General features: G+C 56.8%; 49 protein-coding genes and 2 tRNA genes (1 of these 51 running past the window's edge). 32 read left to right on the forward strand and 19 right to left on the reverse strand.

The features are described from left to right. The coding region (locus CKX93_RS08935) for a YDG domain-containing protein (protein ID WP_240076655.1) at positions 1–2,517 on the forward strand (2,517 nt) is incomplete at its 5' end. A gap of 39 nt (positions 2,518–2,556) precedes the next feature. On the opposite strand, the gene CKX93_RS08940 is transcribed toward CKX93_RS08935, so the two are convergent. Then, positions 2,557–2,630 (reverse strand) — tRNA-Cys (locus CKX93_RS08940). Positions 2,631–2,715: 85 nt separating this feature from the next. Continuing rightward, positions 2,716–2,791 (reverse strand) — tRNA-Gly (locus CKX93_RS08945). Positions 2,792–2,929: 138 nt separating this feature from the next. Here CKX93_RS08945 and CKX93_RS08950 point away from each other — a divergent pair. The 4 genes from CKX93_RS08950 (at position 2,930) to CKX93_RS08965 (ending at position 8,397) form a co-directional block, all read left to right on the forward strand. Further along, positions 2,930–3,493: a hypothetical protein gene (locus tag CKX93_RS08950; protein ID WP_076753976.1), complete on the forward strand. Its 564-nt coding sequence runs from the start codon at positions 2,930–2,932 to the stop codon at positions 3,491–3,493. 14 nt (positions 3,494–3,507) lie between these two features. Next, positions 3,508–4,302, forward strand: a complete 795-nt coding sequence (locus CKX93_RS08955; protein ID WP_076753978.1) for a hypothetical protein — start codon at positions 3,508–3,510, stop codon at positions 4,300–4,302. A gap of 186 nt (positions 4,303–4,488) precedes the next feature. Further along, positions 4,489–7,134 (forward strand): COG1470 family protein, encoded by a 2,646-nt coding sequence (locus CKX93_RS08960; protein WP_143339885.1) that lies wholly within the window; start codon positions 4,489–4,491, stop codon positions 7,132–7,134. Between the two features lie 90 nt (positions 7,135–7,224). Beyond that, positions 7,225–8,397 carry a helix-turn-helix domain-containing protein gene (locus CKX93_RS08965; protein WP_076753982.1) on the forward strand — a complete coding sequence of 391 codons (1,173 nt, stop codon included), beginning with the start codon at positions 7,225–7,227 and terminating at the stop codon, positions 8,395–8,397. Here the strand turns inward: CKX93_RS08965 and CKX93_RS08970 are convergent. Then, positions 8,394–9,656, reverse strand: coding sequence for a helix-turn-helix domain-containing protein (locus CKX93_RS08970; protein WP_076753984.1), 1,263 nt, complete (start codon positions 9,654–9,656; stop codon positions 8,394–8,396). The genes CKX93_RS08965 and CKX93_RS08970 overlap by 4 nt on opposite strands. 344 nt (positions 9,657–10,000) lie before the next feature. Between CKX93_RS08970 and CKX93_RS08975 the strand changes: the two genes are divergently transcribed. The 15 genes from CKX93_RS08975 (at position 10,001) to CKX93_RS09045 (ending at position 24,464) form a co-directional block, all read left to right on the forward strand. Further along, positions 10,001–10,246 (forward strand): Flp family type IVb pilin, encoded by a 246-nt coding sequence (locus CKX93_RS08975; RefSeq protein WP_076753986.1) that lies wholly within the window; start codon positions 10,001–10,003, stop codon positions 10,244–10,246. Positions 10,247–10,345: 99 nt separating this feature from the next. Then, positions 10,346–11,188 carry a Flp pilus assembly protein CpaB gene (gene cpaB, locus CKX93_RS08980; RefSeq protein ID WP_143339886.1) on the forward strand — a complete coding sequence of 281 codons (843 nt, stop codon included), beginning with the start codon at positions 10,346–10,348 and terminating at the stop codon, positions 11,186–11,188. A 30-nt stretch (positions 11,189–11,218) separates the two neighbouring features. After that, complete coding sequence (locus CKX93_RS08985; RefSeq protein WP_076753990.1) at positions 11,219–12,574, forward strand: type II and III secretion system protein family protein; 1,356 nt, start codon at positions 11,219–11,221, stop codon at positions 12,572–12,574. 61 nt (positions 12,575–12,635) lie between these two features. Then, positions 12,636–12,908, forward strand: coding sequence for a hypothetical protein (locus tag CKX93_RS08990; RefSeq protein WP_143339887.1), 273 nt, complete (start codon positions 12,636–12,638; stop codon positions 12,906–12,908). Positions 12,909–12,982: 74 nt separating this feature from the next. Beyond that, positions 12,983–14,533: a pilus assembly protein TadG-related protein gene (locus tag CKX93_RS08995; RefSeq protein ID WP_076753994.1), complete on the forward strand. Its 1,551-nt coding sequence runs from the start codon at positions 12,983–12,985 to the stop codon at positions 14,531–14,533. Next, positions 14,526–15,023, forward strand: a complete 498-nt coding sequence (locus tag CKX93_RS09000; RefSeq protein ID WP_159435502.1) for a TadE/TadG family type IV pilus assembly protein — start codon at positions 14,526–14,528, stop codon at positions 15,021–15,023. The genes CKX93_RS08995 and CKX93_RS09000 overlap by 8 nt, the downstream gene beginning before the upstream one ends. Then, complete coding sequence (locus CKX93_RS09005; RefSeq protein WP_143339888.1) at positions 15,016–15,486, forward strand: TadE/TadG family type IV pilus assembly protein; 471 nt, start codon at positions 15,016–15,018, stop codon at positions 15,484–15,486. Before CKX93_RS09000 ends, CKX93_RS09005 begins: the two co-directional genes overlap by 8 nt. 1 nt (position 15,487) lies before the next feature. Beyond that, on the forward strand, positions 15,488–16,714 hold the full coding sequence (locus CKX93_RS09010; RefSeq protein WP_076754002.1) for a CpaE/TadZ family protein: 1,227 nt from the start codon (positions 15,488–15,490) through the stop codon (positions 16,712–16,714). Between the two features lie 2 nt (positions 16,715–16,716). Further along, positions 16,717–18,045: a TadA family conjugal transfer-associated ATPase gene (locus tag CKX93_RS09015; RefSeq protein WP_076754003.1), complete on the forward strand. Its 1,329-nt coding sequence runs from the start codon at positions 16,717–16,719 to the stop codon at positions 18,043–18,045. Positions 18,046–18,051: 6 nt separating this feature from the next. Next, entirely contained in the window at positions 18,052–19,041 is a 990-nt protein-coding gene (locus CKX93_RS09020) for a type II secretion system F family protein (protein ID WP_084178559.1), read from the forward strand. Positions 19,042–19,061: 20 nt separating this feature from the next. After that, positions 19,062–20,027: a type II secretion system F family protein gene (locus CKX93_RS09025; RefSeq protein ID WP_084178560.1), complete on the forward strand. Its 966-nt coding sequence runs from the start codon at positions 19,062–19,064 to the stop codon at positions 20,025–20,027. A 41-nt stretch (positions 20,028–20,068) separates the two neighbouring features. Further along, a complete protein-coding gene (locus CKX93_RS09030; protein WP_159435503.1) occupies positions 20,069–21,031 on the forward strand; it encodes a tetratricopeptide repeat protein in 963 nt (320 codons plus the stop codon). Positions 21,032–21,098: 67 nt separating this feature from the next. After that, positions 21,099–21,371: a heavy-metal-associated domain-containing protein gene (locus CKX93_RS09035; protein ID WP_076754012.1), complete on the forward strand. Its 273-nt coding sequence runs from the start codon at positions 21,099–21,101 to the stop codon at positions 21,369–21,371. Further along, positions 21,343–21,858 (forward strand): DUF192 domain-containing protein, encoded by a 516-nt coding sequence (locus CKX93_RS09040; RefSeq protein ID WP_234982787.1) that lies wholly within the window; start codon positions 21,343–21,345, stop codon positions 21,856–21,858. Before CKX93_RS09035 ends, CKX93_RS09040 begins: the two co-directional genes overlap by 29 nt. Next, a complete protein-coding gene (locus CKX93_RS09045; RefSeq protein ID WP_076754016.1) occupies positions 21,855–24,464 on the forward strand; it encodes a hypothetical protein in 2,610 nt (869 codons plus the stop codon). The genes CKX93_RS09040 and CKX93_RS09045 overlap by 4 nt, the downstream gene beginning before the upstream one ends. Positions 24,465–24,486: 22 nt before the next feature. On the opposite strand, the gene CKX93_RS09050 is transcribed toward CKX93_RS09045, so the two are convergent. Further along, the gene (locus tag CKX93_RS09050) at positions 24,487–25,803 is read right to left on the reverse strand and encodes a citrate synthase (protein ID WP_076754018.1); all 1,317 of its coding nucleotides are present in this window, start codon (positions 25,801–25,803) and stop codon (positions 24,487–24,489) included. A 98-nt stretch (positions 25,804–25,901) separates the two neighbouring features. Here CKX93_RS09050 and CKX93_RS09055 point away from each other — a divergent pair, with 98 nt between their 5' ends. After that, positions 25,902–26,360 carry a low molecular weight protein-tyrosine-phosphatase gene (locus CKX93_RS09055; protein WP_076754019.1) on the forward strand — a complete coding sequence of 153 codons (459 nt, stop codon included), beginning with the start codon at positions 25,902–25,904 and terminating at the stop codon, positions 26,358–26,360. Positions 26,361–26,447: 87 nt separating this feature from the next. Here the strand turns inward: CKX93_RS09055 and CKX93_RS09060 are convergent, their stop codons facing one another. Beyond that, entirely contained in the window at positions 26,448–29,237 is a 2,790-nt protein-coding gene (locus CKX93_RS09060; protein ID WP_076754021.1) for an Rne/Rng family ribonuclease, read from the reverse strand. A gap of 406 nt (positions 29,238–29,643) precedes the next feature. Between CKX93_RS09060 and CKX93_RS09065 the strand changes: the two genes are divergently transcribed. Next, positions 29,644–30,597: an RluA family pseudouridine synthase gene (locus CKX93_RS09065; RefSeq protein ID WP_076754022.1), complete on the forward strand. Its 954-nt coding sequence runs from the start codon at positions 29,644–29,646 to the stop codon at positions 30,595–30,597. 43 nt (positions 30,598–30,640) lie between these two features. Here CKX93_RS09065 and CKX93_RS09070 read toward each other — a convergent pair whose 3' ends face one another. Further along, positions 30,641–31,621, reverse strand: a complete 981-nt coding sequence (locus CKX93_RS09070) for a S49 family peptidase (protein WP_076754024.1) — start codon at positions 31,619–31,621, stop codon at positions 30,641–30,643. Between the two features lie 147 nt (positions 31,622–31,768). On the opposite strand from CKX93_RS09070, the gene CKX93_RS09075 reads away from it, so the two are divergent. Genes CKX93_RS09075 through CKX93_RS09095 form a run of 5 tightly spaced genes read left to right on the forward strand, consistent with a single transcriptional unit; the run spans position 31,769 to position 39,340 of the window. Further along, on the forward strand, positions 31,769–35,560 hold the full coding sequence (locus tag CKX93_RS09075) for a magnesium chelatase subunit H (RefSeq protein WP_076754026.1): 3,792 nt from the start codon (positions 31,769–31,771) through the stop codon (positions 35,558–35,560). Positions 35,561–35,619: 59 nt separating this feature from the next. After that, positions 35,620–36,033 (forward strand): ATP-binding protein, encoded by a 414-nt coding sequence (locus CKX93_RS09080; protein WP_076754028.1) that lies wholly within the window; start codon positions 35,620–35,622, stop codon positions 36,031–36,033. Positions 36,034–36,086: 53 nt separating this feature from the next. Continuing rightward, positions 36,087–36,422, forward strand: a complete 336-nt coding sequence (locus tag CKX93_RS09085) for an STAS domain-containing protein (protein ID WP_076754030.1) — start codon at positions 36,087–36,089, stop codon at positions 36,420–36,422. A gap of 14 nt (positions 36,423–36,436) precedes the next feature. After that, on the forward strand, positions 36,437–37,405 hold the full coding sequence (locus tag CKX93_RS09090) for an ABC transporter substrate-binding protein (RefSeq protein WP_076754031.1): 969 nt from the start codon (positions 36,437–36,439) through the stop codon (positions 37,403–37,405). 3 nt (positions 37,406–37,408) lie between these two features. Continuing rightward, complete coding sequence (locus CKX93_RS09095; protein WP_076754033.1) at positions 37,409–39,340, forward strand: SpoIIE family protein phosphatase; 1,932 nt, start codon at positions 37,409–37,411, stop codon at positions 39,338–39,340. Positions 39,341–39,352: 12 nt separating this feature from the next. Here CKX93_RS09095 and CKX93_RS09100 read toward each other — a convergent pair whose 3' ends face one another. From CKX93_RS09100 to CKX93_RS09140, 9 genes are all read right to left on the reverse strand, one after another. Then, entirely contained in the window at positions 39,353–41,068 is a 1,716-nt protein-coding gene (locus CKX93_RS09100; RefSeq protein WP_076754034.1) for a Na/Pi symporter, read from the reverse strand. Between the two features lie 2 nt (positions 41,069–41,070). After that, on the reverse strand, positions 41,071–42,222 hold the full coding sequence (nspC, locus tag CKX93_RS09105) for a carboxynorspermidine decarboxylase (RefSeq protein WP_076754037.1): 1,152 nt from the start codon (positions 42,220–42,222) through the stop codon (positions 41,071–41,073). Positions 42,223–42,232: 10 nt separating this feature from the next. After that, positions 42,233–43,432, reverse strand: a complete 1,200-nt coding sequence (locus CKX93_RS09110) for a saccharopine dehydrogenase family protein (RefSeq protein ID WP_076754039.1) — start codon at positions 43,430–43,432, stop codon at positions 42,233–42,235. 12 nt (positions 43,433–43,444) lie between these two features. Then, entirely contained in the window at positions 43,445–44,401 is a 957-nt protein-coding gene (locus CKX93_RS09115; protein WP_076754042.1) for a 1-phosphofructokinase family hexose kinase, read from the reverse strand. Between the two features lie 14 nt (positions 44,402–44,415). Beyond that, positions 44,416–45,984 carry an alpha/beta hydrolase gene (locus CKX93_RS09120; protein ID WP_076754044.1) on the reverse strand — a complete coding sequence of 523 codons (1,569 nt, stop codon included), beginning with the start codon at positions 45,982–45,984 and terminating at the stop codon, positions 44,416–44,418. A 39-nt stretch (positions 45,985–46,023) separates the two neighbouring features. Continuing rightward, positions 46,024–46,416: a hypothetical protein gene (locus CKX93_RS09125; RefSeq protein ID WP_076754046.1), complete on the reverse strand. Its 393-nt coding sequence runs from the start codon at positions 46,414–46,416 to the stop codon at positions 46,024–46,026. Between the two features lie 129 nt (positions 46,417–46,545). Then, entirely contained in the window at positions 46,546–47,163 is a 618-nt protein-coding gene (locus tag CKX93_RS09130; protein WP_076754048.1) for a hypothetical protein, read from the reverse strand. Positions 47,164–47,249: 86 nt separating this feature from the next. Next, the gene (locus tag CKX93_RS09135; protein WP_076754050.1) at positions 47,250–48,293 is read right to left on the reverse strand and encodes a dienelactone hydrolase family protein; all 1,044 of its coding nucleotides are present in this window, start codon (positions 48,291–48,293) and stop codon (positions 47,250–47,252) included. Between the two features lie 17 nt (positions 48,294–48,310). Beyond that, on the reverse strand, positions 48,311–50,464 hold the full coding sequence (locus tag CKX93_RS09140; RefSeq protein ID WP_143339892.1) for a TonB-dependent receptor plug domain-containing protein: 2,154 nt from the start codon (positions 50,462–50,464) through the stop codon (positions 48,311–48,313). A 358-nt stretch (positions 50,465–50,822) separates the two neighbouring features. On the opposite strand from CKX93_RS09140, the gene CKX93_RS09595 reads away from it, so the two are divergent. Then, positions 50,823–51,146: an XRE family transcriptional regulator gene (locus CKX93_RS09595; RefSeq protein WP_200799794.1), complete on the forward strand. Its 324-nt coding sequence runs from the start codon at positions 50,823–50,825 to the stop codon at positions 51,144–51,146. Between the two features lie 195 nt (positions 51,147–51,341). Here the strand turns inward: CKX93_RS09595 and CKX93_RS09145 are convergent, their stop codons facing one another. Further along, complete coding sequence (locus tag CKX93_RS09145; RefSeq protein ID WP_076754054.1) at positions 51,342–52,178, reverse strand: succinylglutamate desuccinylase/aspartoacylase family protein; 837 nt, start codon at positions 52,176–52,178, stop codon at positions 51,342–51,344. A 60-nt stretch (positions 52,179–52,238) separates the two neighbouring features. Between CKX93_RS09145 and nagZ the strand changes: the two genes are divergently transcribed. The 4 genes from nagZ (at position 52,239) to CKX93_RS09165 (ending at position 55,083) form a co-directional block, all read left to right on the forward strand. After that, on the forward strand, positions 52,239–53,279 hold the full coding sequence (nagZ, locus tag CKX93_RS09150; protein ID WP_076754056.1) for a beta-N-acetylhexosaminidase: 1,041 nt from the start codon (positions 52,239–52,241) through the stop codon (positions 53,277–53,279). Between the two features lie 102 nt (positions 53,280–53,381). Further along, a complete protein-coding gene (locus tag CKX93_RS09155) occupies positions 53,382–53,750 on the forward strand; it encodes a DsrE family protein (RefSeq protein WP_076754058.1) in 369 nt (122 codons plus the stop codon). Continuing rightward, on the forward strand, positions 53,750–54,307 hold the full coding sequence (locus tag CKX93_RS09160; protein ID WP_076754060.1) for a hypoxanthine-guanine phosphoribosyltransferase: 558 nt from the start codon (positions 53,750–53,752) through the stop codon (positions 54,305–54,307). Before CKX93_RS09155 ends, CKX93_RS09160 begins: the two co-directional genes overlap by 1 nt. 20 nt (positions 54,308–54,327) lie before the next feature. Beyond that, the gene (locus CKX93_RS09165; protein ID WP_076754061.1) at positions 54,328–55,083 is read left to right on the forward strand and encodes an S-methyl-5'-thioinosine phosphorylase; all 756 of its coding nucleotides are present in this window, start codon (positions 54,328–54,330) and stop codon (positions 55,081–55,083) included. Here the strand turns inward: CKX93_RS09165 and moaA are convergent. The 3 genes in view from moaA to CKX93_RS09180 are tightly spaced (at most 35 nt apart) and all read right to left on the reverse strand, a layout consistent with a single transcriptional unit that may run on beyond the window. Then, on the reverse strand, positions 55,080–56,096 hold the full coding sequence (gene moaA / locus CKX93_RS09170; protein ID WP_076754063.1) for a GTP 3',8-cyclase MoaA: 1,017 nt from the start codon (positions 56,094–56,096) through the stop codon (positions 55,080–55,082). The genes CKX93_RS09165 and moaA overlap by 4 nt on opposite strands. Positions 56,097–56,127: 31 nt before the next feature. Beyond that, complete coding sequence (gene mobA, locus CKX93_RS09175; protein ID WP_076754065.1) at positions 56,128–56,745, reverse strand: molybdenum cofactor guanylyltransferase MobA; 618 nt, start codon at positions 56,743–56,745, stop codon at positions 56,128–56,130. A 35-nt stretch (positions 56,746–56,780) separates the two neighbouring features. After that, positions 56,781–57,671, reverse strand: the 3' portion of a protein-coding gene (locus CKX93_RS09180) for a TolC family protein (RefSeq protein WP_234982751.1). Its footprint extends 657 nt past the window's final position; 891 of the gene's 1,548 nt are visible here — the last part of the coding sequence; its start codon lies beyond the right edge, outside the window — the gene reads right to left on this strand; its stop codon occupies positions 56,781–56,783.

Raw genomic sequence — 57,671 nt, forward strand, 5'->3', positions numbered from 1 at the left:
TCGCTAGAGGGTCTTGTCGTTGGTGAAGAACTTGGGCTCGAAGGAAGCTTGGAGTTGGTGAATAAGCATGTGGGCGGTCCGGTAGGGATTCAAAGTCTGTCAGGTCTGACCTTGTTAAATGGCACAAACAGCTTGGCGTCTAACTACCAACTTACACTTGCAGTGGGTAACAATATTTCTATTCTGCAAGCGCCTTTGAGTGTTACAACTCGTGATGTAGTCCGTACCTATGATGGTAGTTTAAATGCGGCCGGTGAAGCCATTGTTGTGGTGGGCAGTGATACCCAGTTGTTTGGGGATGACGACTTGTCAGGTGGCAAGTTTGGTTTCGTTGACGCGAATGCTGGCGAGAACAAGACGGTGACGGTGTCGGGCGTGACTGTCAATGACGGTAATAGTGGCAATAACTACACTATCAGTTATGTCGATAACACCACCAGCACGATTAATCCAGCCGCGATTACAATCAGTACTAGCGATGTAGAGAAAACCTATGATGGTGGAACTGCTGCAGCGGGAAGTGCGGTGGTGACTTCTGGTCAATTGTTTACAAACGCGAGTAACAGCGCTGCGACAGATGCATTGGTGGGTGGTAACTTTGCATTTACTAATGCAAACGTTAGTCGTGACGGCAGTGGTAACGTACAAAGTAACAAAGAGGTAACAGTTGATGGTGTGACCATCAATGATGGTAACAATGGGAGCAACTACACGATTACCTTCGAAAGCAACACTACCAGCACGATTAATCCATTTGTGGTGAATGTCACCGGCACACGTGTATACGACGGTACGACAGTAGTGAACGCCAGTGACTTAACCTTAGGCAATTTGGTCGGTGATGAAACGCTGGCATTGAGTGGCGATGGCTCTGTCTCTGACAAGCACGTTGCGAACGGTAAGGTGATTACGTTGGGCAGTTTAGCGCTTGGTAATGCCGGTACAGGTGCGACAGCAGGCCTGGCGAGCAACTACACCTTTGCAGGTGGCACGCGGGTTATCGATATTACGCGCGCGAATTTAGTTTTGACTACAACTGATGTGGTTAAAACGTATGATGGCACAACGAATGCAGCAGGTACTGCGGTTGCTACAAATGGTACAGTCATCTTCAATGGAGACAGCTTGTCGGGTGGCACGTTTGCTTTTGTGGATGCCAATGTTGGTCGTGATTCTAATGGTAATGTGCTAAACAATAGAGTGGTCACTGTAAATGATGTGACGGTGAATGACGGTAATGGTGGCAATAACTACACTATTAGTTATGTTGTCAACGCCACGAGTACCATCAACCCAGCGCCAATAAGTGTGACTGGCTTGGTTGCCTTAAATAAAGTCTATGACGGCACTGATGTGGCGCAAATCAGTTCATCAACAGCATCTTTAGGCAGTGGCGTTTTTGGTGATGATGATGTATCGATTTCCCAAGGTCTTGATGGTGCAACGGGTACCTTTGCATCTAAAAATGTTGGCAATAATATTGAAGTGACTGCAACCGGTGTTCAGCTAACTGGCGCGGACGCAGGCAACTATACGCTTGCACCTGTGGGTGGTTTATTTTCTAACATCACGCCCTTCGCGTTATCAGCACAAGCAGTTGCCGGAGCGAGCCGAATTTACGATGGCACAACGGATGCGAGTGGTTTAGTGAGCCTGTCGTTAGATACATTCGGCAATGATCAGGTTGCGGCAACTTTTGACGCCAATTTCTTGACGCCAAATGTTGGGCAGGCGAGATTTGTGCAGGTGTCGAATATCCGGATTTCGGGACCTGACACAGGGAACTACATCGCACCCTTGAGTGCTTCGGCGTTTGCTGATATTGCGCCGCGGCCACTTTTCGTTGCCGCTGATGATCAAACGCGCCGATTTGGGGCAGCAGATCCCGTATTCACCTTCCAGCAGCAAGGTCTGCTAATCGGTGATCAGATTAACGTGAGTTTCTCGGTCCCGCGTGGTCGTGGAGTCGCCGTGGGCACATATGACATCATGCCGTTTGGCATCTTGAATCCCAACTATGATGTGACCTATGTCAGCGGTGCCCTGACAGTGACACCCGTGTCTAATCCCACGGATTACACGCAGGAGTCACCTATGGCACTGATCCCAGAGCCCAGCGCCAATCAGCCTAGGGTTAATGAAAGGCCGCGTGCGCCGCTGTCTCAGGTGTTTGCGGGTGGTGAGTCGACAACAGAGCAAGTCGTATTAGGGGACCTCGAGCTGATTAACATTACAACGATGACCGCCTCAGATGGGTTTGCTGATGGCGAGTTTGTACAGACACAAGATGGCGTCACAGACCGTGCCGTGGCGCAGATAGCGACCTCTGTGCGACAAACTGGCTCTACCCGGCTGTTGGTTATTGATGGGGGGGTCGCTTCGGCAGGCGAGTTGGATTCACCAACGGATCCCGAGCCCAGCGCCCAGGGCTTGCCGGACATTACGGCTTTGGTTGTCACTGGTGCGCTCGAGGACGGCGAACCGGTCGATGGCGATGAGCCCGAGCCCGGTAACTGAGTTCATACTCTTAAATGGGGTCAGACCCCTGTGGATAAGTGGAGGCTGAGCCCGGAATCGAACCGGGGTACACGGCTTTGCAGGCCGCTGCATAACCACTCTGCCACCCAGCCTTGGACAGCCAACTCGTTGAATCATAGAGCATCGGACCGATGCCTGAAACAAAAAACCTCGGCAGAGCCGAGGTCTACGTAATTTTGGAGCGGGAAACGAGACTCGAACTCGCGACCCCAACCTTGGCAAGGTTGTGCTCTACCAACTGAGCTATTCCCGCCGAAATCCGAACGTGCATTTTACAGAGTCTTTGCCCCGGGTCAAGACTTCCTCGGCCCCGTGTTTGCAAAAAACCGCCAGTTCTACTAAGTTCAAGTTTGGGACTATCCCCAAGGATGATTAGCCAAGGAGAGGCGTCATGAAAAATTACCGCGCATATTCACTTATCCTTCCGCTGGCATTAAGCCTCGCGGCCCCTCAAGCTATAGCCGCAACGGTTGATGAGACCCAAGGCCTGAGCATCACCGTCCAAGAAGTTGCTGAGCTAAGCCTCTACCAAGGCCCCAGTGGCACCCACTTCGACATCGGCGCCACCGCGCCACAAGCCGGCGATACCCCCAGTGCCATCGTCACCGGAGCCATGGATGCGCGCCTACACTACACCTCAGTAGTTCCCGCTGGAACAACGCGCAGCATTAGCGTCTCTCTCGACGGCGACCTGCAGCCCGGCATGCGACTGATGCTGAGCATACCCATGATCATTGGCGAGGGCCAAGTCGGTAACAGCCAATTCTCAGCGCCTACCGAGCTCACCGCCAGCCCCAAAGTCGCCATAAACAGCATCGGTTCAGCCGTCACAGGAACAGGGGCCAATGCGGGTGCCCAGCTCGCCTACAGCCTCAGCTATGACGCCACTGAGCTAACCGCCACGGATAGCCCCATCGACGTCACCGTGCTCTACACCCTCTCAGCCGCCGAATAGGGCAGGGCATCACGATGGTGCGCCGCATCTTACTGTGCGCGGTGATCTGGCTGGGGCTGGCATCCATGGGATCAGCCTCAGTCAGCGTCACCAATGGCCTAGAGCAGCGCTTCGCGCTTAGCCCCGCAGAGCGTGTTGAAGGACATATCCTGCTCAAAAATCATGCCGATCAGCCCATGCGAGTCATGGCCTATGTGCGTGACTATCGGGTCGATTTGGCGGGGCAGCATTTCCCCGAGGCCAATAGTCACGAGCGTTCCAATGCCACTTGGATAGAGTTCACCCCGCGCGAGCACGTGCTCCCAGCGCAGGCCCAAGGGCGCATCGACTTTGTCCTCCAGGCGCCGGAGAACCGCGAGGCCGGAACCTATTGGAGCGTCCTCATGGTCGAGGGCATCAGCGAGGGTGAACAAGATTCTGCGCGTGATCCTGGCGTCTATGTCGAAAATCGCTTTCGCACCGCGGTACGCCTACAAACCCACTTGCATGGGCCGTATGAACCAGGGCTGAAATTCCTGCAACGGAAACTGCTCAATGGGCCGCAAGGCCGCATCTTTCGGCTGGATATGGAAAACGCCGGAGATATTGAACTGCGGCTGCACCTTTGGGCGGAGCTCTTTACAGCCAATGGCCGCTCTCTAGGTCGATTTGAGCTGGGCCAAGTCGGCCTCTTACCGATGGCGCAGCGGAGCATCGACTGGGATCTCCCCGAGCTGGGTGCGGGCAGTTACGAGTTATTACTGGTCGCCGATCATCTTCAGGAGCACATCTTCGCTGCGCAATACCAGCTGCACCTGCGCCCGCCATAAGGAAGGCACATGCGCCAGGGAATCGGCTTTCAACATCAAAATGGTGCGCAGCTGTCTGAGCGCGACATTGCCCAGCGAAGGGACCACGACTTTGCTCGAGAGCGGCCTCAATCTGAGGGTCGCCGCTGTATCTCGCTCTGGCTCGCCCTCGTTGCGTTTTTGTGGCTAGTCATTCCAGCTGCAGCCATGGCTCATGCACTTGTTCACTTAGTCGATGAGCTCGATCTAGTCTACAGTCCCGGCTCAGTCGTCAGCTTTGCCGTACGTCTGGAAAACCCTACCGACCATCCCCTTACTCTTCGCGAATCCCTGCATTTGCCGCCCAGCCTGCGCTCACTGATGCCCGAGCGCGAACTGAGTCTAGCGCCCAACGAAGTGCGCCAATTGCTCGTGGCACTGACCATATCCAACAGCGCGCCTGCTGGCCCAACAGATCTTCAATACGGCGTTATCGCTTTAACCCACCCCGAGCAACGCGCCTTTATTCAGCGCAGCATTCATATCGCCGCGCATCCGCAGCTCGCCTGGCGAGGTCTTGACGAGATCCCACCTCAGCTTTGGGCCGATCAAACCCATGAGATCAATTTGGCGCTAGAAAACACCGGTAATGTGTCCTTAAGTGTCGAGCTAGACATTCCCGGTCAAGGCAGAACCACGCAGGCCCACCTCTCCCCCGAGACTCTAACGCTTGAACCCGGCCAAACCCAGCCGCTCACCCTCATTCTCCTACAGCCCATCGACTTAACCGCTCCCCGCCGCATCAGCCACCGCCTGCGCGCCCAAGCCCACAAATGTGGTCAGACCCCACAACGGGGTCGTACCCCATTCGAGAGTTACCAAACCGTGCACAGCCAGTGGCTCCCCACCCACCCCGGCACGCCAACCCACCACAACTACCCTCTACAACTCACTACAAGCTGGGGCGGCGACAATCAAGGAAGTGCCCGCCAATGGCAGCTCACCGGCAGCGGTGCCATAGATGAACACCAGCGGCACCACTGGGATCTGCGCCTCCGCCTTCCTGATGACAGCGGTCGCGGGCTTTGGGATCAACGCGAAGAGATGGCCATCGCCTATCGTGGCCCCGAATATGCTGCACGCCTCGGTGATCTGGCGCACACCGATCTGCCCATGCTGGGTCAGCGCTATGGGCGTGGGATAAGCGCGGAATGGCGACCTGAAGATACGCCATGGACACTCGGCAGCTACCACCTTCCGCGAACCGATCAACACAGGGCAGAGCAGGGTGCCCACTTGGGCTGGGCGCCAAACTCAAGGCAAGCTTGGCAACTGCACCTTTGGCAGCCCGAAGAAACACCCGCGGCATGGGGACTCAAAACCCGCCATGAGTGGCGAGTAGACCATCATCTCTCCGCCGATCTCGCATATCAGCAAGGGTATTCCTGGTCAGTAGAATCCCGCGGTAGGCTCGCCCATGGCGGACTGTATCGACTGACCGAATCACACTGGCATCCCGCGCTTAGGCACTATGCCACTGGCACTAAGCATCCATCGGCCAATCCCTACCGCCCATCAGCCGGCTCTTACCATCGATCCGCACAATTAGACCAGCCATTGGGCCAGGCATGGCGCCTGCGTACCCGATATCGCAGCTTTAGCAGCCCAAGCCTAGAGGAGCAGCAGCTGCACATTGGCGCCCGATGGCAAACCCCCTTGGGCATCACCCTAGACTTAGAGCAGGAGCGCTACACACGGGGGTCAGACCCCAAACTTCGTACCGTGGGGTCTGACCCCCAATATGTCCAATATGCGCAGCGCTGGGGACTGGCGGGACAAACAAACCACCTCAGTTACCGCATGCAATGGCGCCGTGCCGGGGAGCAAGATCAGTCCATCACTCTGGGCTGGCGACCCTCGCGAGATCTACAAATGGCGCTCTACTGGCACCAAGGCCCCGAAACAGTCAGTGATAGCCGCTTCATCAGAACAGGCAGCCAGCGCAGTGTCTCTTTCACCTATCGCCCGGCACCACAACATCAGCTCCAACTCCAAGCCGCCGAAAGCAGCCATCAAGACCAATTCTATCGGTCAGGTAGCCTGCAATGGCGTTGGCAGTTCTCACCAAGACAATCCCTGACTCTAAGCCTGCAACACGAAAGCCAAAACCACGAAAGCCAAAACCTCGGAAGCCAAAGCCACCATGACACTCGATGGTTCGCGCAACATCACTGGTCGTTCCAGCTGCCGATTCGGCGGAGACAAAGCGTCGGCAGCCTCCACGGCTGTGTGGACTTCCCCGATCAAGAGCAACAATCCAAAGATATCCGCACATCCGTGCTCATTTGGGCCAACCAATCGGCTGCCCGCCTCGATGCCAAGGGCTGTTACCGGTTTCGCGGACTACCCATCGGCCCAACCCAGCTCCGCCTGCAGGGCCTCCCCACCCAATGGGGTCTGACCCCCAGAAAAAGGGGTCTGTCCCCATTTAATAGTGACGATCTGCGCGTTGACATCACCGGCGGGACAAACCAACGTCTCGACATCACCCTGGTGCGGACAGCGCAGCTGAGCGGCCAACTAAAGCTCACAAACGCCACCGCGCCTCTGCCACGCATCTGGATCGAACTGCACAACGACTCAGCCACGCACCGCACGCAAACCGACTCCGAGGGGCATTTCACCTTTGAACGTTTGCTTCCTGGGGAGTGGCAACTTCGTCTCTCAGAGGAAGCTTTGCCGCGCCGTTACTCATGGATCTCACCTCCCGCGAAAAGTCACATTCTGACGCCAGGCTACCATCAGAGGGTAGAGTTGTTGCTTAACTACACCAGCCCCCAGTGGCAGTTTATCGATAGTGGCGTATTGCGTTAACTCGTTTACTTGTAATAAGCCGTCACTTAACCAAGTATGGGGACCCATCGCTCAACAGCATAGCGGTCAATAAACCGAGGGCGAGATGTGATGAGTAACCTAGAAGTGCACGAAGCTCGAGAGAATCAGTGGCTGGCCAAACTCACTCCATTGGAATTTGCCCACATTCTTCCCTTAATGGAACGTGTCACTTTGGTTCACGGCGACTGCTTGCATCGTCCGGGTGAGCCTTTGGAGATGGTGTATTTTCCGATCTCAGGGATTGTTTCGTTAAGTCAGATTGACGACGAAGGGGCGAGCATGGAAATGGTGATGTGCGGCGCCAATAGCATGATTGGTCATGCGATCGCGCTAGGCTCCGACGCCTCAGCCTATCAGGCTACTGTGCGCAACCCCGGCGTGGCTTATGGCCTGTCAGTTCGCAGTTTTCGTCGCGAACTGCGCAGCAATGAGGGCCTGTTCCGAGCCACTTTGGCCTATGTCAATCAGTTGTTGCAAGAAATCACCTCCAACGCCTTTTGTAGCCGTTTTCATTCGTTGCATGCGCGCTTAGGGCGTTGGCTGCTGCAAACACAGGCCCTGACAAATGACGCCTGGATAAAAAACACCCAGCAGGAAATCGCCGACTTTCTGGGGGTGCGCCGTGAGGCCGTCAATATCGCTATGGGCCAATTGGAAGACGACAGCCTTATCGTGAGTCGACGTGGCGCCTTTCGTATTGAAAACCTCGAAGCCCTTAAACACATAGCCTGCGAATGTCTCCAAGCCACTCACCCCAACAAATGGGGTACGACCCCATTTATCCACAGGGGTGCGACCCCATTTGGCACCCCAACTGGCAATGCCAAAACCGCCTACGAATTCGGCCCCGAGTCGGTGGATGAAGCCCTTATCTTGGCGCAAAAAAATGCCCGTCAATATAAAGATTTATTTGACTTTGCGCCGGTGGCCTATATCTGCGTGGATAGAGATATGCATATTCTGCGCTGCAATCTCGCCGGCGCCATTTTGCTGCATCAGAAGCACAGTGATATGAACAATCAAGACTTGATCAAATATTTCGTGCCAGAGGAGCGCGAGAATATCGCTGCCTATATTCGCCAAATCCTCGACGGCCGTCGACATGCACCGCTTTTAGCTATGATCGTCGCCAATTCCCGTGAGCCGCGAAAACTAGTCACTATCAACGCCGAGACGGACGAACGGGGGAGACAATGCCGCATGGTCATCACCCCCGTACGCCGCCGCCAATTCCTCTACTAAAGTCGGTGGGTCTGACTTAGGGGCGCAGCCATTAAGCGACACTCGGCCCCATCCTCGTCTGGCGCGCCGTATAAACGCACTGCCAGTTCAGGTCGATGGGCGGTCGATTTCAACGCAATATCACAGCCCTCACGACACCGCCCACTCAACACGGAACGGTAGAACTGCATGAACTGGGCCACCGAATTTTTGTCGAGGAAATCCGCGAAAGGCTGCCGTTCAAAATCGGAATGCTTAATGCCCATCATGATTGCCCCGGCAATATTCGTGCGCTCCAGCTCGCCATTGGCACCCAACATAAAGTAAGGCATGGGGGCATATTCGTAGAGATCCTCGAATTGCTTCTTCAAATTCTCGATCTCAAGATACGCCGCCCGCAGATCGCCAATATGCTCGGAGAGCTCAGCCTGCTGCGTATTCAGACCTTGCATGATCATAGACTCCGGCCAGCTAGTATGCTCATGACCCATTTGATTAAGGCATTCCGCATGGTGTGTTTGCTTATGTAAACCCAAGTCCCCATTCCCGCCGCTATTGCCACTGCCATGATAGCCAGCGGGTAACATGCGCTCATGATGTCGCAACGATTGGTAGCACTCACAAGCCCGTGCCTCTAGACCCTGTCGGTCCGTAATGTCGACACTGCCGCGGTGCCGCAAAATCAAACCCTGGTCTTGTAACTTGCGCGCTGCCTCATTAATCGCCTCGCGGCGCACCCCGAGCATATCGCCCATGGTCTCTTGCGTGACGCGCACTTGGTGCCCGCCATTAAGATCGGCATTTTGTAATAACCAACGCGCAAGACGTTCCTCGACACGATGGTGTCTGTTGCATGCCACACCGTGCGAGATCTCCATAATGAGCGCTTGCACATAGCCCAATATCTGGGCTTGCAGCACACTTCCTTGCACTAGGGCACGGCGCAGACGGCTGGCGCGCAGTCGATAGGCATCGCCGGGGCAGCGCACCACGGCTTCATGGGTCATGAATTCACCGCCTAAAACGGCGGCAAGACCGATCAGGCCGTTATGTCCGGTCATGGCCAATTCGGTGGTAGTGCCCGAGGAGGTGGTGAAGATCTGCGAGACCACGCCGGAGGTAGGAAAGTACACATGTTCAATTTTGGTGTGCGGCTCGTGTATGACCCAGCCAGGGTTGAGAGCGACTCTTTCTAAATGATCACGTAAAGGAGTGAGCTCATAGTCTGGCAATGATCCCAAAATATGATTCTGTTTTGGTCCTGTATCTATTGTTTCCATGATGGTTACCTCTTGTTTTTATCCGTAAAGGTTTCTTCTTATTAAGAGTGTAGGTCACTACCCAAAATCGATGACGATCTAGATCAAATCTTGACCTCAAAATAAACTTAAAAAATCTATTTTTAAGTGTGTTAACACACATACCTCATCTTAATTAAGAGATTTACTTCAGTTGTGTGTGTGCGCGCACAAAACCTATGGGTTTGAACTTATTGGAATTTAGTCCCGGATCCAGAGACTGTATCCGAAAGCACAGATTTACTCGAGGTCGTGCTGCAATCTATCTATCGGTCGAAACGAAAAGACCACTCACTCAGTAAACCCGAATAATGGAGAGAACCAACATGCAAACTCAAGAGAAAACCCCGAACGTCCCGGATACCACCCCAGTCTCGCGTCGCGTGCACCTGCAGCGCGGTGCCAGCCTCGTTGAATACGGCCTGCTGGTGGCCCTGATCGCGGTCGTATCAGTGGGTCTGATAACGACACTTGGGACGGAGATTGAGGCTGGCTTTCAGAGCATTGTCACCGCTCTTACTTCTGGGGGTGGTGGAACAGGCAATCCTGGGGGTGGTGGAACAGGCAATTGAAGCGGCCATATTCGCACTCAATCTCGGTGTTAAAGCAGTTCAATAAGCGTGTTAAAGAGCGGGCCACCCCGGCCCGCTCCTTCTTAGGGAGGCGTCGCCGTGATACAAGCACGTGCATATTGGGTATTACTCGTGGCGGTAGCCATGGGCGCTGTTGCTGTTTATATGGTCCAAGGTTTGATCCGCCCGGCAGAGCCCCCTGAGACAGTGGCTGCTGAGGGCCCGGCCATGACCTCGGTGGTCGTGGCTGCCATGGACCTGGAGGTTGGGCAGCGCCTGGATCGCGTATCGCTGTCTACCGTTTCTTTCCCCGCTGCGGCTGTGCCTCAGGGGGCCTTTAACGACATCCAAGCAGTACTTACGCTGGATGACACACCGCCGGTGGTGATCCGCGAGATCACCCGCGGTGAAGTGATCATGCCACATCGCATCTCACCCCCGGGAACGCGTGCCGGTCTGATGCCGCGCATTCCGTCAGAACATCGCGCGATCACCATCTCGACCGATGAAGTCCAGGGCGTGGCGGGTTTTGTCTTGCCCGGAGATCGTGTAGACATCTTGCACACCACCAATGCCGGGCGTGCTGATGGCGAATTGGTGACTCGTATGCTGATGCAGAACATACCGGTACTCGCGGTCGATCAAATTGCTTCCGATCGCCGTGATGATCCGCGCGTGGCCCGCGCAATCACCTTACTCACCACCCCTGAAGAAGCCCAAAAAATCACGCTAGCGCAGCGGGTCGGGCAGGTGAAGGTCGCCTTACGCAGCACCTTTGATGATGACGTCACGCCACGCGCGGTGATTCGTGGTGTTGATCTGCAAACCCGCACTTCTAACCCTAATGGGACCAGTGGGCCGCCGCCGGGACCCCGTGTGCAGGTGATTCGCGGGCTGAATGTAAACAGCCAAACCATCACGGGTAATACCGCTCAGCCTTGATGTTCTTGGACCACAAATAAGGAGCATAAGATGTTCAAGTTCACCGTATTCCTCTCTGGGTGGGTGCTGATGCTGGGACTATGGGTTCCCTCGGCTCACGCCCAAAACCCCCAAGGCCTAGACCTAGGCGAACCCATGGATGTGGGTGAGCTGGTCTTGGCGGCGGGCAAATCCCGCATCGTCACGGCCCCCGTCAACCTCACCCAGGTTGTGGTGGGTAATCCCGATGTGGCCGATGTGCGCATGCTCTCCTCAAGGCGCGTGCTGCTGGTGGCCAACCGCTCGGGGCGCACCAACTTGGCGTTTCGTGGCGCGGATAACCAAATGGTGGCGATGCTCGATCTGGTCGTCACCCATGACATCGATGGTATCAAGCGCAAGCTGCATGAGCTGCTGCCGGATGAGCGTGATCTGCAAGTAAGAAGTTCCAACTCCATGGTCATTCTCTCCGGCCAGGTGTCCGATACCTATGCCATGGACACTGCATTGGCAGCGGCCCGCAGCTTCGCCGGAGACAACGATGTTCGCAACCTGCTGCAGGTCGGCGGCGGACAACAAGTGATGCTGGAAGTGCGCATAGCCGAGGTCAAGCGCAACTCCTTGAAAGCACTGGGTATCTCGACCACCATTACCGGCAGCTCAGGCAGCCGCACCGCTGAAATCTCTACCGGACTGCCGCTGAGTGTTACGCCATTTGTCGATGGCCTGTTTACCTGGCCAGATCTGTTATTGCGGCTTGAAGCCCTAGAAACCCGCGGTCTCGCCAAAACTCTGGCTGAGCCCAACATCGTCGCCTTATCTGGGCAAGAGGGCAGCTTCCTGGCCGGTGGTGAGTTCCCCGTGCCGGTATTACAGTCGGGTGGGTCAGATGCGATCACCGTGGAGTTCAAGGAATACGGCGTAGGCCTCTTGTTCACGCCCATGGTGCTCTCCAGCAGCAAGATCAATCTGCGCCTGCAGACCGAAGTCTCCACCATCGATTTTGAGAATGCGACTTCGGTCGCAGGAACCTCGGTTCCGGCGCTCAACACACGCCGCACAGGCACCACGATCGAGCTGGCTGATGGCCAAAGCTTTGTCATTGCCGGGCTGCTGCAAGAGAACATGAACAATGTCCTCAACCAGGTCCCGGGACTGGGGAGCGTGCCCATTCTCGGCGCTTTGTTCCGCAGCACGGAGTTTCGCCGCAATGAGACCGAACTGGCCATCGTCGTCAGGGCTCGCTTGGTCGCGCCTAGCACTGCGGATGTGCGCTTGCCCACCGACAATATCATCGCGCCCTCCGATATTGATCAGTACCTACTGGGCACGCTAGAGCACCGGGAAATCAGCCCCGCCAGCAACACCACCGGCGGCCTAGAAGGCAGCTTCGGCCACGAACTCTAACCAACGGGGTACGACCCCAAAAGAGGACTAATGGGGTCGTACCCCAATAGGAGATGCAACGATGAGATCGGTAACAAGCATGCAAATCGTGGGGTTGGCGCTGACGCTGGGCCTAGCGGGATGCCAAACCCTGCCGGGCCAGCCGCTGGATGCCTCATTCGGGGAGGCCTTGCGGGCCTCGAAAGAGGCGCAGGTGATCCATCCAGAAGCCGGCACCCAAGAACACTCGCCGGCGACGCTGGATGGGTCAAAAGCTGAGCGCAGCCTAGATCAATACCGCCAGCAAACCCCAGCGGCTGAGACCCGACGTCTGGTCACTGACGTCGGCAGCTAACCCAGCCGAATCCACCCATCCTGTAAACCAAGCCGAATCCATCTAGCCACCAGAGCGAGCCGAGGAACCAGAGCATGAAGCCGGCACACAACAAGCAACGCGGCGCCATTCTCGTGATGAGCCTATTCATGATCATCCTGATGCTGGGCATGGGCGCCTTCGCGCTCGACCTGGGTCGTCTCTATGTGCTCAAAAGTCAGATGCAAAATGCCGCTGATGCCGCTGCCCGCGCCGGCGCGGAAGAGTTGGATAACCGCCCAGGTGCCCAGGCCCGTGCCCGCGCGGCCATCCTTGATCTTTTGCAACATGACAGCGGCTTCGCCCGCGAAACCGATCTTTTGCAGGGCATCACAGAAGGCAATATCCGCTTCTACAGCTGGATTGGCTCACCCTACGATGCCGATGTTGACCGGCCGCAGGAGTATTGCGAGACGCAGCTGGGTGGCAGCTTCGAAAATGGTCGTTGCTTGAGCCCACTAGGCACAGACACCGTCAGTCGCTATGTGGAGGTGCGCCTAGAACCTAATGACACTGAGCGCGACTACACGGTTGATCTGTACTTCCTACCCGTACTCGACCTCATTGGCGCCGATACCGCGCGTTTCGCGCAAGTCAACGCCCGCGCCCTGGCCGGACGCCAGTTCACCGTCTGTAACTATCCTCCGCTGATGATTTGTAACCCGTTTGAACCCGAGGGTCTGAGTTTCGCGCGCGCCGCTGATCCCAGCGATCCCAATGCCCGCATCCGTGTTGGCTACTCGCTGTCTTTGAAACAAAAATGGGCGGCCGGTAATTTCGGCTTTCTACAGGTCCGCAACCCCGGCGGCCAGTTCACTTCTGGCGCCGTACGGGTCGGTGAATACCTGGCCGATCCAAACTTGCAGGAGTGCACGCCGCCGCAAGTACGCACCCAACCCGGCGCCATCGAAAGCTTTCCCACCTGGGGCTGGAACACCCGATTCGACCATTACACCAACCAATTCCGCCCGCGTGACTACCCACCGGCGCCCAATGTCATCGAATATCCGCGCGACATCGGTGGCGACGAAATTGTGGGTAATGGCCAGTGGCGAAGAGACGAATACTGGACTGCTTTTCACAGCTACCACGGCAGATCGCAACCGCCGGGCTATACGCAAATGACCCGCCATCAGTTGTATGAGTGGGAGTTGGATGAGGGGCTCATGCCCTGCGATCCCAATGGGCCCGATGGCGAACCAGGAACGTCCGATGACATCAACTGCTTAGATCCCCTCACTGAGTTACCCGCCAAAGATGGCCTCAGCACCCGTGACCCTTGGGCTACGCCTGAGCCTGACCGCACCGTACCTTACGTCGATCCCAGCCCCGCAGGCCGGGCTGCTAAGCCTATTATCGATGGCTTGCATAACCCCGCCAATCGTGGCCCCGTGGTATTCCCCGATCGCCGCGTGTTGTTTGCCGCTGTTTTAGACTGCGCTGCGCAAAATATCACCGGAAGAACCAACGCCACCGCCGACACCTTCGCCAAATTCTTCATCTTGCAAACCGCCACTCAACGCCGCAGCGAGTTCGTCGTGGAATACATGGGTCTAGCGGGTCGCGCTGATGCCGAATTCAATGTCTCGGTGCAGCTGTATGAATAAGCAAACCCCACAAAGCGGTGCGGCGATGGTGGAGTTTGCTTTGGTGCTGATTCCGCTGCTGCTCATCGTTTTTGGCATCACCGAGCTGGGCCGCGCCCTGTATCAACAAAACAGCTTGGTGAAGTCGGTGCATGCCGGCGCCCGCTACATCGCCCGCCAACCCGATGCACTAGTCGTGGCTAATCCTTGCACCCCGGGCGTGACTTGGACTCAAGTCAGCAATAACGCCCGCAATTTGGTGGTCTGCGGACGCACTTCCAATTGCAATGGAGCCACCACCACTGTGCCCGGGATGACTACAACAGAGGTGCAGATTACCACCTCAAGCGCCCTTATTACCGCAGCCGGGGAGAACCGTCCCGCCTGCATCATCCAGGTCGCTGCCGAAGTGCCTTTCCAGTCGGTATTCGGTGAGCGTCTGCTGCCGATAGGGCAGTGGACGGGGCTGCAGCTAAGAGCCTCGATCGAGGAGCGCTACATCGGTGAATAAGCCTACTGCACAAAGCGGCGTAGCCATGGTGGAATTTGCGCTGGTGGTCGCGCTGTTCCTGCTTTTGGTGTTCGCCGCCATCGAGTTCTCCCGGGTGATGTTGGAGGTCTCACGCACCGTCGAGGCCACCCGCGCTGGCGTGCGCATCGCCGTGGTGAACACGCCACCAGCTGGCTACCCCGGAAGCACTGGGCCATTCACCCCGGCCGCTAATTCGCCGGTGTTCACCCAAATGCAGCGACAGCAACCGCGCCTGCAACCGCGGAATGTGCAGATCAGCTATAGCATCTCCGATGCCGGTAGTGTCAATCGCACAGAAAACATCCCGATCGTCACCGTCGCTATCACTGATCTAATGTATGAACCCCTTTTCGCGACCCTGTTGGGGGTTGATTTGGACTTTGCCTTGCCCGCCTTTCCCTCTAGCTTGATGGGCGAGTCGCTCTGGACCTTGGAGCCCTAACATGGAGAAAAAAGTACTGGTGCAAGTCAACGTGTTGGGCGTCATCGCTGATCAGGATATTGCCCAGCAATTACAAGAATCATTGGGTCGCATACAGGGCGTTAATTTCACATTGCGGCCGCCGCGTAGTATCCGCAGTCTGGCCGATATCGGTGTCAAGGAAATGCCGGATATTTTGCTCATGGATATCGACGGGCATACGCCTCAGGACGCGACTGATCTGCAACGTTTGGTCGCCGAAAGCCCCGATCATCTGCGGATTTTTTGTATTTTTCGGCACGAAAACTCTAGCCTCATCGGCAAGCTCAAGGGGCCGGCGCTAGCGCATATCTACACGCCCCCGTTTGTTGCGCAAGAGATCGTACTGGACGTGCTGGAAGTGATGTCCGATAAACGTCGCCGCCTCCTTGAAGCGCGAGCCCGAAAAGGCTCGATCACGGCCTTTTTCAGTGCCAGCGGTGGCGCCGGCGCCACGACCTTAGCCACCAACACCGCCGAACGCTTGGTTAGCCAGTTTGGCCGCCGCGTCACGCTGCTGGATCTGGATATTGGCTTTGGCTGCGCAGCGCTGACCCTGGATATTCAGCCACGTACGTTTGCCACCACCGCGCTCACTCAGCCCGAGCGTATTGATCCGGTGTTTATCGAAGCTTTGCTGACCGAGCATGAGTCCGGTCTCAAAGTGCTCGCCGCCCCCGCCGACCCCCAAGCCGGCGAAACCATCTCCGTTGCGGCCATACAAGCCTTGTTGCACGCCTTGGTTGAACGCTACGAGTTACTGGTCATCGACCTGCCGCGGCTAATCACGCCTTGGACATTGGAAGTGATGAAACAGGCTGATCCGCTGTTTATTGTGACCCACAATCACATGGTTCCGCTGCGCAATACGCGCTTGTTGATCGAGCAATTGCCCCGCGTGGGCGTTCTTAAAGAACGCATCGAAGTGATCAATAATCACGCGCGTCCCGGAGGGGAACTGCACTCCGAGCACATGCGCGAGACGCTTCATAATCTGCCGATACATCAAGTCAGCAGCGATTTTTCCACCGCAGTTCGAGCCCAAGATCAAGGCGCGCCCATTCACAGCCTGCAGCGGCGCTCAGCGCTATGTCGGGACATCGAAAAACTCGCGGAATACCTCAATAGCTCCTTTACCGGCACAACCCAAACCCATCCGAGCCTGTTCAAGCGCATGCTGGGGCAAGGCCACAGAGTAGGAGGCTTTTGAATATGGCACTTGATACTGTTGGCAATACCCATGGCGTACAGGCAGCAGTGGCTGCCACCAATGGCTTGTATGAGATTAAGTCTCGCATGCACGCTGAACTGCTTGAGCAGCTGAATTTGGAGTTGATCGATCAGCTCGACGGCCGCCAAGTGAGAGAGCAAATCGGCAGTCTGGTGCGCGATATCTTGGATCATGAGCACATACCGCTCAACGCCGCCGAACGCACAACTTTGGTCGATGAAATGCTGGACGAGGTGTTGGGTCTAGGCCCCATCGAGCCGCTGCTCAAGGACCCCACGGTCTCGGATATTTTGGTGAACTCGCACATCAGCACCTATGTCGAGCGCCGCGGCGTGTTGGAAAAAAGCCATGTGCGTTTTCGTAATGATGCCCATCTCATGCGCATCATCGACAAAATCGCCGCCTCCGTCGGACGCCGCATTGATGAATCCTCGCCGATGGTCGATGCGCGCTTGGCCGATGGCTCGCGTGTCAATGCCATCATACCGCCCTTGGCCGTTGATGGCCCCGTACTGTCCATCCGTAAATTCAGCGTCGATCCTTATACCCTGCGCGATCTGGTGGCGTTTCGTTCACTTACACCCGGAATGTCCACCTTTTTGCAGGGCGCTGTTAAAGCCCGCCTCAATATCATCATCAGCGGCGGCACGGGCAGCGGTAAAACCACCTTGCTCAATGCCATGTCCGCCTCCATCCCCAGCGCCGAACGGGTCATCAGTATTGAAGATTCCGCCGAACTGCAGCTGCAGCAGCCGCATGTCGTGCGCCTGGAAACCCGCCCACCCAACCTTGAGGGTAAAGGCGAGATCACCCAGCGCGATTTGGTGCGAAACTCGCTGCGCATGCGCCCCGACCGCATCATCGTCGGTGAGGTGCGAGGGTCTGAGGCGCTAGACATGCTGCAAGCGATGAACACGGGCCATGAGGGTTCATTGAGCACCATTCACGCCAACACCCCGCGCGATGCGCTCACCCGTATGGAGCATATGGTGGGGATGGCTGGGGTTTCCATTCCACAACCCGTGGTGCGCCAGCAAATTGCCGCTGCGATCCATCTCATGGTCAATATCGAACGGATGATCGATGGTCGTCGCGTGGTCACCAGCATCCAGGAAATCACCGGTACCGAAGATGAGGTGGTGACCATGCAAGAGATCTTCCATTTTCTGCGCGAGGGAGTGGATCCCAAAGGCCAGGTGCTGGGCCACTTCCAGGCCACCGGCATCCGCCCCAGCATCCTTAAGCGTTTCCAAGAGCGTGGCGTTGATTTGGACGAAGCCTTGTTCGACCCCGACTGTACGTACGAGTAAGCCGACATGGGCATACAACTGAGTATGATCGCCATCTCGTTGCTGATTTTCCTCGCCGTCGTGGCGTTGGTGGAAGGTCTGGATATGGCTTGGCGCGCCAATAAAGAGGCTGGGCGTACGCGCATTCGCCGACGCCTGAGGGACCTATCGGCTGGCGGCGGCCATGGCCAACAAAAACTGTTACGCCTGCAGGAACGCCAGCTCAGTGACGACCCCTGGCTGAATCAAATGCTGGTGCGCCTGCCGCGCGTGGCTACACTAGATCGCTTGTTGCAGCAGGCTGGTAGCAGCAGCACTGTAGCGCAGCTTTTGGGCCTACAGCTGCTCATCATCGTCTCGCTGCTGTTGGTGGCGTTATTGGTGCTGCAGCTCAGTCTTCCGGTGGCTTTGGTGATCTCACTGGCCATTGGGTTCGCCCTGCCGATACTGCTGCTCATGCAACGCCGGCAAAGCCGGCATCAACGCTTTGTCAAACTGCTGCCCGATACCATGGACTTTATCGCCCGCGGGATTCGTGCGGGCAATCCGTTCACCGCCACTTTGCAAGCCGCATCCAAGGAGATGGCCTATCCCGTTAATGATGAGCTGTCCATCACCTTCGATGAAATCAACTATGGTCTCGAGTTAGAAGACGCGCTGCGCAACCTTCAAACCCGCGTAGGCGGTAGCGATATCGCCTATTTCGTCACCGCTGTCCTGATCCAAAAGCGCACCGGTGGCAATCTAGCCGATGTGCTCACGCAAATCGCCATGATGCTGCGCGAGCGCGCGCAAACCGCCGGGGAGGTGCGCATCCAAGCTGCTGAGATGCAGGTCTCGGCCTACGTGCTGATTGGCCTGCCCATCATCGTCGCCTTGTTTCTTGCCGCCTTTCGTGGGGAGTACCTGGCGATCTTATGGGAGCACCCGATGGGGCAGTGGATTGTTGCCGCGCAGCTCAGCTTTATGCTCGTCGGTTACCTCGTCATCCGTCGCATGGTGCGCTTTCAAATCTAACCCAAGGATGAAACTTCAACATGCCAACACAAACGATGTTTTTGCATTGGGGCGCTTTGGCGGCGGTCTTTATCGCCGCCAGCTTGCTGGTGTTCGCCGTATTGTCGTTGGTGCTGGCGCGCGGTGGTGCCACCCAACGACGCCTGCAATCCCTACAAATGGGGTACGACCCCAAGGCGACGGCGCCGCCTATCCGCAAAGATACGCCGCAGATCCTCGGCAGCTTTTTGGTACGTTGGGTGGAGCCGGCGGGAAAAATCCTCCTGCCGCGCGAAGACTGGCAGAAATCCCGCCTACAGACGCGCCTCGTGCAAGCCGGCTATCGCGGCTATCGTGGGCTTAAGGTCTTTCTCGGCAGCAAGATTCTGCTGGCCATCAGCTTACCCTTGGTTGGCTTCTTGCTCGGAATGGCGACATCGCCGCGTCTGGTTTATGACTGGCAATTTCTCACACTGCTGATGCTCTTGGCGGTGGTGGGGTTTTATGCGCCCGACCTGGTGTTGCGGCAAAAAATCACCACACGCCGCCGCGAGCTGGAAAACAGCTTCCCCGATGCCATGGACATGCTCGTGGTCTGTGTTGAGGCTGGCCTCGGTCTGGATTCGGCTATCGAGCGGGTAGGGGGCGAGATGATGTTCAGTCATCCCCAGCTAGCCGCTGAATTTCGCCTCATGGCTTTGGAGCTGCGCGCCGGAAAAACCCGCGAAGAGGCACTGCGCTCACTGGCGCAGCGCTGTGGTATTCCGCAGATTAAGTCACTCACTGGCATCCTCATTCAAGCTGAGCGTTACGGCACCAGCATCGGCGATGCCCTGCGAGAGTTCGCCCGAGGCATGCGCATCGAACGCATCCAACGCGCCCGAGAACGTGCTGCCAAGCTGCCGGTGAAAATGGTTTTTCCCATTTTGCTGCTGATCTTCCCGGCGCTGTTTTTGGTGTTGCTGGGGCCGGCTGTGATCCAGATTTTTACGGTTTTATTTGCTTAAGAATGTTTCGCATTGAGCCCGACCTTGAAGGACACCTTGTCATGTTGCCAGCCATAGAACACACCTGCGTATCGGTACCAAAACGTCCTGGGGCTGCGGTAGGGCGAGCGTTTACGGCGATGCCCCGCAATGGACGGCGCAGCCTACGGCTGCTGGGTTTTTTGCTGTGCATCGTCTTGGTGGGTGCTTGCAGCAGTAACCCGCAACGTCCCGGTGAGCCAGCGCTGAGTTCCACCGAACTGAGCGAATTTCTCACGCTGGCGCGCGAGGCACAGGTCGAGGGCGACAGCGCCCGCGCCCTGTTTTACTACCAGGAGATTCTGACGCAGCGCCCACGCCATGCCGAAGCGCTGAGCGAGTCGGGTCTGTTGCTGCTGCAAATGGGTGATTTAATGCAGGCTCGGCCGCTACTGCAGCAGGCGCAAGCGCAGCGTCCCAACGACGCGCGCCTGCGTGAGGCATTGGCGGTGACCGACTTTCGCCTCGGTGAGCATGAACAAACCCGCATCGTCTTCGAACAGCTCATCGCCAATCGCGAGGCAGGCTGGCAAAGCCACAATGCGCTGGGCGTGATGGCTGATTTAGAGGGTGATTACCAGGCAGCGCGCGGGCACTACCAACAGGCCTTAGCCCTGCGACCCAATAACCCGGTGGTACTGAACAATTTGGGCTATTCGCGGCTCATGGCCAGGGATTTCAGCGCCGCGGAACGCCATTTTCGCGAGGGCCTGCGGCAAAGCCCCAACCACAGTCGCATGCGCATCAATTGGGGTCTGACCCTAGCTTGGCAGGGGCGTTATGCCGATGCCATGAATGCGATGCAGCCGCCGCTCGATGCGTCAGCTGCAGCCAATAACGTCGGCTATATCGCGTTGCTCAAAAATGAGCGCGGTATCGCTATGCGCTACTTTGAACAAGCCGCCGCGCAATCGCCGCGATTCTACCCCCGCGCCGAACAAAACCGACTGCGCGCATTGAACATTTCGGGGGGAGATGGATCATAATAAGTATGCGCCCCGAAATATTCGATTTTGCGGGGAAACATGGGTTTGCGTGATTAAGGAGTGGGTGATGCGCATTGAAGTTGAAAACATAAAGTGCGGTGGTTGCGCGGCGAGTATCCGCAAGGGCCTGCTGAGCGTGCCTGGCGTCAGCGACGTTGAAGTCAATGTTGATGAAGGCTGGGTTGAGCTGACTGGTGCCGAGACCGTGCGCCCAGATGCGGTAGCCAAGCTGCTGTCCATGGGCTATCCCGAAACCGGTTCCGTGCACGGCCTCAAAGCCGCTGGCAGCAAAGCCAAATCCTTTGTCAGTTGTGCCATTGGCCGCATGCAACAAGATTAATATCCGTCGCTGGCTTGTGGCGCTGGTGTTGGCTTGGACGCTGGCACCGGCAGCCTGGGCCGGCGATTTGCTGGATCCACCGCCGCAAAGCGAGCTCACTTGGGGTGATCGCCAGCTGCAGTTGGAACTCGCCTTAACGCCGGAATGGCATGCACGCGGCTTGATGTACCGCAATACTCTGGCTGAGCATCAGGGTATGTTGTTCATCTGGCCCGATGCGCAGCGAGTTGCCATGTGGATGAAAAACACCCCGATTCCTTTGTCGGTCGCCTTTATCGATGCCGAGTTTCGGGTCGTCAATATCGCTGATATGCAGCCGCAGTCCTTGCGATCGCATGTTTCGCGAGGCCCTGTGCGTTTTGCCCTGGAAATGAATCAAGGTTGGTTTACTGCCCAAGGCATCCAAGCCGGTGATACCTGGCCTGAGCTGGCGGAGCTGATCAAGGCCTTAGATCTAACGGGGATGGACGTAGGTCAGCGGCCGTGAGCGCGGGCGCATTGACCCGCTGGCAAGAGGTCTGGGAGCAGCTCAGCGACATTGAGCAGCGGCAAGCCCTAGCCGCCATCGTCAAGCGCATGCGCGACCCCAAAGCCCGACTTGAACGTCTCAAACAGACGGTCTTGCGCTCTTTAGCACGGCATCAGCGCAGCCGTATTGAGCGAGTCATGCGCCTTAAAGACGAACCGCTCATCGCCCAAATGCAGCCGTTGGTCAATGTTTTGTTTGGCCCGCGCGAGTGGACTCTTCTTTATCTCGGCTATTTTGCGGATCACAAGGCCGATCTCATGTGCCGTTTTATGTCGCTTTCCGGCGTGCCGCATGATGAGCATGGCTACGTGCTGGGCGGTGACGATCTTATTAAGCCGCCCGATGACCTTGAGGCGACTGTGAGCATCATGCTCAAAGAGTATGGTGGCCGCGAGGTGGGGCTGTACTTCTTTGTTTTGCGCATGATGGATCCCGAGATTTGGACGTTTCTCGATCCGGTTATGCCGCGTATTGAAGCGGCTTTTTGGCCGGCGCAGCAAGCCTTTGCGGAACTCGACCCAAGCCCAGTTCAGGATTCTTTAGCCTCCGCCTCCCAGTCTATGCGGCCAGCGGGTTCATTATCGGGTCAGTCTTCTGGGTCTGCTGGCGGTGTGGATCCGCCCCCGCCGTGGCGTGAAGCCTTTGACAAGGGCAAGGAGGCCGCATTAAGCGGCGCCGATCTACCGGCCAGCAAAGACCTCGCGGTCTTGTGCGGCTATCTGTGTGTGCTGGCGCGGCGCCCGGATCTGTCGGTCCTTAAGCAATCATTGGCCAATCACGCGAAAGCCTGGCGCAAGCTCATGATCACCGCCGGTGAGTCCGCCCCCGAGCTGTTGATTGACGTCTTGCCGGCGTTATTCGCGCTTGGCGAGAGTGAATCGGCCCTGACGCTGTTGCGCTGCCAAAAACGCCATGTCTCTGCGGATTATTTCCAACGGGGTACGACCCTAGCGCAACAGGTGGCAGCAAATGACGAGCAAGATGCGGCGATACAGCTGCTTAAGTTGCTTTTAGAGGCCTTGATTCATACGCCGATGCAGCGCAGCGCTCGTGAGCACCAGCGCGCCGAACTCGAGCTAGCTTTGGGGCGACTATGGCATCGCCAGGGCCTATTCGAGGCCGCCGCTGAGCAATTCGCCCCTTGGCTCGAAGATCCGCGTATCTGCGATGCCGCTTTGCTCACCGATATGGGCCTACTTAAAGCGGGCCTCACCGATCTCACCAGCCTAAAGTTGGCGCAGGAACACCTGCCGCTGCAAACCCTGCGCCAACGCCTAGAGCAGGGCCGCCCCTACTTTGAGGACGCCGTCGAGCGCTTCAACGACAGCGCCGCCCAAGCCCACTACACCCTCGGCCTCATGGCCCTGCTCGACTGGTTCGAGCAGCCCACCAGCGAAGCCCTGCGCAGCTCCGCCCTCGCAAACTTATCCACAGGGGTACGACCCCAGAGTGGGGTCAGACCCCATTTGTGGGGTTTGGTGGGGTCGTACCCCTTTTATGCTTTATTGCTTGAGATGGCGCGGCTCGATCTTCCGACTGCAGAGAGGGCTATGGCGTTTTGGCGAGAGCAGCAGCGTCCGCTTGCGCCGGTGCCTGGAGCTGCGCTGGAACGCCTGTTGGAGCAAGCCGAGCTGCTGCAACCCGCCTGGGTGGTCGAGATCGGCGAGACCTTGATGGCTTGGGATGCTGATTTAGCATCGCGGGTGTTGGTGAAACCGCTCTGGTGGTCCAGTAGCCCGATCTTGTTTGAAGCCCTATGTCAGCTGTGCCGCCACAGCGATGATCAGCCGCAAGAGCGGCAGTGGCATCAGTGGCAGATGTTGGTCGGCGCAGCGCTGCGGCGTGATGCCCTAGACATCGCCCAAGAAGCGCTGGACGCCATGGAACAGCTGGCGGTGCAAAAGCGCTTCTGCGAGCCCATGCTCCACTTCATCGCGGATCTCGATCAGGTCTATCCCGCCTGGTCAGAGACCGATGTGTTGCGCGCGCGCTTTCGTTTACTGCGGCGTCTTGGGCGGGATGCCGATGCCTATGCCCAGCTGCGCGAGTTGTTCTTCGCTATGCGTGATCATCGTCCCCAAGAGGCGGCGCAGGTGCTCGAGCTCTTCGCTGAATGCCGTGCCCCGGGCGCCTATACCATGGATTTGCATCTGCCCAATTGGGAGCGGGAAGAACATTTAGCGCCGGACATCGACGCACGATTGGAGGCGGGTGAGTGTGTCAACGTGCTGTTTGTCGGCGGCAACGAAATCCAGGCGCGTTACATCGAGGATATCAAGGCTCAGCTGCACGAGCGTTGGCCGGGCATCAGCGTCGAGTTCCGCCTCACCGGTTGGTCATCGAACTGGGGTAGGGAAGTGGATGGGCTCAAGCGTCTAGCCGAAAACGCCGATGTTGTGGTGCTCATGACCATGATGCGCACGACCCTTGGCCGCGCCCTGCGCGAAGCCCTCAACGATCCGCCACGTCCCTGGGTCCCCTGCACCGGCACAGGCAAAAAAGCCATGCTCACCAGCATCCACCACGCCGCCCGCCTCGCCAAAAAGGGGACAGTCCCCATTTAAAAAAAGGGGACAGACCCCTTTTTTAAACGCGTTGTTCGGGCGGGATATAGTGCTGGCCGGTGTGCCCGGTGTATATCTGGCGAGGGCGCGAGATTTTATTGCCGCCGGTCTGATTCTGCTCCCACCAATGCGCAATCCAGCCCGGCAGTCGCCCGATCGCGAAAATCACGGTGAACATGTTGGTTGGAATACCCAAAGCGCGCAGGATAATGCCGCTGTAAAAGTCCACATTGGGATAGAGCTTGCGATCCACAAAGTAGGGGTCAGACAAAGCAATTTCCTCAAGCTTGCGCGCGATGTTCAACAAAGGATCATTGACATTCAGCTGAGGTAATAACTCCTCAGCGATCTTCTGTAGCATCTGCGCCCGCGGATCGAAGTTCTTGTAAACCCGGTGTCCAAAGCCCATCAACCGCACTTTGCTGTCCTTATCTTTGGCCAGCTCTAAATACTCTTCCGGCGTGATGTTGCCCTCATGGATTTGCTCCAGCATATTCAGCACTTCCACGTTGGCCCCGCCATGCAACGGCCCCCACAAGGCACACACGCCCGAAGCGCACGAAGCAAACAAATTCGCGCCACTCGAGCCGACAATGCGTACCGTCGAAGTCGAGCAGTTTTGCTCGTGATCAGCATGCAGAATCAAGATCAGATTCAGGGCCTTACGGATCACATCCGCACAAATGTACTGCTCATAAGGCTGAGAGAACATCATGTGCATGAAGTTAGGCACATAGCGCAGGGCAGGGTCGGGGTACATATACGGCAGTCCCCGAGATTGACGGAATGCATACGCCGCAATGGTACGGATCTTACTCATCAGGTTGGCAGCGGCCTGGCGGAACTGCGCTTCATCATCCAGCTCATGCAGCTCGGGATGAAAGCATGACAAGGCGTTAATCATGGCCGAAAGAATGGCCATCGGCGGTGCCGAGCGCGGGAAGCCCTCAAAGTGGTACTTCATCACCTCATCAATATTGGCAAAGCGCGTCATGTCCTTAGAAAACGCGTTGTACTCATCATCCGATGGCAAGTGACCGAAGATCAGCAAATAAGCCACTTCGATGAAGCTCGGTCCCTCAGCAAACTCCTCAATCGGAATCCCGCGGTAGTGCAGAATGCCCTTATCCCCATCGATGAACGTAATGGCACTTTCACAGCTTCCGGTATTGCCATAACCATGATCCAGCGTGATGTGCCCAGTCTCCGCTCGCAGACCTGAAATATCGATGGCCCGTTCGCCCTCGCTTCCCTCAATAACCGGCAGCGAATACTCCTGACCCTCAATGCTTAGCGTCGCAGGCTCGCAAGCAATGGGATAACGCGAATCAGTAGCCATGAATTAGAATCTCCAGTAAAAGAAAAAATGGGGTACGACCCCCGAGGGGTCGTACCCCTTCAAAGTCATGTTTTAAGTCCGCCAGGAGTCATAAGTCAATGACCGAAGTATTGTTTGTGTGTATGGGCAACATTTGCCGCTCGCCAACGGCGCAAGCCGTATTTGAGCACGTTCTGATGCGCGAAGGGCTCGCTGACCGAATTCGCGTTGACTCGGCCGGGACGCATGCCTACCACATCGGTAATCCACCCGATAAGCGTGCTACCGAAGCAGCCCTTAGGCGCGGCATCGATCTCTCCGTGCAGCGCGCCCGCCGTGTAACCACCGAAGATTTTGATAACTTTGATTACGTCCTGGTCATGGATCAGCAGAATCTGCGTGACTTGCCTACGCCTGGCGCCAATGCGCGCGCTAAGGTGCAACTCTTCATGGATTTCGCGCCTCACTGGCCCGAACGCGAAGTGCCCGACCCCTACTACGGCGGCGCTCAAGGCTTCGAGCGCGTCCTGGACATGATCGAGGACGCCTCCAAAGGCCTGTTGCAGCACATCAAGTAGGGATGCATCCCCAACAAATGGGGTACGACCCCAATTAGCCTCGCTAATTGGGGTCGTACCCCTGTGGATAAGTGGGGTCGTACCCCGTTATTCGGCGTCGGGCTTTTTGCGCGGTGCCCGCTTGCGGGGTGACGCTGCCTTGGGCTTGGCGGCACTGGCGCGTTTGCGTGCAGGCGCTTTTTCGCCAGCCGAGGCTTTATCAGACACTTTAGCCGCTGTAGGTGCTTTGGCCGCTGGCTCAGCTTTCGTTTCAGCAGGTGCTTTGGCCGCTGGCTCAGCTTTCGTTTCAGCAGGCGCTTTGGCCGCTGGTTCCTCCTTGGACTTAGCAGATGCCTTGGCTACGGGCTCACCTTTGGGCTCGGCTGTCATCGGAGCTGCCGGAGACGCAGACGCGGAAGCCGAGGCTGCAGCAGGCGCTGGAGTTGAAACTGAGGGTGCAACAGGCGCAGGTGCAGCAGTTGCAACAGGCGCAGGGGCAGCAGGAGCGGGGGCAGCAGGCGCAGGTGCCGACGCGGACGATTCGGCAGGAGTACTCCCACCAGCACTACCACCAGCACTTTCGGCATTGTCCTGCCGAAGCTCCGAGGAACCTTCGGCACCTTCGGGACGCCGACGCCGACGCCCACCGCGCCGACCACGACTGCGGCCACTGCGCTGACCCTCGCCTTCAGGCTTATCCTTATCGCGACCTTCGCGCCGTTCATTATTTGAATCGGAACGATCGGCGGTGCCAGTGGATCCGGCTTCGACAGCCTTTACTGCACCTACACCCGCATCCCCCGTTTGGGAGGCGCTGGTTTGAGTTGGGGAAGTCGCGTCGCCGCCCGAAGCGGCATCACCAGAGCCCACGGCATCAGAAGCAGCGCTAGTCTCGGAAGCTTCGCCGGCTGGACGCTCGCGCGACCCACCGCGGTTATCACCACGGCCACGACCACCGCTGCTGCTGCGCCGATTGCGACCACCGCGCCGCCCACGCCCACTGCGTTGGCCATCGCGCTCTGAGTCACGAGCCTTACGCTCACCCGAGCTAGATCCAGCGGACCCAGAACCTCCAGAAGAACCCGCAGATGATTCAGAAGAAGAGGCGTCCTCAGGAATCCGCCGCGATGCCGCCCGAGGCCCTTCATTACGCTCACTCCCAGAAGAGAACAAGCTTCCCCAGATACGGTTAAACAAACCTGGTAAGCTCGGCGTTGCCGTCATCTTGCGGGGCTGTGGCTCATTCGCGGACGCGGAAGCAGACCCCGAACTCGAACCCGCAGCAGAATCCGAAACAGGAGCAGGACTCGGAGGCGCAATCCGCTGCACCGCAGCTTTCTCACTGCGCCCGCCCCGCGCCTGATTCACCAACTCAGGCTCATCCTCGTGCAACAACTGATAGCTGCTGCGTCCACCAATTTCCTCAAAAATCTCATCGCGCCGCAAACGTTTCACCGTGAAATGCGGCGTCTGTAATTGAGGCGAAGGCACCAGCGTGATGCCAACCCGATGACGTTCTTCAATCGTAAAAATCACATCGCGCTTTTCATTCAGCAAAAACGTCGCCACATCCACCGGCAAATGCGCCAGCACGCGGCTGGTCTTATCCTTCATCGCCTCTTCTTCGAGTAAGCGCAGCACGGACAGAGCCAAGCTCTCAACGCCACGAATATGCCCATGGCCGTTACAGCGCGGACAAATCATCTGACTTGACTCGCCCAGCGAAGGACGCAAGCGCTGCCGCGACATTTCCAGCAAGCCAAAGCGCGAAATCCGGCCCACCTGCACCCGCGCCCGATCCATCTCCAAAGCCACGCGCAGACGGTTCTCAACCTCGCGCTGGTTGCGATTCGGCGCCATATCGATAAAGTCGATGACAATCAGGCCGCCCAAATCCCGCAGCCGCAGCTGTCGGGCAATCTCATCCGCTGCCTCTAAATTGGTGTTCAGCGCAGTTTCTTCGATATCACTGCCCTTGGTCGCGCGCGCCGAGTTCACATCAATCGAGATCAACGCCTCGGTATGATCAATGACGATCGCGCCACCAGACGGCAGGCTCACCTGACGCTCAAACGCTGCCTCAATCTGACTTTCAATCTGATAACGGTTAAACAGCGGCACATGATCTTCATACAACTTGATGCGCGATAAATTATTCGGCATCACCTGCCGCGCAAAATCACCGGCCTGCTCAAACACCTTAGGATCATCGATGATCACCTCGGCAATATCACTGCGCATGTGATCGCGCAGGGTGCGAATGATGATATTGCTCTCCTGATAAATCAGGAACGGCGCCTTTTTCTCTTTCGCCGCCCCATCAATCGCTGTCCATAGCGTTTTCAAATACTCGAGGTCCCACTGCAGCTCTTCGACCGTGCGACCCACGCCAGCCGTGCGTGCAATCAGCCCCATACCTTGAGGCACTTCCAGTTGCGCCAAAGCCTCGCGAATCTCGCTGCGCTCATCGCCCTCAATACGCCGCGATACGCCGCCGGCGCGCGGATTATTGGGCATCAACACTAAGTAACGGCCCGCCAGGCTAACAAAAGTGGTTAATGCCGCGCCCTTGCTGCCACGCTCTTCTTTCTCGACCTGGACAATAATCTCCATGCCTTCTTTGAGCGCATTTTTGGGGCTGGCTTCCTCATCACCAGAGAGGCCGAGGGCGGCGCGCGAGACTTCTTTCAGCGGCAAAAAGCCATGACGCTCAGCGCCATAATTGACAAAGGCAGCCTCTAAACTAGGCTCTATGCGGGTGACAACGCCTTTATAAACGTTGGCCTTTTTCTGTGCCCGGGCGGGCAGTTCGATATCCAGGTCGAAAAGTTTTTGGCCATCGACCATGGCCACGCGCAGCTCTTCGGGCTGCGTCGCATTGATTAAAATACGTTTCATTCAAGGGTTCTCGGTTATGAGCCCCGAACGAATCGCCGGCATCGGCCAGTAAGCTGGGCACGGCAAGGCCTGAACGCTGGGCGCTGTGAAGCGGCACCAGAGCGCACAGACAGCCGAGCACGAAGCTCATCGGCTGCGAGAGCAGATTCGGTAGGGCAGGGTGATGCGGTGAATCGCAAAAATGCATGTGATAAAGCAATCCAGGTTTCGCTTGGCGATACGCCGGTGTGCCCAATGAAACCCGCAAACGGGCGCATTCGACATCGGTGTTCTTGGGATCGGTGGTGGGGTCAAAAAGCCTCAGCCAAAAGCAGCTCGAAGCTTTTGCCACGACACGCGACGGCACATCATAACAATCTTGCAAAAATCCATCAAACAGATTGAATGAACTGGTAATATTGCGTCTATGCCCGAGACCGCAAAAACACCGCACAGCCGCGTGGTGCAGCTGGAAATTACCGCCGATGCCGACGGTCAGCGACTCGATAATTTCCTCATGCGGCACTTAAAAGGCGTGCCTAAAAGCCGCATCTACCGCTTGCTGCGCAAAGGCGAAGTGCGTGTCAATAAGGGCCGCAGCAAGCCCGATTACCGCCTTGGCCTCGGCGATATCGTGCGCATCCCGCCAGTGACCCAGACCGAGGCCAAGCTGGATCAATTGCCGCTGCCGGCCTCACTGGCTGAATTACTTGAAGCCTCCATCCTCTTAGAGGACGCCGATCTGCTGATCCTTAACAAACCGGCCGGCTTGCCGGTGCATGGTGGCACAGGGGTGGCTTTGGGCGTCATCGAAGCCATGCGCCGCCTAAGACCCAATACGCCGTATCTCGAACTCGGCCATCGCCTCGATCGCGACACCAGCGGCGTCTTATTGTTGGCCAAAAGCCGGGCGGCCCTGATGGGTTTTCATGGCGCTTTGCGCCAAGGTAAAGTCGATAAGATCTACCAAGCCCTGGTTTGCGGTCGTTGGAAGGGTGGGCCACAAAAAGTGCGCGCTGCATTAGTGCGCGGCGATGGTCAACGCCCGGGTGGCAAGATGCGTGTTGATGAAGACGGAAAAGCCGCGGACTCCGAATTTACGCCGCGGCAACGCTTTGACCGCTTTACTTTGATGCAGGTGAATATCGGTACTGGCCGTACCCATCAAATCCGCGTCCACGCCGCGCATCTGGGCTATCCGCTGGCTGGTGATCGCCACTATGGTGATGCCGAAGTCAATCGCCGCCTAAAAACCCAAGGACTCAAGCGGGTCTTCTTACACGCCGAGCAATTGCGTTTTCAGATGGCCGACAGCGGCCGCAAGATAGCCGTCGATGCGCCACTGCCCGAAGATCTCAGCGATTTCCTCAAACGACTTTAGACAATACCTCTGCGACTGAGACGAACGCCCATACGCGAAGCGCTCAACGCAACCCGCTGAACTCCTGGGATTGAAATAAGCGCAACAAGACCACGCCCAATCCTTCGGTCAGCCGCGTAAAGAAGTCTTGGCGCTGCGTGAAGTTGACGATGCGCTCGGCGCCAATGATCTCGCGGGCCACATGACTGCTGCTGCCGAGCCCGTCGATCAGGCCCAAATCCAGACTCTGTTCACCGGTCCAGACCAGCCCTGAGAACAGCTCCGGCCCGTTGGTCACCAAACGCTCTCCACGCGAAGTCACCACCGTATCGATAAACTGCTGATGCACCGCATCCAGCAAATTTTGCATGTGGTCTCGGTCGGTATCCGCGAGGGGCAAAAATGGATCCAAAATCGCCTTGTTCTCACCAGCGGTGAATAAGCGCCGCTCAATCCCCAAACGTTCCATGGCATCGACAAAGCCAAAGCTATCCAGACGCACGCCAATTGAGCCCACAATGCTGGCCTTGTCGGCGAAAATCTCATCCGCTGCCACCGCCACGTAATATCCTCCTGAGGCGCCAATATCGGCAATCACCGCATACAGAGGGGTATCGGGATGTTCAGCCTTAAGCCGCGCCACCGCGTCATTGATATAGCCCGCCTGCACCGGACTGCCTCCCGGGCTGTTGATGCGGATAATGACGCCCTGGGTATTGGGGTGTTTAAACGCCGCGCGCAGACCACCCACGACCCGATCGGCATTGGCCGCCGCGCCCTCGCTGATTACGCCCTGAATATCGACCAAGGCCGTATGCGGACCGCGATCGGTACTGCGTCCGGGTAAGCTGTCGCTGGCTATGACCAATATTAAGAACAAATAACCAAGCCCTAGAAACTTAAAAAAGATGCCCCAACGTCGCGCCACCCGACGCTCTTTCACCCCCTCCAGAGCAATATCGCGCAGCGCCTTGCGCTCCCAATTCGCGTCCTCCTCGCGCGGGGTCTGCGGATTCTCGGTCCAAGGGTCTTTGTTCTCGCTCATGAGGGAATTACCTGTTTTAGGGGACGACTCAGGTCAGGTTTTCGCCAGTTTTTGATTGTGCAAATAGGCGCGAGCATCAATTATTCCAGAAAGATACGCCCGGCGCCTGCATCCGTGCACGGCCAAAACCCAATGAGTAGGGAGTATATGGCAGCCCAATCCAAAAAGATCATCGCCTCCACACCCATGCGTGTGACCATTGTGACCTTGGACACGCACTTGGCCAGTGCCGCTGAGCGTGCCCGCGGTTTGTTGCAACAGCAGTTACCGGGCCTTGAGCTCAGCGTGCATGCAGCTTCTGAGTGGAGCGATAACGAGGAGCTGCTCGAGGCTTGCAAAGCCGATATCGCTCAAGCCGACATCATCGTCGGTACCATGCTCTTCCTCGAAGAACAGTACCAAAAAATCCAAGCCGATTTAGAAGCCCGCCGCGACAACTGTGACGCCTTGGTCTGTGCCATGTCCGCTGCCGACATCACCCGACTGACGCGCATGGGCGGCTTTGATATGGCCAAGCCAAGCTCCGGCCCGATGGCCCTGCTCAAGCGCTTGCGTGGCAAAAAAGACCCCAAAACCGGCGGTACCCCCGGCGCGCAACAAATGAAGATGCTGCGCCGCCTGCCGCAGCTTTTGAAGTTCATCCCCGGAACCGCCCAAGACGTGCGTGCTTATTTCTTGGTGCTGCAATACTGGCTGGGCGGCTCTGAGGAAAATATCGCCAATATGATCCGCTTCTTGGTGGATCGCTATGCCGATGGTCCGCGCCGTTCGCTGCGCGGCAAAGTGCCTCATGACCTGCCCGCCGAATACCCCGAGGTCGGTGTCTACCACCCACGCATGAAAAATCGCCTGTCCTCGCAAATCGAAGACCTGCCCGTGCTGGGTTCCAAAAAAACCGGTCGGGTGGGTGTATTGCTGCTGCGCTCCTATGTGCTGGCGGGTAATGCCGGCCACTACGATCCGGTGATCAATAAGCTGGAGGAAGAGGGTCTGGAGGTTGTTCCAGCATTCGCTTCGGGTCTGGATGCGCGCCCGGCCATCGAAGAGTTTTTCTTTAAGGATGGTGTGCCGCAGGTGGATGCGGTGATTTCGCTGACCGGCTTTTCCTTGGTGGGTGGGCCGGCCTATAACGATGCCAAAGCCGCGGAGGAGATCCTCGCCAAGCTGGATGTGCCCTATGTCGCCGCCCATCCCGTGGAGTTTCAAACACTGGATCAATGGGGCAACTCCGAGCGCGGCCTGCTGCCGGTAGAAAGCACCATTATGGTGGCGATTCCCGAGCTCGATGGCTGTGTGGTACCGATGGTGTATGGCGGTCGTCCGGGCCCCGCCGGTTCGATCTGCTCCGGCTGTCATATGCACTGTAAATTCGATGGTGAGAACAGCACCCAAGACATGTTCACCTGTCATGAGCGGGTTAACATGCTGGCCGCGCGTGTGCGCCGCATGGTGGAGATGCGCCGGGCTGAGCGTGCTGAGCGCCGCGTTGCCCTGGTGTTGTTTAATTACCCACCGAATGCCGGGAATACCGGAACCGCCGCTTATTTGGGCGTGTTCGAGTCGCTATTCAATACCCTGAAAAGCCTCAATGCCGCCGGCTACCAAGTCGAAGTGCCCGAAAGCGTCGATGCCCTGCGCGAGAGCATCATCGACGGCAATCGCGAACAATACGGCGCCGATGCCAACGTTCATACTCTGATTTCAGCTGATGATCACGTGCGCCGCGAGCCTTGGCTCAAAGAAATCGAAGGTCAGTGGGGTCCAGCGCCCGGCAAAGCGCTGTCCAACGGCAGCTCGATTTATGTCCAGGGCCGCCAATACGGCAACGCCCTGATTCTTGTGCAGCCCTCGTTTGGTTATGAAGGCGACCCGATGCGCCTGTTGTTCGAGCATGGCTTTGCGCCGACCCACGCGTTCTCAGCCTTTTATCGTTACATCCGCGAGGACTTCAAAGCCCACGCGGTGCTGCATTTTGGGACGCATGGCGCGCTGGAGTTCATGCCCGGCAAACAATCCGGGATGTCAGGCAGTTGCTGGCCGGATCGCCTGATTGGCGATCTGCCCAATCTTTATCTCTACGCCTCGAATAACCCCTCCGAAGGGGCCATCGCCAAACGCCGCGCCGGGGCGACCTTGATCAGCTATCTGACGCCGCCGGTCTCGCATGCCGGTTTGTATAAAGGCCTGTTAGAGCTGAAAAGCTCAGTGGATCGCTGGCGCTCGTTGGAACCCGCGCAAGATCATGAACGTCCCTCGCTGGCCGAGCTGATTCAATCCCAAGCTGCTGAGGTCGAGCTGGCACAAGCCGAACCGCTGTGGGATCTGGAAAGCGGTGAAGCCGAAAACCACATCAAAAAACTCGCCGAAGAGATTCTGGAGCTCGAGTACACCCTGATTCCCTATGGCTTGCATGTGGTGGGCGAGGCTCTATCCGAACCCGAGCGCCAAGAAATGCTCATGGCGATTGCTGAGGCCGGCCACGATACGCGTCTGGATCCCAAAGTGGCCGAAGTGCTGGCGCAAACCGGATCCGCTAGCGCGGCGCTGAAAGTCGCTGAGGGCCAATGCGATGATGCCTTTAAGGAGATGCTCAGCGCGCTGGAAACCGCCAATCGCTACATGTCCGAAGATGCCGAGATCGACGGGATCTTGCGCGCCTTAGATGGGCGTTATATTCATCCGGCGCCGGGCGGCGATGTGATGCGTCAGCCTGAGGTGCTGCCCACTGGGCGCAATCTGCATGGCTTTGATCCGTTCCGCATCCCCAGTGCCTTTGCGGTCAAGGACGGATTGCTGCAAGCCGACCGCCTGCTGGCCAAACATCAAGAGTGTGGTGAGCCCTTGCCCGAATCGGTGGCCATGGTGCTGTGGGGCAGTGACAACCTGAAATCCGAAGGCAGCCAAATCGCCCAAGCCTTGGCATTGGTGGGCGCTGAGCCGCGCTTTGATAACTACGGGCGCCTGGCCGGCGCAAAGTTGATCCCGCTTGAACAGCTGGGTCGGCCGCGTATCGACGTGTTGTTGACGCTGTCGGGGATTTTCCGCGACCTCATGCCGCTGCAAATCAAGCTTTTGGCTGAAGCCACCTATTTGGCGGCGGCTGCCGAGGATGAGCCGCCCGAACAAAACTTCGTGCGCAAACACGCGCTGGAGTACATGGAAACTCATGGCTGTGATCTGGAGACGGCCTCACTGCGCGTCTATGGCAACGCCGATGGCGCTTACGGCGCCAACGTCAATAACCTGGTGGAAAATGGCCGTTGGGATGACGAAGAAGAGCTGGCCAATACCTATACCCAGCGCAAAGGCTTTGCCTATGGCCGCACCGGTCGACCGATGAAGCAGGACAAGCTCTTGAAAAGCATGCTCGCCGATGTACAGCTGACCTATCAGAATCTCGATTCCGTCGAGCTGGGCGTCACCACCATCGATAACTACTTCGACACATTGGGCGGCATCAGCCGCGCCGTGAAACAAGCGCGCGGTGGTCAAGAAACCCCGGTCTACATTGGCGATCAAACCAAGGGCGCGGGAACGGTGCGCACGCTGACCGAACAGGTCTCGCTAGAGACCCGCACGCGCATGCTGAATCCCAAATGGTATGAAGGTCAGCTGAAACACGGCTATGAAGGCGTGCGCCAGATCGAGGTGCATATCACCAATACCATGGGCTGGTCGGCCACCACCGGTCAGGTTCAGCCTTGGGTCTACCAACAGCTCTCCGAGACCTTCCTACTCGATCCCGAGATGCGCGATCGTCTCGCCAAGCTCAATCCCACTGCCTCGGCAAAGATGGCCAATCGCCTGATCGAAGCCTCCGAGCGCAATTACTGGGAGCCGGATGAGGCCACACTCGAGGCCCTACGGCGCGCCGGTGAAGAGTTGGAGGATCGCTTAGAGGGTATCTACGAACCACCGGCTACCGCACAAGTGGGCTGACATTTGCGTTCAATGGGGGCACCATAAGTCCAGTCATATGGGCGGGAGACCCTATTGTGATGTCGCATGAGTTTACGCTGAGCAATGATATTGCTGAGCTGCCGGGGCTGGCGGAGTCCATTGAAACCTTCGGTGAGCAGGGGGGTCTCTCGCCTAAGGTTGTTTATGCGCTTAACCTTGTGCTGGACGAGTGGCTCACTAATCTCATCTCTTATGCCTATGAATCTGATACGCGCCATGAGATCCATGTGCTGTTGCATATGGGTGATGAGGAGGTGGTGCTTGAAGTCAAAGACGATGGCGAGCCCTTTAATCCATTGACTCAGGCGCCGGAGGCGCCGACCACGGGTACGGTCGAGGATCGACCCATTGGTGGTTTGGGCCTGCATTTGTTAAAAAGCCTGATGGATGAGGTCAACTATGAGAGTATTGAAGGCTGGAATACGCTGCGCCTGACCAAAAGCCGCGCTTGATGATGGTGTGCTGCGCTCAAACATGACAAGAGATCGATGGGGAATAACGTCCTATGGAAATCAAACAAGAGATCGTTGAAGGGGTTTTGGTCGTGCGTCCCGATGGGCGTTTAGATGGCACCACCGCACCGCTTTTCTCCGAGCAGCTATTGAGTTTCTTTGCCGATCACGAAGCCGCTGTCATTGATTTCTCTGCCATCGCTTATGTCTCCAGTGCCGGGCTTAGAGCCATCCTCATGGCGGCCAAACAGCGGCGTCAAACCGGTGGCAAAATGGCCCTATGCTCCCTCTCGGATCCAATCAAAGAAGTCTTTGAAATCAGTGGCTTCTTATCAATTATTGATGTAACGCCTGATATGCAGGCGGCGCTGGAAAAACTGCGCACCTAAGGAATTGCCCGCGAATGAAACTGTCACAGCAGCGGATCCTGGGATGTTTACTGGCTCTGCTGCTGAGCTGGGTACCACTGGGCGCCTCGGCGCAAACCTTCAGCCTTCAATTGCAATGGGTCCCTCAGGCTCAGTTTGCGGGCTATTACGTCGCCTATGACAAAGGCTGGTACGCGGATGCGGGCCTTAATGTGCGCATCCTACCGCATGGCCCCGAGTTCTCGCCGACGCGGCTGATGGCCGATGGTTATGTCGATATTGGCGTTTTCAACCTGGGTGAGGCCCTGCAGCTGGTTGATTCGGGGATCGCCATCGTTAATATCCACCAATTCAAACAAACATCCTCCTTAGTTCTCGTGGCCATGGCTGATGCCGGCATTCTCGTGCCGGAAGACTTAGATGGCTTGCGTGTATCGCGTTGGACCAGTTTCGCCGCGCAGCCCGATGCGCTTTTTAGTCTTTATGGAATTCGCCCACAAGTATTTGATCAAGGGGCCTCCATGGCCATTCTCACCTCCGGTGCGGTTGATGTCGCCATGGCTACCCGCTACAACGAGATGGTGCAGCTCTATTTAAATGGGCTAGAGCGAGAGGATTTAATTGTGCTGCCGCTGGCCAATCATGGGGTGAACATGCCCGAGGATGGTATCTACGTGCGCCTGCGCGAGTGGGAGGAACGCGAGGATGCTTTAAGAAAGTTTGTGGAGATTAGCCGGCGCGGTTGGCAGTATGCCTTCGAAAATCCCGACTATGCCGTGGAGACGGTGATATGGCGTGCGCAGGAGGCTGGCCACGAAACCAACGAAGCGCATCAACGACTGATGCTGTCAGTGCTGCGCGATTTTTATCTTGATGAATCGGGCCGCTTGCATGAGGGTCAGCTCAATCCCAATGACTATCGTCTGGCTTGGGAACTGCTGCGCGGGCAGGGAATGGTGCGCGGCGAACAAATCCCCGATTTCAACCACTTCAACCGGCGCTAGTTTGTGTTAGCCCGCCATAGCCTCGCCACCCGTCTTGCCTTGGTCAGCCTGTTGACCATTGCCACGATTTTTTTCATCTCCACCGGCGCGGTCTACACCATGATTCGTGGCATTTTGCTGGAGAATGCAGAGGCCCAATCGCGCGAATTGGTGCGGGCCACCGCCAACCAAATCCTGATTTCTCTCAATGAGGTCGCAGGAGTAGGGCAGCATATGGCCATCCATCTGCAAATTGGCGCCTATCAACCCGATGATCTGTTCCCGATGCTGGATGAAACGGTGCGTGGATCGCGCATCATTAGTGGCGCCAACGTCAGCTATGAACCGTTCGCGGCGTTCCCCGATCGACAGTATTTTGGCCCATTTTCCTACCAAACCCCCGAAGGCATTGCCCGTATGAATTTGGGCGGTCGCGGCTACGACACCTTCACTCGCGACTGGTATCAGATTCCTGCGCTGACTGGCCGGCCCTATTGGACCGAGCCTTTTCCCTCAGCAGTCGACTCGAATCGACTGATTGTCGTCTATTCCGTGCCTTTTTTTGATGCCGAAGGTGCGCTGCAAGGAGTGATTGCGCTGGATGTCGAGCTGCGCAGTCTGGTGAGTATCGTCGATGATGTCGAAATCTTTGACACCGGCTATGCCTTCTTATTAAGTCCCACGGGCCGGCTCATTACCTATCCGCACGAGGAGTGGGTGATGCGCGAGAGCATCTTTAGTCTGGCGCAAACCCTAGAGCTACCGGCGCTGCGTGAGCTGGGTCGGCAAATGCAGCGCACCCGCGAGGCCTTTTTGCCTCTGCCTACGGGGATTTTAGATGAGGGTGCGCGACTGTATTACTTGAGACTGCCAGAGCTCGAATGGAGCCTTGGGGTGGTGATTCCTGAGCGTGAGCTGTTTGCCAGCATCCAGCGCGTGATTAGTGCCATTCTCATTATCGGCTCGGCGGGCTTTTTACTGCTTTTGCTGGCGATTATCCTCATCTCGCGCGGCATCACGCGGCCCCTCAAGGGTTTAGTGTCCAGTGCTGAGGAAATCGCCCGCGGCAATCTCGATCGGGCCCTGCCTACCATCAAAACCCAGGATGAGATCGGTGATTTGTCGCGCTCATTTGATGATATGCGTCGCTCGCTTAAGGACTACATCAATGATCTGACCCAGACCACGGCCGCTAAAGAGCGCATCGAAAGTGAACTGAAAATCGCCCGCAATATTCAGATGAGTTTCCTGCCCAAGCGGTTGGCCTTGGAGGGACGTCAACTGCCGGTGGATCTGCATGCTGAGCTGCTTTCCGCCAAAGCCGTGGGTGGGGATTTATACGATTTCTTCCCCATGGATGACGGTCGCCGACTGTTTTTCGCCATTGGCGATGTCTCAGATAAAGGTGTGCCTGCAGCGCTATTTATGGCCGTGACCAAGACCTTGGTAAAAGGCTTTGCCGAACAATCGCCCAACCCCGGTGAGATGTTGTATCGCGTCAATAATGAGCTTTGTTTGAATAATGACAGCGGCATGTTCGTGACCTACCTGTGCGGGGTGCTGGATCTGACCACGGGCGAGATGGAATTTGCCAATGCCGGCCATAACCCGCCGCTGATTGCCCGCGCCAATGGCCAGCATGAATGGCTGAAGCTGCCGCCAGGCTTAGTGCTGGGCGCCATGGATGATATAGAGTTCCCGGTGAGTAAGGTACAACTGGGTCCCGGCGATGCGCTGATGCTCTACACCGATGGCGTGACCGAGGCGAGCAACCCACAACAAGAACTCTATGGCGAGGATGCGCTGGAAAAACTCTACGCGCGTATCAAAAATCACTCCGCCAAAGCTCAGGTGGATGCCGTATTTAAAGCCGTAGAGGCCCACGCCAATGGCGCCGAACAATCGGACGACATCACTGCCTTGGTCTTACGTTATCGGCCTCAGCCGAAAGGCTAGCCAATTGCTGACTTAGGAAGCGGCAGGTTCCAGGGCTGAGTCGTCTTCCACGGCCGGGGTAAAGCTGCTGCTTAGGCGACGAATCAACCACAAACAGCGCTCGAACAAACTGGTGGCTGCAAACAGCGACTCGCGCGCCGCAATCGGAAGGTTCTGGGTATTCAACAAGCGTTGCCGGATGGATTCCATGAGCTCCGAACGGTCTGCGGTTAAACCCTGCAGTAAGGCCACATCCATGGCGTCAGCATCGCGCGCCACATCACTGAGCGTCAATAACAGCATATGCAGCGTCTCGACTAGGTTCTGTACCAAAGACTGCGCCGCATCCTCTTTCCCCAGAGCCGCGCCCGCGCGGTCCAGCTCATCTATGACCTGATCCAGTGTCTCCATCAGTCCAGCCAAGCTTTGTTGCCGACCCTTTAAAATAATTGCCTGTTCCAAGCTTTGCGCGGCCAGTTGCCCGCCCAATAAGGCGGCCAAAAAATCATCGGTAATCCCTGCGATCTGCGCATTGGCGTTATGTAACTCACGACGCGTGGGCATGGCGAAAGAGGTGCCATGGGGCCGCTCTTGAGACCTGGAGGCTGGCGCCAAAGCCGGTCCTGAGTCATCACTGCGCAGCTCATCGAAGAGCTGCGGTAGACGTTCAATCAGGCCGGCTTGTTCAGCGTTAACCAAGGCCAGGGCGCTGGCCGAATCTTTTTCGGCACCGGCATAAATAAACCGCGGCTGGCCCATGACCTGCTCCTGCGTGGGCGGCGCGATATATTCCAAGAAGTGCTCCACGCGATGATGCAAAGGATGAATCACCACATCACAAGCCAGCTGATAAATAATGTAAGTCAGGGCAATCTGTAGCGTGATTCCCAAGGGCAGTAGCTGCAAACCACTCAAAAGCAGCGGCACGCCCAGATAAACCTCGATAAAGAATAGTGGCAGCAGCAAAGCCAGCCCCGCGAGCTTTAATAACAGCTGATACAAAGCCAACTGCCGACCCAAGCCCGGCTGATTAAAGGCCAGCAATAAGGTGCCCAGCCCCGTGCCCACACCGGTGCCAAAGACAAACATCACTGCGGTGGGCAAATCCATCACGCCACTGAAGGCCAGGGCCATAGCGATAATGGTCACTGTTGCCCCGGAATGGAGTACCAAGGTCAGCACCGCACCCACCACAAAAGCAATCAAAAAGTGCTGCGCCGATAAGGAGAAAATCTCCATCACCAACGGCAACTCGGCTAGAGGTTTGGCGCCTTCCTTAAAAAAACTCAGACCCAAAAACAACAGGCCGATGCCCAATAGGGCGCGAATTAAATAATGCCGCCGCCCACTGTTCTCGCTGTCGAAGTAATACAAAAGCCCGGTCAGGCCGACGAGAAACAATGCCGCAACGCGAATGTCTAAGGCGGCGATCAAGACCAACAGGGAGGTGCCGATATTGGCAAAATTGATGATGGGGATGGCGCGTTTGGCATCCAAAGCCCCAGCCGTCACCAGCGAGATCATAATGAGGATCAGCGCGTGAATACTCTGCGCCACGGCGCCGGCGGCCAGACCCAACCCGGCGGTGGCGCGATGACTTTCCGTGGCTTGAGAGAGCAGGCGCCGCAGGCGTAAATCGGCTAGCTGTCTGAGGTTTTCATTGATTTGGCGGATACCCACCAACAGCAGCCCCAGCCCCGCCACAATCAAGGCAGCAACCTCTAAGAGCTGCAACCAATTGCCGCTCATTGCTAGCTCAGGCGTTGTCGGTAGTCTTCATAGCCAAAAGACTTTACCACGCGTACGGCTCGCGTGTGGGCATCGACACGGCAAATCGATGGCAAGCGAATGCCATTGAAGGTCGTGGTTTTGACCATGGTATAATGCGCCATATCGGTAAACACCAAGCGCTGCCCAATCTCAAGCGGCTGATCAAAGCTATAAGCGCCGATCTCATCACCAGCCAAACAGGTTTGCCCGCCCAAGCGATAGGTATGGGCTTTCTCACCCGGCTCACCCGCACCCAAGATCACCGGGCGGTAGGGCATCTCCAATACATCCGGCATGTGCGCGGTGGCCGAGGTATCCAAAATCGCATTCATGCCTTGGTTTTCGGTGATGTCGAGCACGGTTGCGATCAAATAGCCGGTGTTCAGCGCAATTGCCTCACCGGGCTCGAGATACACCGTTAGATGCGGATAGCGCTGTTTAAAAGCGCGCACCAAGCGCACCAAGCGCTCGCGGTCGTAGTCCTCACGGGTGATGTGATGACCACCGCCAAAATTCACCCACTGCATCCGCGCTAAATAGGCGCCAAAGCGCTGCTCAAAAGCCGCCAAGGTGCGCTCTAGCGCATCACTGTTTTGTTCACACAGGGTATGAAAATGCAGCCCCTCTAAGCCCTGCACATCCACTCCCTGAAGATCCGCCAGGCGCGTCCCCAAACGCGAGCCCGGCCGGCAAGGATCATAAATGGGGGTCGTACCCTCTGAGTGTTCGGGGTTTACCCTCAGGCCCATCGATACGGCGCGTGGTGCGGCAGCGACTTGTCCGCGAAACCGTTGCCACTGGCCCGGGGAGTTAAAGCTGATGTGGTCGGCATATTTTAAGACCTCGGTCATCTCTGTCTCAGTGAAGGCCGGCGAGAAACAATGCACTTCGCCACCAAAATGCTCCGCGCCCAAGCGCGCCTCGTCCTGACCACTGGCGGTGGTGCCGACTAAATATTGGCTGACCAAAGGGAAGCAGTCCCAAAGCGCAAAGCCCTTCAGTGCCAACAAAATGCGCGCGCCACTTTGCTCTTGTACCTTCGCCAAAATCTCCAGATTGCGTGTCAGCAGCGCATCATCCACCACAAACGCTGGAGACGGGCAGGCCGCCACATCAAAGTTCGGATTGATCATCGCAGCGCGATCAAGCCAGAGGATCTTGATTGGGGTCGAGTTCCACCATCTGCCAGGGCAGGCCCATCTCGCCGATGCGCTCCATGAACGGGTCTGGGTCCAGCTGTTCGACATTAAAGACGCCGGCGCCACTCCAAATGCCTTGCAGCATCAGCATGGCGCCCGTGACCGCCGGCACGCCGGTGGTATAGGAGATGGCCTGCGACTGCACTTCGCGAAAGCAGGCCTCATGGTCACAGATGTTGTAGATGTAGACTTTGCGGCGCTTGCCGTCTTTCACGCCATCCAAAATTACGCCGATATTGGTTTTTCCCTTGGTGCGCGGCCCCAAGGAGGCGGGGTCCGGCAAGATCGCCTTTAAAAACTGCAGTGGGATGATCTGTTTGCCCTCGAACTCAATGGGCTCGATCGCCGTCATACCGACATTTTCCAAGACCTTGAGGTGGGTGATGTACTTCTCGGAGAAGGTCATCCAAAAACGAATGCGCTCTAGTCCCTTAATGTTTTGGCTGAGCGACTCCAGTTCCTCGTGGTACAGCAAATACAGGTCTTTAGGCCCGATGCCATCAAAATCAAACACGCGTTTTTCGGCCAGTGGCGGCGTCTCTATCCACTCGCCTTTTTCCCAATAACGCCCATTGGCGGTGATCTCGCGGATATTGATCTCGGGGTTGAAATTGGTGGCGAAGGGATAGCCATGATCGCCGCCATTGGCATCGAGAATGTCGACGAAATGAATCTCATCAAACAGATTCTTCTGGCCCCAAGCGCAGTAGATATTGGTCATGCCCGGATCAAACCCACAGCCCAGGGTCGCCATCAAGTTGGCCTTGGCATAGCGATCTTGGAACGCCCATTGTTCTTTGTATTCAAACTTGGCCTCGTCCGGATGTTCATAATTGGCCGTATCCAGATAAGGCGTGCCGGTACGCAAACAGGCCTCCATGATGGTCAAATCTTGATAGGGCAGGGCCACATGAATTAGCACGTCTGGTTGAAAGGATTCGATCAGCGCCACCAGGGCCTCGACATCGTCGGCATCCACCTGAGCGGTCTGAATCGCTCGCGGTAATTGCTGGGCAATGGCTTGGCACTTGGCTTCGTTGCGACTGGCCAAACAGATCTCGGCAAAAACCTCCGGATGCTGGGCGCACTTATGGGCCACCACGCCGCCGACGCCGCCGGCGCCAATGATCAGTACTTTACTCATGAAAACAGATTCCTAGGCAGAAGGTTTGGGAATAGGGCATAACTCATTTCTGAGTATTTTCCAAAAATAATCGATGTCGGTTTGATGACAGAGTTCGGTGCCCGCGGTCAGGACCGTGGCCGTGCCGGCGGCTACCGCCAAGGCAAAGGCATCCTGGGTGCTCATGCCGCGCGACAAGCCAAACACTATGCCCGCCACGAAGCTATCACCCGCGCCAACCGTACTGCGCGCTGTCACATCGGGGATGGCGAGATGATAAAACCCGTCCTGACAGGCCAGGACCGCGCCATCATGACCTAGGCTGATCGCCAAAATCTCGGCCTGACCCTTTTGTACCCGCTCCATCGCCGCTTCCTGCAGGTCCTTGGGATCATCGAGGGTCTCGCCGATCAGCGCGGCGAATTCACCACGGCTGGGCTTGGCCAGATACACGCCGGCCTCAAGAGCCGCCGCCAAGGCCGCGCCTGAGGTGTCTAATACCAGCCGCCCGCCACGGCGCTTTATTGAGGTTGTCAGCCGCGCATACACATCATCGGGACAACCGCGCGGCAAGCTGCCACTGGCCACCAAATAATCAAAGTCTAAAAGATCGATAAACTGCAGCGCCCTTTGCCATTCGGCGCGCTTCACCGATGGGCCTTCGGGCGTAAAGCGAAACTCCTGGCCCGAGCTTTCTTCGTAAACCACGTTACTGACGCGTGTTGAGCCAGCGGTTTGCACCCGATGCCCCATGACGCCATGGCGCTCGATCAATTCCTCAAGCACATCGCCGTTGCGCCCGCCGGCCAGATACACGGCGAAGCTTCCTGCATCCAGCTCGTTCAACACCCGCGCGACATTAATGCCACCACCACCGGGCTCATAGCGTTCCTCGCGCGTGCGCACCTTATTGATGGGGCGAACCTTGTCGGTCACGCAGGAGGCATCAACGGCGGGGTTTAGGGTGAGCGTGACAATCCGCTTATACATGGCCCTATTGTGAATCAATCCCCCACCAGAGGAAAGCTCACACTCATCGCCCAGGCCAGCGCCAGCGACACTGTCAGTGCGCCCACCAACGGATGTCGCGTCGCCCGATACATCCAACGTGACAACAACCCATATATCAATAAGAATCCGCCCATGGCCGGCAAAATAATGATCAAGAAAAATAGCTCATAAAGCCGCAGTGCCACCGCCAGCATCAGCGACGCCAAAAACAGTAGCTTGGTCACCGCATAAGCCCCACGCGCCGCCTGTTGACCCCGCGTCAACCACTCATCCGCTACAAAAAATAGGGTCGTACCCCCAAAGATGACTGCGACCAGCCAGGCCCGATCCCCCACTGGCCAGTAATTGCCCAGATAGGCTTGAATCGGCAGGCCAAAAGCCAGCATCACAAAACCCACCGAGAACAGTAAAGCCAGGAGCAAGCGCACATAGCTGACTGGCTTTGCCTCAAACGGCATGCGAAACACTGCACCAGTGCGGCTTTGTAGATAAAAAAGCCCGAGCAGGGTCAACAGCCCGTACAGCGCAAAATGCATCGCTAAGTAATCGCTCAAAAGCAGAGGCAGCAAACCCAGCGGCACCGGCAGCAACAAAATCGGTGTGGCGATGGCCGGCACCAACACCACCGGCCAGATCTCGCGCCACGGCAAGCTTGCCCCCAAGGGCCGATTGGTCACCGCCGGCAAGAACCCCGATAGGGCCGCAGCCAGCACAATAATGCTGCCAAACAGCAGCCCCAACCAAAGCCCGCGGGAAGCCAAAGCGGGATCATCCGCGACCGATACGCCCGCCGAGCGCGACACCCACTCCAGAGTCGCCAATAGCGTCTGGCTGCGGTATATGACGCTGATATGCTCAGCGCCATCGATCAGCTGAATCTCGCGCGCATCGCCTTGCACGATGTCGCCAACACTCAAACCCGGCAGGACTTGAGATGAATCCACATCCGGAAAAGCGGGCGCTGTTGCTTGCCACAGCACCGGCGGCTCATAAGCGCCAAATAGGAACAAGAGATTGCCGAGCTCCGCCATCTCGGTGTCCTCAGCGATATAAGGCGAGATCAGCACATGGGCATGCACCCGGCCGGGGTTTGCCGCGGCATACTGCAACAGAATATCGCCGGCCATTGAATGGCCCAAAAGGGCTAAGCTGCTGCTGCCGCGAGGATGGTTATCGATAAATGTCATTGCATCAGCCACATTCGACAACAGGCGTAAGCGCCGTCCCTGCGGATCCAGTAGCGTGGGGATAAACGGCTGGGTATTAGCGCCATGCCCCGCAAAATCCAAGGTCACCGCCAAAAAGCCTTGATTGGCCAAAGTGATGGCCAATGGCTGCATCATCTGTCGTGACCCGGCAAATCCATGTGCCAAGATCGCCACCGGCAGGGGCTCTGTGCCCGGTGGTTCGTAAGCCGTGATCGGCGTGGCCCCGGCAAAGCCCTGAGTCACCTTGAGATCAGCCGACTGCGTATTAAGCTGCAGCACTGCATAAAAAACGCCTGCGATCGCCACTAGGGCAATCAGCAGGCGTGTCAGTGTCGAGGGCCGGGCGCGCATCATTCCCCCACCTTAAGCCCTGACTGTGATGGTTTGAAGACCTTAGGGCTTATCCGCGGGTTTTTTCTCGGCAGGAGCCGTTGGTTTCGAGTCGCTCGCTTTGGTGGTGCTGGTTGTTCCGGCACTTGGCGCTGCCGCTGGAGCGGGGTTAATGGTTTCTTTGGGCGCGCTGGGCGGGGGAGAAGAAGGCGTGACAACCTCAACCGAGCCTTCACCGCGCAACAGCGGCCATAAAGTATTGGTGGTGAAATCAATGACCGGGCGGGCCATATCTTCCATTTTCTCCTGACTCTCACGGGTCATAAACCGCAGAGCAATGACGCCCGCCAAAATCAGCAGCATGACGCCACCAATCACCGTCAGTATGGGTGTGAAAAAGATAATGACGACCAAGGCCGCCACAACAATGGCAATAACTGGGATATTGAATTGCATGTGATCCCCCTCGAAAGTTTGGATAGACCTAACGCCTGAACTTTTTGGCTGAAAAAAGTGTTACGACCCCATTCTGCTATAAAGTCAAGCCAAAAAGTACCCTTAAGATCAATAAGGTTTTATTTTGTTCTAGTGGGTTGTGGCCGAACTGGTGGCTGTCATGGGCTCCTGCCGCTCATCCACCCAGGGTAAATCCATAGGCAGATTCCATTCCGCTGCAATCGTTTGCTGCAAAATCAACTGCAGCAGCTGATGCACGTTCTCGAGTTGCAGCGGCATAGCCAAAATCGGTATATGCTGGCAGGGTTGAGTCATGGCCTCGGGCAGTAATAAGCCCTGAAATGCCATGATGAGATTGTCTTCACGCTGTTCCAAAGTCAGTCCAGTAGCCAAGTACATGGTCACAGGCGTGTCAGGCGGGGGCAGAGGGTTGGGCGGTTGAGCTTGAGCATCGTCGTCCTCATTGGCGGCTTGCTGTTGCGCTTGATCCGCTTGTTGTTTGGCGTTGAGCGCATTTTGGTGCGAGATGCGCATCGCTTCCTGCCAGTAATCTTGTGGGGTTTGCTGTAAGCCCATGAGCTTGGGCAGCTGATCCGTAATCTGCTTCAGCATGATCAGCACCATGCGCCGCGTCAGCAAAACCCGCACTGGCCCATGCTCGCCGCGCTCGGCTGTGAGCACGAGACGATCCTCCAGCGGACCAAAGCTTAAGTTAATGGTATTGCTGATCGGGTAGGTCTGATTCATGAACTCAAAGCGCGGCCAAAAGAAAGCCCCGAGATTAGCACACCGCCAATCTCGGGGCAGATACCAAAGCCTCGGTAGCAAACGCGCTATGGTTCCGGCGAGAGTAGCGTGTCGCGATAAAATTGCACTAAGTCGGCCAATGCGGCATCCCGTGCGGGTTCGTGATAGCCCAGGTGTACCCCACGGGTTCCACATTCCTGAAATACCGTGATGATGTACTCACCCCAGGAGGGGAAGTCGGCGTCCGAGAGGCGCTCGATAAAGCTGAAACCGCCGTCCTCGCGCACTGTAGCCACCGGACATTCACGAAACACGGCATGCTCGCGATAGGCCAATTCAAAGTCATAATTAAAGGAATGATGTGCTCCTTCGTATTCAATGAAGCGCACCGGGTAACCGAGCTCCTGCATAGACGCCGTGTAGTCATGACAAAAATGCGCTGGGGTATAGTCATCCAGCTCCGCCAACATCAGCAGCATCGGCGCTCCGGTCAACTCGACCCGCTCCCAGCGGCGCTGACAGTCAGGATAGATAGGGGCATGGGCGGCAAAACGCTGCTCGCCGAGCAAAGCCTGGGCCAGCTGCGCATGTGCCAGCTCAATGGATACAAAGCCGCCAAAACTGTAACCGCTGATGCCGATACGCGTGGCATCGATGCGTGGATCGGCGGCCAAAGCCAAGAAAGCTTGAGCCCCATCGATGACTCTTGATGCAGGACTCAGCTCGGTCTGCTGCTGCACTGAAGAGACAATGCCGCGAGACGTGTAACCATCAGGAATAAAAACCGCAATACCGTGTTCATTCAGCCCAGCTACCACGTCTAGGTCCCAGCGTTCCCGGCTGCTACGAAATGGATGGCCACTGCCGTGCTGCAAAATCACTGCCGGCACTTTACCCACCGCACCTTCAGGCATGAACAGCAGACCCCGAATTTCATCAGGGTTCTCGCGGTGGTTGCCGTGGAAAATATCCCGATAGCTATCCGCGGTATAAGACGGAAACTCAATCCATTCACCACCGGCAGCGAGCCAAGCCTCCTCTCCCTGTGCCACTGAAACCGTCAGCAGACACAGGGCGAGAAGGTAGGCTATTCCGGTGCGATGGATGGTACGTTTATCAAAAAAGTCCATCCCTTAAACCCCGCTCGTTAGAACCTCGCGTACCAAGCAAGACCAATAGATCGACCTGGTCGCTTGAGATCCTGAACCCCGTCACCGCGTACGCGATTACTGCCCACAAGCCTTTCCTCAGTCATTTCGTTAACATGTTCCCGATAATCTTTATCGAAAATATTGGTCAATGAGAACTGTAATTCGCTGGAGTTAAAGCCCATTGCGGGACCAAAACGATAGCCAACAAACGCATCAGCTGTGGCGAAGCCAGGGGTAGTGCGTTCAGTAGGATTGAAGGAGGGAGCTACACGATCTTGTTTTGCAACCGCTCGTATTTGTGCACGCCAGTTCCAACCTCGACTGGGCTGCTGAGCTATGCCTAAGGAAACTTCTGGCGGCGGCATTTGGGTAAGTGGCTCATTATAGCGCCCGTCTTGATTGTCTCCGCGTAGCCAAGTGCCTGTTGAGTAAATACTCATATCACGGTCTAAACTGTGGTTTACGGTATACTCAAAGCCTCGAATCCTCGCCTTGTCAAGATTTATATTCCTGCGTGAGGGTGGATCCCCTGTTGGTCGCTCAACCCCTATATAGTCACGGATTTGGCTCTCATAGATGGCCACACTGTACGCAGTGCTGCCGACTTGTCCGCGTGCCCCAATTTCCAATGTTAGATTACGCTCTGGTTTCAGTTGTGGATCCCCGATCCATGAGAGTCCGTCACTCCCAGGAAAATTTAGGAATCGCTCTAAAAGTCCAGCCGCTCGATATCCCTGGCTGAGGTTGGCGTAAGGTTCAAATTCATTAGCAACTCTGATTAACCCGCCGAGGGACCATGAAAATACATTGTCCGTTCTTTTTAGAGGGGGAGCAATTCCGCTGGCAAAATCGGCATCACCAGTCACACGGTCGAGCCGGACCCCTAAGTCGAGAACATAGCTGTCGAAATCGAGTTCACCTTGGGCAAACAGGCCATAAGATTCTAGGGTGGCATTACCGGCTATATCGTTACAGGACCCTGGGTTATAATTTGAGTCCCAGAAACACGCTTCAGGGGTCGTTTTCAGTTGTTGATAGTCAATGCCAGTGACCAAATAGGAATTGTCGGTTGGAGCAAACTCGATGTGTGCACTCGCTCCATAATTGTCGAATACGTTATCTGACGTAAAATAGTCACGGCGAAATTGATCGCTAAAATCGTAGTTGCCGCGCTTTAGCTGTTGGAAATATCCGCTTAGTCGCAGTCGCGGAGCCCAATCATGCTCCAGATCTCTAAAATACCGACCTTCATATAGGGTGCGGGTTTGATAGGGGCCATAGTGAGTCGTTATGCCGTCTGGGCGACTAAAGCCTTTCAGGCTATCGATACCAGTCGTCTCTGCAGCAAGGTCCACGTTGTTTTCTGGATTTCTCGTATTCGTCCGACTTGCTAGAAACCACACATCCCGGCGCTCGTCATATTGAGCACGGAATTCGACTTGCTGCCGCTCATCCAGCTTTCTCTTGTAACCCAGATGAAAAGCATTTTGAGCTGTACCGCTATCACGCAGACGCTCTCCATCTCCAGCTCGGTAATCACCCGTATTCATATAGGAGGCGGAAATGTCTATGACATTCCGATCATCCGAGAAACTAGTACCCAACGCGCCTCGGTAACCCTGGTCAGCTGAATTCACTCCTAAGCGCGTCCAACCACTCACAGTGGGTTCATCCGTAAACCGCCCTGATTTGGTGATGATATTAATCACACCGCCAGAGGCGCCAGAGCCATACAGAACCGAGCTCGGCCCACGAATGATCTCAATTCGCTCAATCAAATCCACACTCACATACGCAGCCATGCTTCCTCTCGCACCAGGCTGAAAAAGATTCACGCGAGCACCATCAATGAGCACAACTACCTGATCTCTTTTAAGGCCGCGGATGATGGGATCTAGGCCTACCGAACCATCGGTGGCTACGGAAAGTCCGGGCTGACCGATGAACAGATCACCCAAGGTTCTGGCTTCGGTGAAAGCGATTTCTTCGGCGGTGATGATGTTGACTGAGCGCGGGGTGTCGGCGACTAGGGCTTCAAAGCCTTTGGCGGTGACGGTGACCGGATCAGTGACTGCGGGGGATTGCGCGACTGCCGTTGCGGGTAGGGCGGCTGAGACTGCGAGCGCGAGCAGCGCTTTCTTGAACTGCATGGTGATTGCCTCCATTCAATTTGGACTCACCCGTTTATCGGAATGTTGTTATCGAGTCTTCAGCCCATCAATCCATGTTTTTTCAGGGCAGGGTGCATCATAAAAGAAGCGGTACGACTACGTAAAGGGGTACGAATATTGTGCAGGTGATTGGAAAATGGTCATGACCATTTTCCAATGTGCGAAAAAATAGTCGGATATTTGCCGTTTTATCCACTGCTGAAATTATCAGATCATTAGAATTATGGCCTTGACTCCATATGGTCTTAAAGCCATAATTGGGACGTGAGTTGGATAGTCATCCTACATGCCGATTTTGATGAGGATTCTAAGCATGGCAAGAAATCTTGATGACTTGATGGCTTCATTACCGGATGAGAGACGCCGGCGGGTTGAGGTTCGAGCCTTAGAACTAGCAACACTCAGGGACCTCCGCGAGGCCACTCAACACACGCAAAAGCAAATGGCGGCCGTATTAGGGGTTGGTCAAGATTCAATCTCTCGTTTGGAAAAACGGAGTGATATGTTGCTGTCTACGTTGCGCCATTACGTTGAGAGCATGGGCGGAGAACTGAACTTAGTAGTGCAGTTTCCGGACCGCCCACCCGTGGTGATCGAACACTTAGGCGTGGAGACCTCTGTACGCCGAGTACCGAGGCGCTCGACGCCCGTATCTGTGTGAGGGGATCTGCGGGGTCGTACCCCATTTGTGCACCGCGGTGGTGCGGGGTGCTCTGAAAGTGCGCAGGCGAACGAAAGCATACGGCGGGAAAGGCGCATTGCTGCGTTGCAGAAAAGTTGGCACAGGGATTGCAACAGGATAAGCGTCTGGCACTGACATCCTCTGGTCTTGCCGGTCGTTGTTCACTCCTCCTGCTTAGCGGGGCCCCTTGGCCCCGCTTTTTTTTTGGATGATCGCCAGAGGCGTATCCTCATCCACCAATGGCTCACGGCGAATCGCTGTTAAAAGCCCACTGATCGGTGCGCATACGTCCGTGCTCAAAGCCCCGCTGTGGCGGTTATAGATGTGGCCCACAAGATCTCCGGCCTGTAGCCAGCGCCCCGGCTCATGCCGCGACACAAACATGCCATTGGCTTCACCCAAAAGCACAAACTCATCGCCGGCATTGAAATAGTGGAAGTCATCCTCCACCTCAGCCAGCGCGAGCTCAGCAACAATGCCGGTATGGATCAAGAAATTCACCAGGGAATGGAACAAACGCTCACACAAAGCCGGCTGCAACTCAGCGGTACGTCCTGCCTGTAGTAAGAAATACTCACCCGGCGCACCCAGCCAAGACGGCATGCCGGCGCTCTGTGAAGGGACATCGGCGCCATGCTCAATCACCGCCGGCAGGCCAAACAAACAAGCGGTCGCGCGCTCATCATCATTGGGCGCATGCAATGCAATCTGCGGTAAAGCATCCATGCCATGGCCGCCGGTGGTCAGCTCAATGCGGTAATACGCGCTACGCGTCATCTGCGCGATCTCATTCAAGTTCTCCGGCGAAGGGCAGGGCGCGATCAACACCCGATGCTTAAGCTGCCCGCGTGGCGCCTCGCCGGACACCAACGCCTGGAGGAAAGAAGCCAGCCGCGCCAGCACAAACTGGGCATTGATATTGTCCTTCCAACGCGGATTCACCAGCGCCAATTGCGGCCGCCGCTGCGCCGGACCCAAATCATGCAAGGGGGGTGGTGCATCATTATCCATCGTGCCTCGCCTCCTTTTGGCTACAATAGGCCGCGAAATCGTCGGCTTGGGAATATCGACATGGCTTTAGGCCCCATCATGTTGGACGTGCGCGGCACCGCGCTGACCGAACAGGACAAGCATTTACTATGCCACCCCATGACCGGCGGCGTGATCCTGTTCACCCATAATTTTGACTCAATGCAGCAAATCACCGAGCTGGTGGCCGAGATCCACGCTTTGCGTGACCCGCACCTGCTGGTGACGGTGGATCACGAAGGTGGCCGCGTGCAGCGGTTTCGCGAGGGGTTTACCCGCCTGCCGGCTATGGCCTGCTTGGGCCAGCGCTTTGAAGACGATCCACAAACCGCCCGCCAAGAAGCCCGTGAGTTGGGCTGGCTGATGGCCGCCGAACTGCGCGCCGTGGGCATTGATTTTAGTTTCGCACCGGTATTGGATTTGGCGCATGGGCTTAGCGGCGTGATCGGTAATCGCGCTTTACATGCTCGCCCTGAGGTAGTCACCACACTGGCGATCGCCTATATGCAGGGGATGCGCGATGCCGGCATGCAAGCCGTTGGTAAGCACTTCCCAGGCCACGGCGGCGTGCGCGAAGACTCCCACCTCGAATTGCCGACGGATCAGCGCCCCGCAGAGCGCCTCAAAGAAGACATCATCCCCTTTGCCCGTCTGATCCAAGAGGGACTGGCCGGCATCATGCCCGCCCACGTTATTTACGAAAAATCGGACCCACTGCCGGCTGGGTTCTCTCCGTATTGGCTAAAAACCGTGTTACGCCAACAACTGGGGTTTCAGGGCGTCATCTTCAGTGATGATTTAAGTATGGCCGCCACCGCCGCCTACGGGGATTATGCCGAGCGCACAATTAAGGCCTTAGACGCCGGCTGCGACATGGTCTTGATCTGCAACCACCCTGAAGGCGCCGAACAAGCCTTAAGAGGCTTAAAAAAACCGCATGACCCGGTGTCCATGTCTCGCCTCGCGCGCATGCATGGACGACCCGCGCGGACCTGGTCTCGCCTTAAGCATGAACCGCGCTGGAAACAGGCCGTGCAGCTCGCCGCGCGGCTCAATGACGCCGAACCAGAGCTGCCCGTTTAAAGACACATGATTGTGATCACTGGATAAGCACGGTTTATACATTGGCGCGGTGCATAGACCATGCCTATAATCGGCGGGGAATCACCCAAGGAGAAAATTAAAATGGCAGACAAATTGCTGATCGTCATGGTCAACACCGATCCCTCCAGCCCCTCAGAGCTGGGTGCACCATTCTTCCAAGCCACCGTGGCCGCCGCCATGGAATATGAAGTGGAAGTCGTGATGACCGGGCGCGCTGGCGAGCTCGCCAAAAAAGGCGTCGCCGAAAATCTTTACGTGCAAGAAGGTAGCCCTAAGTCCGTCTATGAGTTCATGAAAGACGCGCACGAAGCCGGCGTGGTCTTCAAAGTCTGCACGCCGACGCTGGATCTTTGGGGTGATGACCTGATCCCCGAAATCGATGAAACCGTGGGCGGAGCCTACGTCATCAGCCAGGCCATGGACGACGATACGGTCACCTTCACGTACTGATGCGCCTTACCCCCGAGCAGGCGGCCGAGGTTTGGGCCTCGGCCGACTGTTTGATACCCGCACCAGCCATGGCCAAGGCCTTGGACCAAATGGCCGCGGCCATCAGCGCCGATTTGGCTAAGCTCAACCCTCTATTGCTGTGCGTGATGACCGGTGGTGTGGTCACCCTGGGTCAACTCCTGCCGCGTTTGGCTTTTCCGTTGCAGGTCGACTATCTGCATGCCACACGCTATGACGGCAACACCCAAGGCGGCGACAACCTGCGTTGGCTGGTGAGCCCGCGCACACCCCTAAGTGGGCGTCACGTTCTCGTCGTCGACGACATCCTCGATGAGGGTCTGACCCTAGCGGGCATTCTCGCGCATTGTCAGGAAGCTGGCGCCGCCTCCGTGCGCAGCGCTGTGTTGGTGAAAAAGCTCCATGACCGCTGTGTGCCCGGTCTTAGGGCCGACTATTGCGGTGAATCAGTGCCGGATCGCTATGTCTTCGGCTATGGTATGGATTATCACGAATACCTGCGCAACGCCGATGGCATCTACGCCGTCGCCGGTCAATAAGCCAACAACGAGAGTCCATCATGAACCAGCCCGCACGGATTGCCATCATCGGTGGCACCGGCCTGACCTCCATTGAAGGTCTAAAAATCGTCCGCCGCGAAGTCATGCACACGCCGTTTGGCGAGCCCTCAGGGCCGCTCACCCACGGCGAGCTCTCTGGCCATGAAGTGGTCTTTTTGCCGCGCCACGGCTCAGCGCACACCATCCCGCCGCACCGTATCAACTATCGCGCCAATCTCTGGGCCCTGCGCCACCTCGGTGTGCAATCCATACTCGCGGTGGCCGCCGTCGGTGGCATTACCGCGGAGATGCGCCCGCGTCGCCTGGTGATCCCCGATCAAATCATTGATTACACCTATGGCCGCGACCACACCTTCTTTGAAGAAGATCTGGATTTTGTCACCCATATCGATTTTACCGAGCCATACTCGGCGCATTTGCGTGAACATATGCTCAAAGCTGCGGCCGGGCTCAACATCGACGTGGCTACCCAAGGCACCTACGCCGCCACCCAAGGCCCACGCTTAGAAACACGTGCCGAAATCAATCGTTTGGAAGGAGATGGCGGCGACATTGTCGGCATGACCGGCATGCCCGAGGCCGCTTTGGCTAGAGAGCTGGGGGTTGACTATGCCTGCTGCGCCGTGGTCGCCAATTGGGCCGCCGGGCGCGATGATCCGGGCCATCAAATCACCATGGATGAAGTGCGTGATAATGTGAGCCAGGCCATGAACGACGTGCGCCGCCTGTTGGCCGCCGTCATCAGCCGAGTCTAACCGCCGGTTACGCTCATGTGCCGCATGATCACTGGCTTGCGGCTTAAATCAAAATCATGGCCTTTGGGCTTGATCTGCATGGAATCGATGATGGCTTGTTGCAAGCGCTGGCGGTCGCCAGGATGCGCCCGCATCACTTGTTTCAAATCCATGGAATGTTCCTGACCCAAGCACAACAGCAAGCGCCCCTCGACGGTCACGCGCACGCGATTGCAGCTCTCACAGAAGTTATGGCTATGCGGTGAGATAAAGCCCACGCGCGTCTCTCCCGACTCCATACGGTAATAGCGCGAAGGCCCGCCGGTGGTTTCGGTGGTGGGATAGAGTGCGTAACGCTGCTCAATATCGGCGCGCACCTGGTCGCTGGAATAAAACACCTCAGCGCGGTCGTGATCGCCGATGACCCCCAAGGGCATTTCCTCGATGAAGCTGATGTCCATGCCGCGTTCGCGCACGAACTCCACCAGGTCCAGAATCTCATCCTCATTGCGACCTTTGAGAATAACGCTGTTGATCTTGATGCGCTCAATACCGGCATCTCGCGCTGCATCGATCCCTGCCAGTACTTTGTCGAGCTCTCCGCGACGTGTGATGCGCGCAAACCGGTCGGCTTTGAGGCTATCAAGGCTGATGTTGATGCGCCGCACCCCAGCCGCCGCCAAATCTTTGGCATAACGCGTGAGCTGCGAGCCATTGGTGGTCAGTGTCAGATCTTTAAGGCCTTGGTCGCGAAGCCGACCCAGTTGCTCGAATAATCCCACCACGCCATTCCGCACCAGCGGCTCACCGCCGGTGATGCGAATCTTCGTCACGCCCAAGCTGACAAATGTGGCGGCCAGCTCGCTGATTTCTTCCAAAGTGAGGATTTGCTGGCGCGGCAAAAAGGCCATGTCCTCAGCCATGCAATACACGCAGCGAAAATCGCAGCGATCGGTGATGGAGATGCGTACATAAGTGACGTGCCGACCAAAGCGATCAATCAGCTGGGTGTTTCCGGCAGTGGTGGCACTCATCGGTTCACGCTCCAGGCTATGCTTTTTACGCTCATGGGCTCGCACTCCAATTGGCTTCTAGCTCAGCCAGCGACTCCGGCGTATTGATGTTCACAAACGCCTCTCGCTGATCCGAGAAGTCCGCAATGGCCACACTGTGACGTTCCAGCCAGGCCATGACCCGAGACTCTCCCGCTGCCAGGAAAGATGCAAGTTCACCGCGAATCGATGTGGGAATTGAAGCAAACAGGGGCTGTAGGCGAACCCCATCATGCGCCACCGCGATGGGAGCAGACTGCTGTTCACGCGCCGTCTCCAAGCGCTCTGCGAGATCTAGGGGAAGAAGCGGTGCATCGCAAGGGCAGGTGATCAAACGCTCCACCCCCGGGCTCTGCATGCCGGCCACAAGACCCGACAGCGGGCCTTGGGAGTTGCCGGCATCGGTCACCACCGGATGACCCAAGCGCGCATAATCGTCCAACTGTCGATTGGCACTAATCAACACATCCTCCACCTGGGGCACCAATCGCGCCAATACCCAAGCCAACATCGACTGGCCTTGGACAACGATCAGGCCTTTCTCCTCGCCACCCATACGCTGCGCCTGACCGCCGGCAAGTACTAAGCCGGTGAGTCCCGTTCGCCCGCGTTGGGCATTATTTTTTATCATTAGAATTAGGGTATACCTGAGAGTGCCTCAGGGTTTCAAGAGTCAAAACCGATCGGGCCGGGGGCATCAATGCCCCGATGCAGCAGCAAACTGCCGCTTTGGCGATACAGTTCAATCACCGCCTGGCGATAACGAATCACCGCCTCAACCTCATCGAGCTGGCTTTCCAGAAGGTCGCGCTCAGCCCGCGATACCGCCAAAGCCGTGCCTGAGCCCACGCGAAAACGCACTTGCTCGGTACGCAGCACTTCCGCCTGTAACTCGCGGGTTAAGCGGGTGGCGCGAATCTGCTCCCGCGTGCGCTGCGCCTCTAGCCATGCCTGCTGCACATCCAACGCGCTGAGCTGCTCGAGATTGCCTAGGGCTTCTTGAGCCTGCTCGCGCGACAGGCGTGCCCGAGAGGCCTCAGCACGCGCTGCGCGGTTGCCGATCGGCACTTCTAGACGTAGCCCCACGCTGTAGTCATAACCCGGCCCGTCGGTCTCCCGCCATGCCTGGCTAAAACTATCGGCATAGCCCGATTGGCCCAAAGTGATAAACAAATCCAAGCGCGGTAGCAGCCCATTACGCGTGCGCACTACCTCTAAATCCCCGCGCGCCACCCGCAGCCGCGCCTCATTCAATGCCGGCCGCAGCTCAGCGGCTAGTGCCAAATAGGCATCCACCGGCTCAATGCTGGGCAGCTCACCTTGGGCCTCATCCAAGGGTGTGATCGGCGTCTCCCAGCCCATATCGGTGGCATTGACGAGTTGCAGCAGCCGCATGCGCGCGCGTGCCCGCTCAGCCCGCGCATTAATCAAGCCCTGAAGGCGCAGCGCTTCCTCAGCCAAAGCCGAGGTCTCTTCCGTCTCAGGCCGTTGTCCCACAGCGATGCGCTGGCGGGTCTCGGTCAGTTGCTGCGAGGCCACTTCCAGCGCCTGTTCAAA

The organism is Ectothiorhodosinus mongolicus, assembly GCF_022406875.1.
GTDB classification, from domain to species: Bacteria; Pseudomonadota; Gammaproteobacteria; order Ectothiorhodospirales; family Ectothiorhodospiraceae; genus Ectothiorhodospira; species Ectothiorhodospira mongolica.

Coding starts and splice junctions, on each gene's coding strand:
- CKX93_RS09075 (WP_076754026.1), top strand. CDS start 31,769: ATGGCAGCCCAATCCAAAAAGATCATCGCCTCCACACCCATGCGTGTG.
- CKX93_RS09120 (WP_076754044.1), bottom strand. CDS start 45,984: ATGATGCGCGCCCGGCCCTCGACACTGACACGCCTGCTGATTGCCCTA.
- CKX93_RS09125 (WP_076754046.1), bottom strand. CDS start 46,416: ATGCAATTCAATATCCCAGTTATTGCCATTGTTGTGGCGGCCTTGGTC.
- nagZ (WP_076754056.1), top strand. CDS start 52,239: ATGGCTTTAGGCCCCATCATGTTGGACGTGCGCGGCACCGCGCTGACC.
- CKX93_RS09050 (WP_076754018.1), bottom strand. CDS start 25,803: ATGGCTACTGATTCGCGTTATCCCATTGCTTGCGAGCCTGCGACGCTA.
- CKX93_RS09140 (WP_143339892.1), bottom strand. CDS start 50,464: ATGCAGTTCAAGAAAGCGCTGCTCGCGCTCGCAGTCTCAGCCGCCCTA.
- CKX93_RS08995 (WP_076753994.1), top strand. CDS start 12,983: ATGAAGCCGGCACACAACAAGCAACGCGGCGCCATTCTCGTGATGAGC.
- CKX93_RS09130 (WP_076754048.1), bottom strand. CDS start 47,163: ATGAATCAGACCTACCCGATCAGCAATACCATTAACTTAAGCTTTGGT.
- CKX93_RS09090 (WP_076754031.1), top strand. CDS start 36,437: ATGAAACTGTCACAGCAGCGGATCCTGGGATGTTTACTGGCTCTGCTG.
- CKX93_RS08990 (WP_143339887.1), top strand. CDS start 12,636: ATGAGATCGGTAACAAGCATGCAAATCGTGGGGTTGGCGCTGACGCTG.
- CKX93_RS09000 (WP_159435502.1), top strand. CDS start 14,526: ATGAATAAGCAAACCCCACAAAGCGGTGCGGCGATGGTGGAGTTTGCT.
- CKX93_RS08985 (WP_076753990.1), top strand. CDS start 11,219: ATGTTCAAGTTCACCGTATTCCTCTCTGGGTGGGTGCTGATGCTGGGA.
- CKX93_RS09055 (WP_076754019.1), top strand. CDS start 25,902: ATGACCGAAGTATTGTTTGTGTGTATGGGCAACATTTGCCGCTCGCCA.
- moaA (WP_076754063.1), bottom strand. CDS start 56,096: ATGAGTGCCACCACTGCCGGAAACACCCAGCTGATTGATCGCTTTGGT.
- CKX93_RS09035 (WP_076754012.1), top strand. CDS start 21,099: ATGCGCATTGAAGTTGAAAACATAAAGTGCGGTGGTTGCGCGGCGAGT.
- CKX93_RS08975 (WP_076753986.1), top strand. CDS start 10,001: ATGCAAACTCAAGAGAAAACCCCGAACGTCCCGGATACCACCCCAGTC.
- CKX93_RS09020 (WP_084178559.1), top strand. CDS start 18,052: ATGGGCATACAACTGAGTATGATCGCCATCTCGTTGCTGATTTTCCTC.
- CKX93_RS08950 (WP_076753976.1), top strand. CDS start 2,930: ATGAAAAATTACCGCGCATATTCACTTATCCTTCCGCTGGCATTAAGC.
- CKX93_RS09135 (WP_076754050.1), bottom strand. CDS start 48,293: ATGGACTTTTTTGATAAACGTACCATCCATCGCACCGGAATAGCCTAC.
- CKX93_RS08960 (WP_143339885.1), top strand. CDS start 4,489: ATGGCTCATGCACTTGTTCACTTAGTCGATGAGCTCGATCTAGTCTAC.
- CKX93_RS09015 (WP_076754003.1), top strand. CDS start 16,717: ATGGCACTTGATACTGTTGGCAATACCCATGGCGTACAGGCAGCAGTG.
- CKX93_RS09110 (WP_076754039.1), bottom strand. CDS start 43,432: ATGAGTAAAGTACTGATCATTGGCGCCGGCGGCGTCGGCGGCGTGGTG.
- CKX93_RS09145 (WP_076754054.1), bottom strand. CDS start 52,178: ATGGATAATGATGCACCACCCCCCTTGCATGATTTGGGTCCGGCGCAG.
- CKX93_RS09160 (WP_076754060.1), top strand. CDS start 53,750: ATGCGCCTTACCCCCGAGCAGGCGGCCGAGGTTTGGGCCTCGGCCGAC.
- CKX93_RS09080 (WP_076754028.1), top strand. CDS start 35,620: ATGTCGCATGAGTTTACGCTGAGCAATGATATTGCTGAGCTGCCGGGG.
- CKX93_RS09025 (WP_084178560.1), top strand. CDS start 19,062: ATGCCAACACAAACGATGTTTTTGCATTGGGGCGCTTTGGCGGCGGTC.
- CKX93_RS08965 (WP_076753982.1), top strand. CDS start 7,225: ATGAGTAACCTAGAAGTGCACGAAGCTCGAGAGAATCAGTGGCTGGCC.
- CKX93_RS09100 (WP_076754034.1), bottom strand. CDS start 41,068: ATGAGCGGCAATTGGTTGCAGCTCTTAGAGGTTGCTGCCTTGATTGTG.
- mobA (WP_076754065.1), bottom strand. CDS start 56,745: ATGATAAAAAATAATGCCCAACGCGGGCGAACGGGACTCACCGGCTTA.
- nspC (WP_076754037.1), bottom strand. CDS start 42,222: ATGATCAATCCGAACTTTGATGTGGCGGCCTGCCCGTCTCCAGCGTTT.
- CKX93_RS08955 (WP_076753978.1), top strand. CDS start 3,508: ATGGTGCGCCGCATCTTACTGTGCGCGGTGATCTGGCTGGGGCTGGCA.
- CKX93_RS09155 (WP_076754058.1), top strand. CDS start 53,382: ATGGCAGACAAATTGCTGATCGTCATGGTCAACACCGATCCCTCCAGC.
- CKX93_RS09595 (WP_200799794.1), top strand. CDS start 50,823: ATGGCTTCATTACCGGATGAGAGACGCCGGCGGGTTGAGGTTCGAGCC.
- CKX93_RS09070 (WP_076754024.1), bottom strand. CDS start 31,621: ATGAGCGAGAACAAAGACCCTTGGACCGAGAATCCGCAGACCCCGCGC.
- CKX93_RS09060 (WP_076754021.1), bottom strand. CDS start 29,237: ATGAAACGTATTTTAATCAATGCGACGCAGCCCGAAGAGCTGCGCGTG.
- CKX93_RS09115 (WP_076754042.1), bottom strand. CDS start 44,401: ATGTATAAGCGGATTGTCACGCTCACCCTAAACCCCGCCGTTGATGCC.
- CKX93_RS09065 (WP_076754022.1), top strand. CDS start 29,644: ATGCCCGAGACCGCAAAAACACCGCACAGCCGCGTGGTGCAGCTGGAA.
- CKX93_RS09085 (WP_076754030.1), top strand. CDS start 36,087: ATGGAAATCAAACAAGAGATCGTTGAAGGGGTTTTGGTCGTGCGTCCC.
- CKX93_RS09030 (WP_159435503.1), top strand. CDS start 20,069: ATGTTGCCAGCCATAGAACACACCTGCGTATCGGTACCAAAACGTCCT.
- CKX93_RS09165 (WP_076754061.1), top strand. CDS start 54,328: ATGAACCAGCCCGCACGGATTGCCATCATCGGTGGCACCGGCCTGACC.
- CKX93_RS09010 (WP_076754002.1), top strand. CDS start 15,488: ATGGAGAAAAAAGTACTGGTGCAAGTCAACGTGTTGGGCGTCATCGCT.
- CKX93_RS08970 (WP_076753984.1), bottom strand. CDS start 9,656: ATGGAAACAATAGATACAGGACCAAAACAGAATCATATTTTGGGATCA.